This window comes from Halomonas sp. DP8Y7-1 (assembly GCF_019801685.1).
In the GTDB taxonomy this organism is placed as follows: Bacteria; Pseudomonadota; Gammaproteobacteria; order Pseudomonadales; family Halomonadaceae; genus Halomonas; species Halomonas litopenaei_A.
Map to the genome: position 1 here is coordinate 115,344 of NZ_JAHVIN010000012.1, position 55,388 is coordinate 170,731.

Annotated in this window: 57 protein-coding genes and 1 other RNA gene (1 of these 58 only partly in view); 39 read left to right on the top strand and 19 right to left on the bottom strand. The window is 62.7% G+C overall.

From position 1 onward, the window contains the following. The 12 genes from KUV41_RS14800 to KUV41_RS14855 all read right to left on the bottom strand — a co-directional run. Positions 1-20, bottom strand: partial view of a hypothetical protein gene (locus KUV41_RS14800; protein WP_206937188.1) — the 5' end (the start) only. Its footprint begins 505 nt before the window's first position; only the first 20 of its 525 coding nucleotides appear in the window; the start codon lies at positions 18-20; the stop codon falls past the left edge of the window. 63 nt (positions 21-83) lie between these two features. Further along, on the bottom strand, positions 84-353 hold the full coding sequence (locus KUV41_RS14805; protein ID WP_222163229.1) for an HPr family phosphocarrier protein: 270 nt from the start codon (positions 351-353) through the stop codon (positions 84-86). A gap of 2 nt (positions 354-355) precedes the next feature. Continuing rightward, complete coding sequence (gene rapZ, locus KUV41_RS14810) at positions 356-1,237, bottom strand: RNase adapter RapZ (protein ID WP_222162993.1); 882 nt, start codon at positions 1,235-1,237, stop codon at positions 356-358. A 246-nt stretch (positions 1,238-1,483) separates the two neighbouring features. Then, entirely contained in the window at positions 1,484-1,966 is a 483-nt protein-coding gene (ptsN, locus tag KUV41_RS14815; protein ID WP_222162994.1) for a PTS IIA-like nitrogen regulatory protein PtsN, read from the bottom strand. A 6-nt stretch (positions 1,967-1,972) separates the two neighbouring features. After that, a complete protein-coding gene (gene hpf, locus KUV41_RS14820) occupies positions 1,973-2,281 on the bottom strand; it encodes a ribosome hibernation-promoting factor, HPF/YfiA family (protein WP_206937196.1) in 309 nt (102 codons plus the stop codon). 180 nt (positions 2,282-2,461) lie between these two features. Then, complete coding sequence (locus tag KUV41_RS14825; protein WP_222162995.1) at positions 2,462-3,874, bottom strand: RNA polymerase factor sigma-54; 1,413 nt, start codon at positions 3,872-3,874, stop codon at positions 2,462-2,464. A gap of 192 nt (positions 3,875-4,066) precedes the next feature. Then, positions 4,067-4,792: an LPS export ABC transporter ATP-binding protein gene (gene lptB, locus KUV41_RS14830; protein ID WP_222238126.1), complete on the bottom strand. Its 726-nt coding sequence runs from the start codon at positions 4,790-4,792 to the stop codon at positions 4,067-4,069. Then, the gene (gene lptA, locus KUV41_RS14835; protein WP_206937203.1) at positions 4,792-5,322 is read right to left on the bottom strand and encodes a lipopolysaccharide transport periplasmic protein LptA; all 531 of its coding nucleotides are present in this window, start codon (positions 5,320-5,322) and stop codon (positions 4,792-4,794) included. Before lptA ends, lptB begins: the two co-directional genes overlap by 1 nt. Positions 5,323-5,366: 44 nt before the next feature. Beyond that, positions 5,367-5,942, bottom strand: a complete 576-nt coding sequence (gene lptC, locus KUV41_RS14840) for an LPS export ABC transporter periplasmic protein LptC (protein ID WP_222486641.1) — start codon at positions 5,940-5,942, stop codon at positions 5,367-5,369. After that, positions 5,939-6,505: a KdsC family phosphatase gene (locus KUV41_RS14845; RefSeq protein ID WP_222485557.1), complete on the bottom strand. Its 567-nt coding sequence runs from the start codon at positions 6,503-6,505 to the stop codon at positions 5,939-5,941. Before KUV41_RS14845 ends, lptC begins: the two co-directional genes overlap by 4 nt. Before the next feature lie 84 nt (positions 6,506-6,589). Further along, on the bottom strand, positions 6,590-7,597 hold the full coding sequence (locus tag KUV41_RS14850) for a KpsF/GutQ family sugar-phosphate isomerase (protein WP_374107028.1): 1,008 nt from the start codon (positions 7,595-7,597) through the stop codon (positions 6,590-6,592). Between the two features lie 33 nt (positions 7,598-7,630). Then, positions 7,631-8,572, bottom strand: coding sequence for a calcium/sodium antiporter (locus tag KUV41_RS14855; RefSeq protein WP_222162997.1), 942 nt, complete (start codon positions 8,570-8,572; stop codon positions 7,631-7,633). Positions 8,573-8,819: 247 nt separating this feature from the next. On the opposite strand from KUV41_RS14855, the gene KUV41_RS14860 reads away from it, so the two are divergent. The 9 genes from KUV41_RS14860 to hisD all read left to right on the top strand — a co-directional run bounded on the left by KUV41_RS14860 (position 8,820) and on the right by hisD (position 15,863). Further along, the gene (locus KUV41_RS14860) at positions 8,820-9,629 is read left to right on the top strand and encodes an ABC transporter ATP-binding protein (protein ID WP_206937225.1); all 810 of its coding nucleotides are present in this window, start codon (positions 8,820-8,822) and stop codon (positions 9,627-9,629) included. Next, the gene (gene mlaE / locus KUV41_RS14865) at positions 9,626-10,408 is read left to right on the top strand and encodes a lipid asymmetry maintenance ABC transporter permease subunit MlaE (RefSeq protein WP_206937228.1); all 783 of its coding nucleotides are present in this window, start codon (positions 9,626-9,628) and stop codon (positions 10,406-10,408) included. Before KUV41_RS14860 ends, mlaE begins: the two co-directional genes overlap by 4 nt. A gap of 17 nt (positions 10,409-10,425) precedes the next feature. Continuing rightward, positions 10,426-10,890, top strand: coding sequence for an outer membrane lipid asymmetry maintenance protein MlaD (mlaD, locus tag KUV41_RS14870; protein WP_206937232.1), 465 nt, complete (start codon positions 10,426-10,428; stop codon positions 10,888-10,890). 33 nt (positions 10,891-10,923) lie between these two features. Beyond that, complete coding sequence (locus KUV41_RS14875) at positions 10,924-11,574, top strand: phospholipid-binding protein MlaC (protein WP_222162998.1); 651 nt, start codon at positions 10,924-10,926, stop codon at positions 11,572-11,574. Next, positions 11,571-11,906, top strand: a complete 336-nt coding sequence (locus tag KUV41_RS14880; RefSeq protein ID WP_222162999.1) for a lipid asymmetry maintenance protein MlaB — start codon at positions 11,571-11,573, stop codon at positions 11,904-11,906. The genes KUV41_RS14875 and KUV41_RS14880 overlap by 4 nt, the downstream gene beginning before the upstream one ends. Before the next feature lie 261 nt (positions 11,907-12,167). Further along, on the top strand, positions 12,168-12,422 hold the full coding sequence (locus KUV41_RS14885) for a BolA family protein (RefSeq protein ID WP_206937239.1): 255 nt from the start codon (positions 12,168-12,170) through the stop codon (positions 12,420-12,422). Positions 12,423-12,435: 13 nt separating this feature from the next. Further along, a complete protein-coding gene (murA, locus tag KUV41_RS14890) occupies positions 12,436-13,698 on the top strand; it encodes a UDP-N-acetylglucosamine 1-carboxyvinyltransferase (protein ID WP_206937242.1) in 1,263 nt (420 codons plus the stop codon). Between the two features lie 75 nt (positions 13,699-13,773). After that, on the top strand, positions 13,774-14,424 hold the full coding sequence (gene hisG / locus KUV41_RS14895) for an ATP phosphoribosyltransferase (RefSeq protein ID WP_206937245.1): 651 nt from the start codon (positions 13,774-13,776) through the stop codon (positions 14,422-14,424). 125 nt (positions 14,425-14,549) lie between these two features. Continuing rightward, entirely contained in the window at positions 14,550-15,863 is a 1,314-nt protein-coding gene (gene hisD / locus KUV41_RS14900; protein ID WP_222485553.1) for a histidinol dehydrogenase, read from the top strand. Between the two features lie 312 nt (positions 15,864-16,175). Here hisD and KUV41_RS14905 read toward each other — a convergent pair whose 3' ends face one another. Then, positions 16,176-17,426, bottom strand: coding sequence for a Do family serine endopeptidase (locus KUV41_RS14905; protein WP_222485551.1), 1,251 nt, complete (start codon positions 17,424-17,426; stop codon positions 16,176-16,178). A 113-nt stretch (positions 17,427-17,539) separates the two neighbouring features. Here KUV41_RS14905 and KUV41_RS14910 point away from each other — a divergent pair, with 113 nt between their 5' ends. Next, the gene (locus KUV41_RS14910) at positions 17,540-18,301 is read left to right on the top strand and encodes a Nif3-like dinuclear metal center hexameric protein (protein ID WP_206937261.1); all 762 of its coding nucleotides are present in this window, start codon (positions 17,540-17,542) and stop codon (positions 18,299-18,301) included. Between the two features lie 171 nt (positions 18,302-18,472). Here the strand turns inward: KUV41_RS14910 and KUV41_RS14915 are convergent, their stop codons facing one another. Then, complete coding sequence (locus KUV41_RS14915; protein ID WP_206937263.1) at positions 18,473-18,904, bottom strand: YhcB family protein; 432 nt, start codon at positions 18,902-18,904, stop codon at positions 18,473-18,475. A gap of 204 nt (positions 18,905-19,108) precedes the next feature. Here KUV41_RS14915 and zapE point away from each other — a divergent pair, with 204 nt between their 5' ends. The 8 genes from zapE to KUV41_RS14955 all read left to right on the top strand — a co-directional run bounded on the left by zapE (position 19,109) and on the right by KUV41_RS14955 (position 26,249). Further along, the gene (gene zapE, locus KUV41_RS14920; protein ID WP_206937266.1) at positions 19,109-20,275 is read left to right on the top strand and encodes a cell division protein ZapE; all 1,167 of its coding nucleotides are present in this window, start codon (positions 19,109-19,111) and stop codon (positions 20,273-20,275) included. Between the two features lie 242 nt (positions 20,276-20,517). Beyond that, a complete protein-coding gene (gene rplM / locus KUV41_RS14925) occupies positions 20,518-20,946 on the top strand; it encodes a 50S ribosomal protein L13 (protein ID WP_206939133.1) in 429 nt (142 codons plus the stop codon). 13 nt (positions 20,947-20,959) lie between these two features. Next, positions 20,960-21,349 carry a 30S ribosomal protein S9 gene (gene rpsI, locus KUV41_RS14930; protein WP_206937268.1) on the top strand — a complete coding sequence of 130 codons (390 nt, stop codon included), beginning with the start codon at positions 20,960-20,962 and terminating at the stop codon, positions 21,347-21,349. A gap of 688 nt (positions 21,350-22,037) precedes the next feature. Beyond that, on the top strand, positions 22,038-22,637 hold the full coding sequence (gene petA, locus KUV41_RS14935) for a ubiquinol-cytochrome c reductase iron-sulfur subunit (RefSeq protein ID WP_222163004.1): 600 nt from the start codon (positions 22,038-22,040) through the stop codon (positions 22,635-22,637). Then, on the top strand, positions 22,637-23,896 hold the full coding sequence (locus KUV41_RS14940) for a cytochrome b (RefSeq protein WP_206937274.1): 1,260 nt from the start codon (positions 22,637-22,639) through the stop codon (positions 23,894-23,896). Before petA ends, KUV41_RS14940 begins: the two co-directional genes overlap by 1 nt. Beyond that, positions 23,896-24,666 carry a cytochrome c1 gene (locus tag KUV41_RS14945; RefSeq protein WP_222163005.1) on the top strand — a complete coding sequence of 257 codons (771 nt, stop codon included), beginning with the start codon at positions 23,896-23,898 and terminating at the stop codon, positions 24,664-24,666. The genes KUV41_RS14940 and KUV41_RS14945 overlap by 1 nt, the downstream gene beginning before the upstream one ends. 181 nt (positions 24,667-24,847) lie before the next feature. Further along, complete coding sequence (gene sspA, locus KUV41_RS14950) at positions 24,848-25,474, top strand: stringent starvation protein SspA (protein ID WP_206937280.1); 627 nt, start codon at positions 24,848-24,850, stop codon at positions 25,472-25,474. Positions 25,475-25,706: 232 nt separating this feature from the next. Then, on the top strand, positions 25,707-26,249 hold the full coding sequence (locus tag KUV41_RS14955; RefSeq protein WP_222485545.1) for a ClpXP protease specificity-enhancing factor: 543 nt from the start codon (positions 25,707-25,709) through the stop codon (positions 26,247-26,249). A gap of 131 nt (positions 26,250-26,380) precedes the next feature. On the opposite strand, the gene KUV41_RS14960 is transcribed toward KUV41_RS14955, so the two are convergent. Genes KUV41_RS14960 through KUV41_RS14975 form a run of 4 tightly spaced genes read right to left on the bottom strand, consistent with a single transcriptional unit; the run spans position 26,381 to position 29,763 of the window. Continuing rightward, positions 26,381-26,971 (bottom strand): BON domain-containing protein, encoded by a 591-nt coding sequence (locus KUV41_RS14960; RefSeq protein WP_222163007.1) that lies wholly within the window; start codon positions 26,969-26,971, stop codon positions 26,381-26,383. A 12-nt stretch (positions 26,972-26,983) separates the two neighbouring features. After that, a complete protein-coding gene (locus KUV41_RS14965; protein WP_206937288.1) occupies positions 26,984-27,577 on the bottom strand; it encodes a phosphoheptose isomerase in 594 nt (197 codons plus the stop codon). Between the two features lie 46 nt (positions 27,578-27,623). Further along, positions 27,624-28,004 (bottom strand): YraN family protein, encoded by a 381-nt coding sequence (locus KUV41_RS14970; protein WP_261396065.1) that lies wholly within the window; start codon positions 28,002-28,004, stop codon positions 27,624-27,626. Then, the gene (locus KUV41_RS14975; protein ID WP_222486642.1) at positions 27,985-29,763 is read right to left on the bottom strand and encodes a penicillin-binding protein activator; all 1,779 of its coding nucleotides are present in this window, start codon (positions 29,761-29,763) and stop codon (positions 27,985-27,987) included. The genes KUV41_RS14970 and KUV41_RS14975 overlap by 20 nt, the downstream gene beginning before the upstream one ends. Positions 29,764-29,809: 46 nt before the next feature. Between KUV41_RS14975 and rsmI the strand changes: the two genes are divergently transcribed. The 17 genes from rsmI to lpxC all read left to right on the top strand — a co-directional run bounded on the left by rsmI (position 29,810) and on the right by lpxC (position 48,877). Beyond that, complete coding sequence (gene rsmI / locus KUV41_RS14980; RefSeq protein ID WP_222238132.1) at positions 29,810-30,664, top strand: 16S rRNA (cytidine(1402)-2'-O)-methyltransferase; 855 nt, start codon at positions 29,810-29,812, stop codon at positions 30,662-30,664. 32 nt (positions 30,665-30,696) lie between these two features. Continuing rightward, positions 30,697-31,049, top strand: an RNA gene (gene rnpB / locus KUV41_RS14985) — RNase P RNA component class A. Between the two features lie 140 nt (positions 31,050-31,189). After that, positions 31,190-32,146: a 16S rRNA (cytosine(1402)-N(4))-methyltransferase RsmH gene (gene rsmH / locus KUV41_RS14990; RefSeq protein WP_222163011.1), complete on the top strand. Its 957-nt coding sequence runs from the start codon at positions 31,190-31,192 to the stop codon at positions 32,144-32,146. Positions 32,147-32,155: 9 nt separating this feature from the next. Further along, the gene (gene ftsL / locus KUV41_RS14995; RefSeq protein WP_206937299.1) at positions 32,156-32,479 is read left to right on the top strand and encodes a cell division protein FtsL; all 324 of its coding nucleotides are present in this window, start codon (positions 32,156-32,158) and stop codon (positions 32,477-32,479) included. A gap of 53 nt (positions 32,480-32,532) precedes the next feature. Further along, entirely contained in the window at positions 32,533-34,200 is a 1,668-nt protein-coding gene (locus KUV41_RS15000) for a peptidoglycan D,D-transpeptidase FtsI family protein (protein WP_374107030.1), read from the top strand. A 23-nt stretch (positions 34,201-34,223) separates the two neighbouring features. Continuing rightward, positions 34,224-35,726, top strand: coding sequence for a UDP-N-acetylmuramoyl-L-alanyl-D-glutamate--2,6-diaminopimelate ligase (locus KUV41_RS15005; protein ID WP_222486643.1), 1,503 nt, complete (start codon positions 34,224-34,226; stop codon positions 35,724-35,726). A gap of 2 nt (positions 35,727-35,728) precedes the next feature. Continuing rightward, complete coding sequence (gene murF, locus KUV41_RS15010) at positions 35,729-37,099, top strand: UDP-N-acetylmuramoyl-tripeptide--D-alanyl-D-alanine ligase (RefSeq protein WP_222486644.1); 1,371 nt, start codon at positions 35,729-35,731, stop codon at positions 37,097-37,099. Positions 37,100-37,108: 9 nt separating this feature from the next. Continuing rightward, positions 37,109-38,191, top strand: a complete 1,083-nt coding sequence (mraY, locus tag KUV41_RS15015; protein WP_206937310.1) for a phospho-N-acetylmuramoyl-pentapeptide-transferase — start codon at positions 37,109-37,111, stop codon at positions 38,189-38,191. A gap of 7 nt (positions 38,192-38,198) precedes the next feature. After that, complete coding sequence (gene murD / locus KUV41_RS15020) at positions 38,199-39,614, top strand: UDP-N-acetylmuramoyl-L-alanine--D-glutamate ligase (RefSeq protein ID WP_222486645.1); 1,416 nt, start codon at positions 38,199-38,201, stop codon at positions 39,612-39,614. Then, the gene (gene ftsW / locus KUV41_RS15025) at positions 39,611-40,855 is read left to right on the top strand and encodes a putative lipid II flippase FtsW (RefSeq protein ID WP_206937315.1); all 1,245 of its coding nucleotides are present in this window, start codon (positions 39,611-39,613) and stop codon (positions 40,853-40,855) included. The genes murD and ftsW overlap by 4 nt, the downstream gene beginning before the upstream one ends. Then, positions 40,852-41,937, top strand: coding sequence for an undecaprenyldiphospho-muramoylpentapeptide beta-N-acetylglucosaminyltransferase (gene murG, locus KUV41_RS15030; RefSeq protein WP_224908763.1), 1,086 nt, complete (start codon positions 40,852-40,854; stop codon positions 41,935-41,937). The genes ftsW and murG overlap by 4 nt, the downstream gene beginning before the upstream one ends. Before the next feature lie 82 nt (positions 41,938-42,019). Further along, positions 42,020-43,450, top strand: coding sequence for a UDP-N-acetylmuramate--L-alanine ligase (gene murC / locus KUV41_RS15035; RefSeq protein WP_222163230.1), 1,431 nt, complete (start codon positions 42,020-42,022; stop codon positions 43,448-43,450). Continuing rightward, the gene (locus KUV41_RS15040; RefSeq protein ID WP_222486646.1) at positions 43,447-44,373 is read left to right on the top strand and encodes a D-alanine--D-alanine ligase; all 927 of its coding nucleotides are present in this window, start codon (positions 43,447-43,449) and stop codon (positions 44,371-44,373) included. Before murC ends, KUV41_RS15040 begins: the two co-directional genes overlap by 4 nt. Position 44,374: 1 nt before the next feature. Further along, positions 44,375-45,100 (top strand): cell division protein FtsQ/DivIB, encoded by a 726-nt coding sequence (locus tag KUV41_RS15045; RefSeq protein WP_222486647.1) that lies wholly within the window; start codon positions 44,375-44,377, stop codon positions 45,098-45,100. 231 nt (positions 45,101-45,331) lie between these two features. Further along, positions 45,332-46,621, top strand: a complete 1,290-nt coding sequence (ftsA, locus tag KUV41_RS15050) for a cell division protein FtsA (RefSeq protein ID WP_206937323.1) — start codon at positions 45,332-45,334, stop codon at positions 46,619-46,621. Between the two features lie 34 nt (positions 46,622-46,655). Then, a complete protein-coding gene (gene ftsZ / locus KUV41_RS15055) occupies positions 46,656-47,843 on the top strand; it encodes a cell division protein FtsZ (RefSeq protein WP_206937325.1) in 1,188 nt (395 codons plus the stop codon). A gap of 122 nt (positions 47,844-47,965) precedes the next feature. Beyond that, entirely contained in the window at positions 47,966-48,877 is a 912-nt protein-coding gene (gene lpxC, locus KUV41_RS15060) for a UDP-3-O-acyl-N-acetylglucosamine deacetylase (protein ID WP_222163017.1), read from the top strand. 325 nt (positions 48,878-49,202) lie between these two features. Here lpxC and KUV41_RS15065 read toward each other — a convergent pair whose 3' ends face one another. Then, a complete protein-coding gene (locus tag KUV41_RS15065; RefSeq protein ID WP_206937330.1) occupies positions 49,203-49,670 on the bottom strand; it encodes a DUF721 domain-containing protein in 468 nt (155 codons plus the stop codon). A gap of 95 nt (positions 49,671-49,765) precedes the next feature. On the opposite strand from KUV41_RS15065, the gene KUV41_RS15070 reads away from it, so the two are divergent. From KUV41_RS15070 to KUV41_RS15085, 4 genes are all read left to right on the top strand, one after another. Further along, positions 49,766-50,113 carry a hypothetical protein gene (locus KUV41_RS15070; RefSeq protein ID WP_222486648.1) on the top strand — a complete coding sequence of 116 codons (348 nt, stop codon included), beginning with the start codon at positions 49,766-49,768 and terminating at the stop codon, positions 50,111-50,113. 77 nt (positions 50,114-50,190) lie between these two features. Further along, complete coding sequence (gene secA, locus KUV41_RS15075) at positions 50,191-52,917, top strand: preprotein translocase subunit SecA (RefSeq protein WP_206937335.1); 2,727 nt, start codon at positions 50,191-50,193, stop codon at positions 52,915-52,917. 74 nt (positions 52,918-52,991) lie between these two features. After that, entirely contained in the window at positions 52,992-54,209 is a 1,218-nt protein-coding gene (gene argJ / locus KUV41_RS15080) for a bifunctional glutamate N-acetyltransferase/amino-acid acetyltransferase ArgJ (RefSeq protein ID WP_222486649.1), read from the top strand. Positions 54,210-54,349: 140 nt separating this feature from the next. Continuing rightward, positions 54,350-55,300 (top strand): Nudix family hydrolase, encoded by a 951-nt coding sequence (locus KUV41_RS15085; protein ID WP_222163232.1) that lies wholly within the window; start codon positions 54,350-54,352, stop codon positions 55,298-55,300. Positions 55,301-55,388: the final 88 nt, after the last annotated feature.

A 55,388-nucleotide genomic window follows, 5' to 3' on the forward strand; every position in this document is an offset into this window, starting at 1 on the left:
CCAGTCTGGATAAGCTGCATGATGTCCTTTGAAGCGAGGCGAAATCGAAGGGTAGGGCAGGGTCAGCGCAGTGGCCGAGGGCCTCAAGCGTCTTCGTCGAAGCGTGCGACGAACAAGGCCTCAAGGGCGTCGAGCACCGCATCGGCGTCGGGACCTTCTGCTTCCAGGGTCAGCACGGTGCCGCAGGGGGCCGCCAGCATCAGCAGGGACATGATGTTGGCGGCATCCCCACAGCGCTGACCGTGGTGCACGGTCACGGAGGCGTCGAACGCCTGACAGCAGGTGACCAGGCGAGTGGCCGCCCGAGCGTGCAGCCCGCGGCGATTGGTAAGGGTCAGCTCGCGTCTGGCCACGCTCATTGTGCCCCGCTGTCCAGACGACGTTGTTGGCCAAGCTCGCGGTGGCGCAGGCGTATTCTCGGGTGGTCGTCGACCAGCGCCGCGGCGATGCTCTCGGCCAGGTAGACCGAGCGATGCTGACCCCCGGTGCAGCCCACGGCCACCGTCAGATAACTGCGCTGGCTGGCCTGATAGCGTGGCAGCCAGTTGCGCACCCAGGTCAGGATGTCGCGCTTCATGTCGGCGACGTCTTGATAGTGCTCAAGGAAGGCGATCACGCTTTGATCGCAGCCGTTGGCATCCCGCAGCGATGGCTCCCAGTAGGGGTTAGGCAGGCAGCGTGCATCGAACACGATATCGGCGTCGGGGGGCACGCCACGCTTGAAGCCAAAGGACTCGATGGTCAGGCTCAGCTGGCCGCTGCGATGATCGGCCACCTGCTCGGCGATGCGTGAACGCAGCTCATGTACGGACAGGCGGGAGCTGTCGATGATCAGATCTGCCAGGTCGCGAATGCCAGACAACGCCTTCTGCTCGGACTCGATGGCCTCGGCCAGGGTCATGTCGGTATTGCGGGTCAGCGGGTGACGGCGTCGAGTATGGGAGTAGCGTTCCAGCAGAATCCGCGCGTCGCTGGTGAGGTAGACGACCTGACAGTCGATGGGACCTTGCTTCAGCGCCGTCAGCTGCGCGGGAAAACGCTCCAGCGCCTCGGGCAGATTGCGTGCATCGACACTGACGGCAATGCGCTGTGAATGTCCATTCTCCAGCTCTTCGACCAGTGACCCCAGCAGCGTCGCTGGCAAGTTGTCGATGGCATAGAAGCCCAGGTCTTCGAGAGCCTGAAGCGCCACGGACTTTCCCGAGCCAGAGCGACCACTGATGATCACGAGCTGCATGTCCTGTCTCCTTGGCAGGGGGCGATAAGAGGGCAGTTGGTGTCAACCGCGCGGTGACGGCCAGATCACGCTCGATCAGAGCGTGCTATCTAGCTAGATGGTAATCAGCTAAATGGCAATCAGCTAGAGGTTAATTAGCGAGTTCCCCATCAGCGAGGCCCCTGTTAGCGAGGCGCCATTCGTCAAGGCGCCAGGCAAGGCGTGCGCCATCAAGACATAGGATCAAGGCGCTTTCGGCGTGTGCCGTCAGGTCGTGGCGTCGCCGGGGGCTTGCTGGCGAATCGCTTCCTGCAAGCGCTCGTGCAGCTCGCGCTGGGACGTCGCGTGGCGCAGACGATGTCGGGTATCGGCGTCATTCATGACCCCGGCCACCTGTCCCAGCAGGGCAAGGTGAGCATCATCCGCTTCCTCAGGCACCAGCAAGACAAAGACCAGGTCCACCGGTTCGCCGTCGATGGCGTCGAAATCAATCGGCTCTGCCAGCTTGAGAAAGCCAGAGATAGGGGCCTTGCAGTGAGGGTTGCGAGCATGCGGAATGGCCACGCCATTGCCGATGCCGGTGCTACCCAGACGTTCGCGGCCGATCAGGCGACTGAAGACTTCCTGGCTATCCAGGCTTGGTGTGTTCTGCGCAATGAAGGTGCTGAAAAATTCCAGCACCCTCTTCTTGCTGCCCCCCGGGACGTCAAATAGCGTGCGCTCGGGGGGGAGAATGGCATCCAATGTCATGAGAGGTCAGCGAATTCCGGCGCCTTGGGCGCGGGCTTGGGATTTTTCCTTGTGCTTGACGAGCTGGCGGTCCAGCTTGTCGGCAAGGGCGTCGATGGCGGCGTACATGTCGCCGTCCTGGGCTTCTGCATGCAGGTCTGCACCGGCAGCGTGAAGCGTACAGGCAGCCTGTTGGCGCTCCTTCTCCACCGAGAGGGTGACCTGCACATTGGTGATGTTGTCGTAGTGGCGCTCCACACGGGCGAGCTTCTCTTGTACGTAGTCACGCAGGGGATCGGTCAATTCGACGTGGTGGCCGGTAATGTTGACTTGCATGACAAGGCTCCTTGCTCTTGCGGGTGGTAGCTCGATTGTAACCCTTTTTCCGATCCTGCAAACCCCCCTGCTTCTACGCATTAAGACGCAGATGTCGTGCGATATTTCAAGCGCTTGCGCTTTTCATGTAACTGCGCTACGCGCTCTGCTCGCTGCCTGTCTCGAGCCATCTGACCGGGCTCAGCGCAGGCGCTTGCGCTCGCTTGAAGAGGGAATATTCATCGCTTCTCGATACTTGGCGACGGTGCGTCGGGCGACGTTGACACCGTCTTCGGCGAGCAGCTCCACCAATTTGCTGTCAGACAGCGGTTTGCGAGGCGGCTCCTGCTGGATCAGCGACTTGATCATGGCGCGTATGGCAGTGCTGGAATGGGCATCCCCATCCTGGCCCACCTGGCTGGAAAAGAAATACTTGAGCTCGAACACTCCCCGTGGCGTATGCACGAATTTCTGGGTCGTCACCCGTGAGATGGTCGATTCGTGCATCTCGACCTTGGCCGCAATGTCTGCCAACACCAGTGGTTTCATGGCGGCTTCACCCTGCTCGAGGAAATCGAGCTGCCGCTCCATGATTTCGCGTCCGACCCTCAACAGGGTGTCGTTGCGGCTTGCCAGGCTCTTGATCAGCCAGCGCGCCTCCTGCAGATGGTCCTTCAGAAACTGGTTGTCCTGGCTCTTGTCGGCCCGTCGGATCAAGGCCGCATAGTCGGGTTGAATGCGCAGGCGTGGCATCGCCTCAGGGTTCAGCTCGACGCGCCAGCCTTCTTCGGTGTGGCGGACCACCAGATCGGGAATGACATAGTCGTTGTCGCTGTCGCCGTACTGGCTGCCAGGCCTAGGGTCGAGGCCACGGATCAGTTCGATGACATCGTCCAGCTGCTCTTCGGTCAGGCTCAGGCGGCGCTTCAGCAGACGACGATCACCGCTGGCCAGCGCCTCGAGAAACTGGCGTACCAGTCTTCCCGCCTGGGGCAGAAGGGGGGTGTCACGGGGCAGGCTGTCCAGTTGCAGCTGCAGGCATTCGCGCAAATCTCGGGCAAATACACCGGTAGGTTCGAATTGCTGCAGCCTGGCCAGTACCGACGCCACGTCCTGCAGGGGCGGGGCAGCAGCGTCGTCATCGGCCAGGCCCTGGGCGATATCGTCAAGGTGTCCCACCAGGTAGCCATCGCCGTTGACCGCGTCAATCAGGCACTCTGCGATGCGCCTGTCATTATCATTGAGGTCCAGCAGGGCCAGCTGCCAGCTAAGGTGGCCATGCAGGGATTGCCCGCTGGCCTGGCGCTCGAAGTCGGGCGCCTCGGCGCTGCCGGCCGGGGCGGTGCCAAGGTCTTGATAGGTATCGGACCAGTCGCTGTCGACCGTTAGCTCGGAGGGGATCTCGTCGGCCCAGTCATCGTCCTTGCTGTCCTTGACCTGCAGCTCGCCAAATTCATCCTCCAGCTCGAGCATCGGGTTGGCCTCGAGCGCCTGCTGGACTTCCTGGCGCAGGTCCAGCGTGGAAAGCTGGAGCAGGCCAATAGCCTGTTGCAGCTGAGGGGTCATGGTCAGCTGGGTGCCGATCTTCAGCTGCAGTGACGCCTTGAGGGCCATGATGTGACTTCCGTTCGTGGAGCTGAAAAGCCTTACCCTAACGGCGGGTCAGGTACCATGCAAGCTTCTTGCCAACTTGTGGGCAGGGGATGGCGCGCAGGGCTTGCTGTGCTCCGCATGCGCGTCAGTGCAAGGTCGAGCGGGCGCCATGAAGACCCTGCCAACATAGCGGCCCGGCAGCGCCCATGGTGGTCAAAGGCGAAAGTTTTCGCCGAGATAGACTTCCTTGACGCGCTGGTTGGCAAGGATCGACTCGGCACTGCCTTCGGCGATGATCTGGCCGTCGCCGACAATGTAGGCGCGGTCACAGATGTCCAGCGTCTCGCGCACGTTGTGATCGGTGATCAAGACGCCGATGTCACGAGCCTTGAGCTGGCGAATGATTGACTTGATCTCGCCGACGGAGATCGGATCCACCCCGGCAAAGGGTTCGTCGAGCAGAATGAAGGCGGGTTCTGTGGCCAGGGCTCGGGCGATCTCGACCCGGCGTCTTTCCCCGCCGGACAGGCTCATGCCCGGGTTGTCACGAATGTGGCTGACATGGAAGTCTTCGAGCAGTTGCTCAAGGCGCGCCTGGCGACCGTCGCGGTCGAGGTCCTTGCGGGTCTCGAGGATCGCCATGATGTTGTCGGCTACGGACAGCTTGCGGAAGATGGAGGCTTCCTGGGGCAGGTAGCCAATACCCGCCAGTGCCCGTTGGTGCATGGCCGCGCGGCTCAGGTCGTCATCGTCGATGCTGATGGTGCCAGCATCCGCCCTGACCAGTCCGACGATCATGTAGAAGGAGGTGGTCTTGCCGGCGCCGTTGGGGCCCAACAGGCCCACGATGCTGCCCTGTTCGATGGACAGGCTGATGTCCTGGACGACGCGGCGCTTTTTGTAGCTCTTGGCCAGATGGCGAGCGTGGAGAGTCTTCATCAGTTTCCTTGGCTTTCCGGCTCGAGGGTCATGCGAATGCGCTGCTGGCCGTCGACACCCTGTGCGCTGGAGCGAGCCTGGACGACGCGGCGATCGAGAAAGTACTCCAGGTAGGCGCCGTCGAAGGTGTCATTGGCCTTGTGCAATTCCGCCTGGTCGATGAGTTCCATGCGGCGCTCGGCAACATGGTAGACCACCTTCTTGCCCCAGCCCTTGACCACCGGCTCTTCCGGCGAAGGCTGCTGCTCCAGATAGGCACGGGAGCCAGTCGCCGTGGCGCGGGATAGCTGACCCTGGTCGTTGCGCTGAATTTCCACACGCTCACCGGTCAGCAGCATGCTGCCCTGCTGAATACGCACATCGCCGGTATACACCGCTGTGCCTGCGCGGTCATCCAGGTCCAGCTGGTCGGCCTCTACCTGAATGGGGGCGCTGCGGTCGCTTTCCAGCGCCAGAGTGACGGTGCTGGTGGCGACGCTCGTCAGGCCCAGGGCCAGGGCGAGCAGTAGCGCGGGACGGGGACGCATCATGGAAGTGACTCCTTGTTAGGGCTCGGGCTGAGAGCGGCTCTGGCTTATTGAGGCTCTGGCGGATGATAGCCGGTGACATTGTCGGTCAGACGGGCGGTATTGTCATGGATCCAGGCATCGAAGCGCTCGCCTCGCATCTCCTGGGGGGGCTGGCGCAATACCGCAGGCGTCTCACTCCAGGCGTGGCCTGAATCGCTGTCATAGACCAACACCTCGGTATCCAGCTGCCAGCGCTCGGCAGGGGCCTCGAGGTGGGCATCTCCGGTCAGTGTCAGAGGGTTGCCGTCCGGGCCAAGTTCGCCGTCGGTGGCAGTGGCGATCCACAGGCGGCCACTGTCATCGACAAGCTCCATGTCAGGTTGGTCGACGCGGGTGATGTCATCCAGCGGGGTGTGCACCAGACGCGGGGTCGTAATGCGTTGATGGGGCGCACCCTGGGTGTCGAAGCGCGTCAGGGTGGCATCGATCAGGTAGTAGTCCGGCTCGCCGGCCTGATCGTCGGTGATCAGGTCGGGCACAGTGCCGTCCCGCGGGTCGAGCAGGGCCAGTCCGCCGCCCAGCACCAGCAGCAGGATGACCAGCCAGAAACGGAAGCCGGGCCGCAGTGAGCGCCATGTCATATCAGGGGTCCGTCCTTCAGATAGCTGTCCACCACGCCGTCGAGGCGGCCCTGGGCAGCCAGCAAGGTATCCGTGATGTCGCGCACTGCGCCATGACCGCCGCCGCGCTCGGTGACCCAGCGGGCGCGTTCGCGAATGTAGAACGGGGCGCCTGGCACGCTGATGCCCACGCCACAGCGGTCAATGCACGGCAGGTCGGGCAGGTCGTCTCCGCAATAGGCCACCTCTTCCAGTGACAGCGACAGCTCGGCGCACAGCGATTCCAGCGCCGGCAGCTTGCGTTCGACACCTTGCTGGACGTGCTGGATGCCCAGCGCCTTGGCGCGCTGGGAGACCATGGGTGAGCTACGCCCGGTGATCAGAGCGACGTCGATTCCCGCGCGCCTGGCCAGTTTGATACCGTGGCCATCGAGGGTGTTGAAGGCCTTCAGTTCCGTACCGTCGGCATGAAAGATAAGCTGCCCATCGGTCAGCACGCCGTCCACATCCAGCGCCAGCAGCTTCACGCGGCCAAGTCGTTGCACCAGGTCAGGGGAGAGTGAGGCAAGTGGGTCGTGGGCCATCATGGCGATCCTTGATGTTGAGTGGGCAGAAGGTGTGACGGCAGCTGCCCGGCTGTAGCGCCCGGAGTGCCGTCAGGCCAGGCGTCAAATGACACCTGCTGCCAGCAGGTCATGCATGTGTAGCGCGCCAACCGGGCGCTGCTGGTCATCCACCACCGCCAGAGCGGTGATGCGACTGTCTTCCATCAGCTTGACGGCTTCCGCCGCCAGGGTGTCGGGACGGATGCGCCGTCCGGGACTGGTCATGACATCGTCCACGCTCAGGGTGCTGAAATCCTGGTGGCGGTCAAGGGTTCGGCGCAGGTCGCCATCGGTATAGACGCCCGCCAGGGTACCGTCATCGGCCACTACGCAGGTGAAACCGAGGCCCTGGCGGGTGATCTCGAGCAGAGCATCTCTGAGCGGTGAGCCAGTCGCCACGACGGGAAGTCTGTCGCCGGTATGCATCAGGTCTGCCACCGTCAGCAGCAGGCGTTTGCCCAGGCTGCCGCCGGGGTGGGACAGCGCGAAGTCTTCCGCGGTAAAGCCGCGGGATTCAAGCAGAGCGACGGCCAGGGCGTCACCCAGGGCAAGCGCTGCCGTGGTAGAGGATGTGGGGGCGAGGTCGAGCGGGCAGGCCTCGCGTTCGACGCCGGCATCCAGATGGGCCTCGGCGTGGCGCGCCAGGGTCGACCCGGGCCTGCCGGTCATGCTGATCAGCGGAATGCCCATACGCTTCAATAGAGGCAGCAAGGCGGTAACTTCGGCAGTCTCGCCGGAATTGGACAGCGCCAGGACCACGTCACCTGGGGTGATCATGCCAAGGTCGCCATGGCTGGCTTCACCGGGATGAACAAAGAACGCCGGGGTGCCGGTGCTGGCCAGAGTGGCGGCAATCTTGCCGCCGATGTGGCCGGATTTGCCCATGCCTGTCACCACCACCCGTCCTTGGCAGGCCAGGATCAGCGTGCAGGCGCGCTCAAAGGCCTCATCGAGGCGCTGAATCAACGCATCGACCGCGTCGCGCTCCAGTTCCAGCGTGCGTCGGGCGATAGCGCGAACATTGATGGGTGTCGAGGGCGACGCCCCGTCGGGAAATTTGGTCATGGCCATGATTGTTGCCGTTTACCACCGTTGTCACAAGGGTCAGGCTGTCAGGGAGGTACCCAGCCAGAACAGATAGAAGGCGTAGCTGGCTGCCAGCAGCGCGCCGACGATGCGTCCGACGCGCCCGCGGCGCTGCCACAGCAGGATGGCCGCCAGCGCCAGCGTCAGGCCGAGCATGACCGGGAAGTCGCGCCCCGCGGCGTCAGGGTCGGTGGCCCCCGGTGCCAGCAAGCCAGGTACGGGCAGCACGGCCAGCATGTTGAACAGGTTGGAGCCGATGACATTGCCGATGGCGAGATCGTGGTGACGCTTCAGGGCGCTGGCAACACAGGCGGCAAGCTCGGGCAGGCTGGTGCCGATAGCGACGACGGTCAGGCCAATGACCAGCTCGCTCACCCCGAAGGAGCGTGCCAGCTCGGTTGCGCCCCAGACCAGCCCGCGGGAGCTGGCGATCATCACCGCAAGGGTCACGACCAGCCAGACAAGGGCCTTGCCCAGCGCCATGCCGGGGATCTCGCCGGCGACCTCCTGCTGCCCTTCGTCTGCGCGAAACAGCCACCAGATGCTGAACACCAGCAGGGCCAGCAGCAGGGCCGCGTCGACGCTGTTCAGCTGGCCATCGGCCAGGGCATAGCCGGCCAGTCCGGTCGCGCCCAGCAGTAGTGGCAGTTCGCGACGAACGATGCTGAAACGCACCGGAATCGGTACGACCAGGGCGGTCACGCCCAGTACCAGCGCGATGTTGGCGATGTTGGAGCCCAGCGCATTGCCGGTAGCAAGGTCAGGCGTGCCATCCAGGGATGCCATCACCGACACGACGATCTCCGGGGCGGAGGTGCCGATGGAAACGATGGTCATGCCGACCAGCATGATGCTCATGCCGGCGCGATACGCGGTTGCAGCGGCCGCGCCAACGAAGCGATCGGCGCTCCATAGCAGGCCAACAAGACCAAGAGCGACAGCGACGAGCGGTAACAACATGCGGACAACCTGATGATGAATATCGAGGGCGCCCATTGAACCCTGCCAACATCCTGCGCGCAAGCGCGCAGCCGCTGCACTGGCGTGGCATGTTTCAGTTAAGATACGATGTTCGAAAACCGAGCGCATGGCAACGCGCTCTATCATGCTTCCTGGTTCCATGGTCGTGGCGTAGCCCGTCTGCGTTTTGCAGCGAGCGAGGCAGCGGCGTTTGTTTCATGGCGACCATCATTGTTTGGGGACTGCGATGACGGCTTCCTCCTTGGTGGAGGTGGAGAACCTGCATTTCACGCGCGGCGATAGAGATATCTTTCGTGGCGTGGATCTCTCCATTCCCCGCGGCAAGATCACGGCCATCATGGGCCCCAGTGGTACCGGCAAGACCACTCTGCTGAAGTTGATCGGCGGGCAGCTGGCGCCGAGCGCCGGCAGGGTGCTGATCGACGGGCACGATGTGCACCGACTATCGCGCAAGGATCTGTTCCAGATGCGGCGACGCATGGGCATGCTGTTCCAGAGCGGTGCGCTGTTCTCCGACCTTAGCGTGTTCGAGAACGTGGCGTTTCCCCTGCGCGTGCATACGGATCTTCCGGAGAGCATGGTGCGCGATGTGGTGCTGATGAAGCTCGAAGCGGTCGGGCTGCGTGGTGCTCGCGATCTGATGCCTTCGGAGCTGTCTGGCGGGATGACGCGGCGAGTGGCGCTGGCGCGTGCGGTGGCCCTCGACCCCGAGCTGATTCTGTATGACGAGCCATTCGTCGGTCAGGATCCGATCTCGATGGGTGTGCTGGTTCAGCTTATTCGTCGTCTCAACCAGGCGCTGGGCTTGACCTCGGTGGTGGTCTCCCATGATATCAAGGAGACCTTGTCCATTGCCGATTATGTCTATGTGGTAGCGGACGGAAGAGTCATGGCCCACGGTACGCCCGCTTCTCTGGACGTCGAGCAGGACCCCCGCGTCAGCCAGTTTGTGCATGGCGAGCCGGATGGGCCTGTCCCGTTCCATTATCCGGCCAATGATTTCTATGACGATATTCTGGGGCAGGAGGAAGCATGATCGAGCGGATCAGTCGCCTTGGGCGGCGTGGCTGTGACCTGCTCGAGGCAGTGGGCCGGGCAGGGCTATTTCTAGCGCAATCGATGTTTGGCCGTCCCACCATGGGGGGCATCAGTCTGTGGATTGCCCAGGTCTACATGGTCGGTGTGCTGTCGCTGGCGATCATTCTGGTATCTGGCCTGTTTATCGGCATGGTGCTGGCGCTTCAGGGCTACACCATTCTGGTCGACTTTGGCGCGGCGGATGCGCTGGGGCAGATGGTGTCTCTGGCCTTGCTTCGCGAGCTGGCGCCGGTGGTGGCGGCACTGCTGTTTGCGGGACGCGCGGGGTCAGCGTTGACCGCCGAGATCGGCCTGATGAAAGCCACTGAGCAGCTGACCAGCATGGAAATGATCGGGGTCGATCCGCTGCGTAGAATCGTGGCGCCCAGACTGTGGGCTGGCTTTGTCTCGCTGCCGCTGTTGACCATCGGTTTCAGCGTAGTGGGCATCTATGGCGGTTATCTTGTCGGCGTCGAGTGGCTGGGGGTGTTCGAGGGCTCCTATTGGGGCAACATGCAGGCCAGCGTCGGGTTCTTCAACGACATTGGCAACGGCATCGTCAAGAGCCTGATGTTTGCCTTGGTGGTGACCTGGATCGCCGTGTTTCAGGGTTACGACCTGATCCCGACCTCCGAAGGTATCTCGCGGGCGACCACCCGGACCGTAGTGTATTCCTCCCTGGCCGTACTGGGCTTGGATTTCGTGTTGACCGCCGTGATGTTCGGCGGGCTTTCCTGATTTTTCGGAGACTGCCCATGAAGCGCAGCAAGACAATGGAATTGAGTGTTGGCCTGTTCATGCTGGCCGGCATATTGGGCCTGGTGTTCCTGGGGCTCAAGGTCAGCGGGCTCGACCTGCAGCGCGCCGACGACACCTTCGAGTTACGTGCCAACTTCGCCAACATCGGCGGTCTCAAGCCGCGGGCGCGGGTGACCATGGCGGGCGTTACCGTGGGTCGGGTCGAGAGCATTGACCTGAATACCGAGTGGTATGACGCCGAAGTCGTGATGTCTCTCGATAACGAACTTTCCGGCATGCTGCCGGACGACAGCACGGCCGCCATCTTGACGTCCGGCCTGCTGGGCGAGCAGTACATCGGTTTGTCCGTCGGCGGATCGCCGGAGATGATCGAGGACGGCGGTGTCGTGCGAGACACTCAGTCCGCGCTGGTGCTAGAGGAACTCATACAGCAATTCGTGTCCAACCTGACGAAAGACTGATCCGGCAGTTTCCGGACTGACAAGGAGGCTTCAATGACCCGTTCTCTGCACGCCATGGTTCAGCTGCGGCGCTGGATGGTAGCGCTGATGATGGTGCTGGTCAGCTTGCCCGCTCTGGCCCAGCAATCTCCCGAGCAAATGATTCGCGACAGCATCGATGGCTTGATGGGCAAGATCGATGGCCGTGAGTCGTATTACATGGAGCACCCTCAGGAGCTCAAGCAGGTCGTGGACGATAGCCTGCGCGGTGTTGCCGACTTTCGCTACATCGGCGCCAGCGTGATGGGGCGGTACTTCAACAACGCCACCCCTCAGCAGCGCTCTCGCTTCGTCGACGTTTTCAAGCAGACGCTGCTGGATACCTATGCCAAGGGCCTGGTGACGTTCGAGTATGACTCCATTCGGGTGCTCGACAACCAGTCGGCGGCTCGCTACGAGGATCAGGCCAGCGTCGACATGGAGGTGGTGGCGACAGATGGCACGGTTTACCCGGTCAGCTATACGCTGCGTCAGTCCAACGGCAAGTGGCAGGTGGTCAATGTGATCGTCAATGGCATCAACCTGGGCCTGACATTCCGCAATCAGTTTGATCAGGCGATGCGCCAGTACAACCGCGACTATGACGCAGTCATCAACAACTGGAGCCCCGACGTGGGTGTCGACGAGCTGGAGCGTGGTGCGTGAGCGTATTGATCGAAGTGGCGTCGGCCCGGTTGCTTGAGGACGAAGGCACCCTGAGGGTCTGCGGCAAGGTCAACTTCGAAGGCGCTGCCGAAATGGCGGAAGCAGGGCGTGAGTGGCTCGAAGAGCGGGCGCCGGGCTCCCCCGTGTGTCTCGACCTCAGTGAGGTCGAGCACGTGTCCAGCGCCGCGCTGACGATGATGCTCGAATGGGCGCGAACCATGCGTCGCGCAGGACTGTCGTTGAACAGCATCAAGCTGTCGCCTCCGCTATGGCAGTTGACGGAGCTTGCGGGGCTCGACGATCTGTTGCCATCGACCTGCGCACGCGCCTGACCGCTGTCGTCACTATCGTGCATGCCGCGCCCCCGAATGCGATGCGTATTCGGGGGCGCGCTGCTTTCGGGAGTCATCAGCGACAGGTCCCGTCGTGCCGTAGCCGGCTTGACCGCGGGCGGCAAGTACCGAGCCTGGGGAAAGTGTCTACGTCATCGCCAAGCGCGTCGCTTTTCTTTACCATATGCCCTTTGTGTTTTTTCGGGCGCGGCGCACCCTCGTCGGCGCACCGTGTCTTACGCCAGTTGAAGGAGCAGGGGCATGCAACCCAGCGACGTTAAAGCGCTGCTCGAGAGCCGAGTCGACGGCTGCGAATTTCATATCCAAGGTGAAGGCTGCAACTTTCAGGTCATCGCCGTGGGCGAACGCTTCGCCGGACTGACGCCGGTCAAGCGTCAGCAGGTTATCTACGGCGCATTGTCAGAGGAAATTGCCTCTGGTGCCCTTCACGCCGTCAGTATCAAGACGTTTACCCCTTCCCAGTGGCAATCGGCCGCTGAGAACACTGGAGCCTGATGGTAGCGCCCGCATGGACAAATTGATCATTACCGGCAACGGACCCGCCGAGGGCGATGTCTGGGCCAGCGGTGCCAAGAACGCGGCTCTGCCGATTCTGTGTGCCACCTTGCTTTCCGAAGAGCCGGTAACCATCGGCAATCTTCCTCATCTTCAGGACATCACGACCACGCTCGAGCTGCTTGGCCATATGGGCGTGCAGGCCGTGATGGGCGAGAAGATGTGTATTCAGCTCAATGGGGCTCAGGTCAGCGATTGTCATGCGCCCTATGAGCTGGTCAAGAAGATGCGTGCATCGATTCTGGTGCTGGGTCCGCTACTGGCCCACTTCGGCAAGGCGGATGTGTCGCTGCCAGGTGGCTGTGCGATCGGCTCGCGTCCGGTGGATCTGCATATTCGTGGCCTGGAAGCCATGGGTGCCGACATTCGGGTCGAGGGCGGCTACATTCGCGCCAGCAGTGATGGACGGCTGAAGGGTGCCACCATCTTTTTCGATGTGGTCACCGTCACCGGCACCGAGAACCTGTTGATGGCGGCGACGCTGGCCGAAGGTACCACCATTCTGGAGAACGCCGCCAAGGAACCCGAGGTGGTGGATCTTGCCGAGTGCTTGATCAAGATGGGTGCGCGTATCCGTGGTCATGGAACCGACACCATCGTGATCGAAGGTGTCGAGCGCTTGCACGGGGCGCATCATGATGTGATGCCTGACCGTATCGAGACCGGAACCTTCCTGGTGGCAGCGGCGTTGAGCCGAGGTCGCGTCAGGGTCCGGCGTACCCGTGCGGACATCCTCGAGGCGGTGCTGGCCAAGCTTGAAGAGGCCGGTGCCAAGATCACCACCGGGGACGACTGGATCGAGCTGGACATGCAGGGGCGGCGACCGCGAGCCGTCAATATCCGCACCGCGCCTTACCCGGCCTTTCCCACCGACATGCAGGCCCAGTTCGTGGCCATGAATGCCGTTGCAGAGGGTTCCTCGCGGGTGGTGGAGACGATCTTTGAAAATCGCTTCATGCACGTACAGGAACTGAACCGCATGGGCGCGAACATCGCCCTTGAGGGAAATACCGCGGTGATCACCGGCGTCGAACGTCTGTCTGGCGCCCCGGTAATGGCCACCGACCTGCGCGCCTCGGCGTCGTTGGTCATCGCTGCGATGATGGCAGAAGGTGAGACCCTGGTGGACCGGATCTACCATATCGACCGCGGCTATGAGTGCATCGAGGAAAAGCTGCATCTTCTGGGTGCACGCATCAAGCGCGTTCCAGGTTAAATGCGTTGGCGGGGGCGTCCCCGCCCCACGCGCGACACGCCACCTCGACATCCATCCCGACAACCGGGCGAGATCATGAGTAAGCAATTGATAGTGGCGCTCTCCAAGGGGCGCATCCTCGACGAGACCCTGCCGTTGCTGGCCGATGCGGGCATTCGTCCGGCGGAAGACCTGCGCAAGAGCCGTAAGCTGTTGTTCGACACCAACCTGCCGGACGTCAAGCTGGTGGTGATTCGAGCTACCGACGTGCCGACCTATGTCCAGCTAGGGGCTGCCGACCTTGGCGTCGCCGGCAAGGATGTGCTGCTTGAGCATGGTGCGGAGGGGTTGTACGAGCCGCTGGACTTGAACATTGCGCGCTGCAAGCTGATGACGGCAGGCATTCAGGGGGCTGAGCCGGCTCGGGCCAGGCGCCGGGTGGCGACGAAATTCGTCAATGTGGCGCGACGTTACTATGCCGAGCAGGGTATCCAGGCAGAGGTGATCAAGCTTTACGGGGCGATGGAGCTGGCGCCGCTGATGAACCTTGCCGACGAAATCGTCGATATCGTCGATACCGGCAATACCCTGCGTGCCAACGGCATGGAGCCCAGGGAGCTGATGGCGCATATCAGCACCCGTTTGGTGGTGAACCAGGCCTCGATGACGATCAAGCATGATCGGATCAAGCCGTTGATCAAGCGCCTGAGTGATGCGGTGGACGCGCGTCGGCAAGCCGCTGGCTGATCGGCGGGCTTGAGCGCCGGGATCAGGTGGTATGCCCCTGCTGACACGGTGGCAAGTGACGTGATAAAGCGTGACACGAAGGCGGGTGAGAGAAGGTGGTTGGACAAGACTGCGGAGATGACCAGATGGCCCAGCAAGCGCCGATAGTGGCAAGACTTTCGACCAGTGATGGCGATTTCACAGCGCGGCTTTCCGAGCTGCTGGCGTGGGAGGGGGTATCCGACCATCAGGTGCAGCAGACGGTCAGCGATATCATCGCCCAGGTACGCGAACAGGGTGATGAGGCGCTGGTAGAGCTCAGTCGGCGCCTGGATCGTCTCGAGGTGTCGAGCATGTCTGAGTTGCTGCTCGGGCCGGACCGCTTGCAGGCGGCCTACGACGGCCTGGAGAGCACTCAGCGAGATGCGTTGACCACCGCCGCTGAGCGCATCCGCCGCTATCATGAGCGCCAGAAGCCAGAGTCGTGGCAGTACACCGAAGCCGATGGCACCGTGCTGGGGCAGAAAGTCACTCCGCTGGATCGTGCTGGCGTCTACGTGCCTGGTGGCAAGGCAGCGTATCCCTCATCGGTGTTGATGAATGCGGTGCCTGCCAAGGTGGCGGGTGTGGGCGAAATCGTCATGGTCGTTCCTACCCCGGATGGCGTGGTCAATGACCTGGTGCTGGCAGCTGCCCATCTTGCTGGGGTCGACAAGGTGTTTACCCTGGGTGGCGCCCAGGCGGTGGCTGCGCTGGCCTACGGCACGGCCAGCGTGCCCAGGGTCGACAAGATTGTCGGGCCAGGCAACATCTATGTCGCCACCGCCAAGCGCGCGGTGTTCGGGCAGGTCGGCATCGACATGATCGCTGGCCCGTCGGAAATCCTGATCGTCTCGGATGGCAAGACGGACCCGGAGTGGCTGGCCATGGATCTGTTTTCCCAGGCCGAGCACGACGAGATTGCACAGGCGATTCTGGTCAGCTGGGACGAACAGCACCTGGCCGAGGTAGAGCAGGCCATGCAGCGCTTGCTGCCCACCCTGGAGCGGGAAGAGATTGCCAGGGCGTCTCTGGCCAACCGCGGTGCGCTGATTGCCTGTCGTGATGAGGCGGAAGCGATTGAGCTGATCAACCGCATTGCCCCCGAACACCTTGAGCTGTCGGTGGAGAAGCCGGAGCTGATGGTCGACCAGGTGCGGCATGCGGGGGCGATCTTCATGGGACGTCACACGGCAGAAGCGCTGGGAGATTACTGTGCTGGCCCCAATCACGTGCTGCCTACCTCCGGCACGGCCCGCTTCTCCTCGCCGCTAGGGGTCTACGACTTCCAGAAGCGGTCGTCTCTGATCCAGTGCTCGCCAGAAGGGGCGTCAGTACTCGGTGAGACGGCGTCGGTGCTGGCCCGGGGCGAGTCGCTGACGGCTCACGCGCGCTCGGCAGAGTATCGCATCAAGCGCTGATCCTGGCGTCCAGGAGGACGCTGCTCTGCTTGGTGGTAGAACGCAAAAGGCCCGGAATTTCCGGGCCTTTTGTGTTCTTGGGCGTTGTTGCCTGGGCGTTGTGGTCAGAGCTTTTTATCAACGTCTTGTTGTCAGCGCTTTGGAGGGGGCAGGGCGCCCTGGGCAGACGCTGGGGCTGTTCCAGAGGCGGTCCGCGCGGTTCTCCACAACGAATTTTCTACAGCGGCCTTTCCACGGCGGCCTTTCCACGACGGGCCTGGAGACTGCCCGCACTGGAGGTTCAGAGAACAGAGGGGTGCCGGCAAGCCCCTGTCAGTTGTCGGTGGCGGTTTCCTCATCCTGCAAGGCCTGTGACTGTGGTGTGGGGCGCTCGCCGACTTCCAGCGTGACGTTCAGTCGCTGACCCTTGCGTGCGACGCTGACGCTGAGTTCGGTTCCCGGTGCAACTGCCGCGATATCGCTCATGGTCCGCCGGGGGTCGATAACGGCGCGTCCGTCGACCTCCAGCAGCACATCCCCGGGTTTGAGACCCGCCTGATCGGCAGGGCCGTCGGAGACGACACCGGCGATGATGACCCCAGCGGGAACCTGCAGTCCAAAGGAGGTCGCCAGCTCCTGGTTGAGCTCCTGGGCCTCGATGCCGAGCCAGCCGCGGATCACGCGACCGTGGGTCACCAACTCATCCAGGATGCTGCGTGCCAGATTGGCAGGGATAGCGAAGCCGATGCCCTGGGAGCCTCCGGAACGCGAAAAGATGGCGGTGTTGATGCCGACCAGTGCCCCTTCAGGATTGACCAGGGCACCCCCGGAGTTTCCTGGATTGATAGCCGCGTCGGTCTGAATGAAATCCTCGTAGGCATTGAGCCCCAGATGACTGCGTCCTGTGGCACTGATGATGCCCATGGTAACGGTCTGGCCTACTCCAAAGGGATTGCCGATCGCCAATGAAACATCGCCCACCGCCACTTGGCGCGAGTCGGTCAGCTCGATCACGGGCAAATCGTCGAGATCGATCTTGAGCACCGCCAGGTCGCTTTCCGGGTCGGTGCCAATGACCTGGGCCAGTGTCTCGCGGCCATCGCGCAGGGCCACCTGTACCTGGTCCGCGCCGCTGATGACGTGGTGGTTGGTCAGGACGTAGCCGTCGGCGCTGACGATAACGCCAGAACCCAGGCTCGACAGCATGCGCTGACGGGAAGGGACGTCATTGTTGCCGAAGAACTGACGGAAGAAGGGGTCCGACATGAGTGGGTGTGTGTCGCGCTCGACCACCCGAGACGAGTACACATTGACCACCGCGGGCGCCGCTTTTTCGACCGCTTCGGCGTAGCTGACCGGTCCGCCCTCGCGGCTGAGGGGCGCTGCCTCGCGCACTTCCGGCGCGGGCCGCGGGGACGTCGTCGGCTCGACCGAGAGGGGTTGTTCGGGTGGGGTCAGTACCGGCGGCGATGTCAGCGTGGAGGGCGTGCGGCCCAGTCTCTCCGGGAAGGCATTGATCAGCACAATGGCCAGGAGGATGCCGGTGAGGACTGGCCAGAAATAGAGGGAAAGGGTGCGTCGCATGCGGCGGAGGTCCTTGTTTGGCGGTCGCGGGCTGGCGAGGCGGTGCGTACAATGTGCGGCATTGTAGCATCGCTGAGGTGATGCTTGTCTGGACCTGCTTCAGGAGAACCTGCATGACGCAACGTGATGAGCTGGTGGCGGCCTGTGACCAGCTGCTGAATGTGTCCCGCTTCAAGGACTACACGGAGAATGGCCTGCAGGTCGAGGGCCGTGCCAGCGTTACCCGGGTCATGTCAGGCGTGACCGCATCCCAGGCGCTGGTCGACGAAGCAGTGCGCTGGCAGGCAGATGTGCTGCTGGTGCATCACGGCTACTTCTGGAAGAACGAGCCGGTGGCGATTACCGGCATGAAGCGCAAGCGGTTGGGTGCGCTGCTGGGCAGTGACATCAATCTGCTGGCGTATCATCTGCCGTTGGACGCTCACCCTGAGCTTGGCAATAACGCCATGTTGGCGCACCGACTCGGCCTTAGCGTGGCGGGTACCCTTGATGCCCCCATGGGGGAAGGGTTGCTGTGGCACGGGCAATTGAAGCGTCCGTCGACGATCGCTGAGCTGGCTGGGGCAGTGGGTCAGGCGTTGGCGCGGGAGCCCTTGTTGGTCGAGGCACCGTCCCAGGCGCCGGTCAGTCGGGTCGCCTGGTGCACCGGTGGTGCGCAGGACATGATTGCTCAGGCAGCGGCGGCGGGGGCCGAGGTCTTTATCTCGGGTGAGATCTCCGAAAGAACCACGCATATGGCCCGAGAGTTGGGTATCCACTACTTGGCGGCAGGCCACCATGCCACCGAGCGTTATGGGGTCGAGGCGCTTGGGGAGTGGCTGAAGCAGCGCTTCGGGGTGGAGCACCGCTTTGTGGATATCGATAATCCTGCCTGACTCCATGTCGTAACAGGAAAGATAGCAAGGGATGCGCTATATAAGCGTCTGGGCGGACCATGTGGTGCGGGCCCGGCGTCACCCTCGGCTGATGTCGACAGCCCTGCGCAAGAGCCCGCATTATGCGGGCTCTTGCTGTTATGCGGGCGGGAGTGCGGTCGGCGGCTAGGGTCAGAAACGAGGCGGACGCGGCTCGTCCTCATTGGCGCTGCGCAGGCCGAAGTCTTCGGACAGTGTGCCACGGTTGCCGTCGGCGTAATCGCGAGGAATCGATAGATCTTCCTCGGCGGCAGCGGTGGGCTGCACGGTGTTCTCCTGGCTGATGGCCGTGCTGCCCAGCTGTTGGGCGGAGTCATGCAGCTGGCGGTTGAGTGCCTGTGCGTCCTGGCAGACTTTTTGTGTCAGCTGCTCCATGCGCTGAAGGTGCTCATCAACACCGTCCTTCCACTCGGTCAGCTGGCGTTCGCGTTCGGTCAGCTTGAGGCGCATGCGCTGGGCGCTTCGGGCGCCACCATTGAGCAGGTGGTAACCCAGTGCGCCGAGGCCGATGCCTGCCACCAGGCAAGCCGCTGCCAGGATCATGTTGAGGTTGCTTGGTTCCACTTGGTTCTCCCTGAGCACTTTCTGACGGCCGGGCGTCTCGCCCCGGGCGTCGGGCCATTATAGAGGCTTTGTCTCATAAAGGGTCAATGCCGTGTCCTGACCGTGGGCCCCGCCTGGGTGGTTACTCTCAGCACGGCGGTCCTGCCATTCTGTCGTGGTCTGCGTATAATGCGGCTCCGAACTTGTTGACAGCCAGGACGCTACATGAGCTCTTCTGTGTCGAGCGCAGGCCGCCCAGAAACCCCGCAGGAACGCTATCAGCGTGACCTGCAGCGCGCTGATTTTACCGAAGACGCCGCCCAGGCCAACGCAGTGGCGCAGCTGCAGCGGCTGTATGACGAGCTGGTCGCGGCGCCGACACCGCGAGCACCTCAAGCGGCGCAGCGAGGTCTGACATCGCGTCTAAAGGGATTGTTCGGGCGTGACCAGGCGCCGGAGAAGCCGCCGGTGCCCGACATTCGCGGTCTGTACTTCTGGGGAGGCGTCGGCCGCGGCAAGACGTATCTCGTCGATACGTTTTATGAGGCCTTGCCCTTTCCGCAAAAGATGCGGACGCATTTCCACCGGTTCATGCAGCGCGTCCACAACGAACTCGACCATTGCAAGGGCGAGAAGAACCCGCTGCGGTTGGTCGCCGGCAAGTTCGCGGAAGAGGCGCGAGTGATCTGCTTTGATGAGTTCTTCGTCAAGGACATTACCGATGCGATGATTCTGGCGAATTTGCTGGAGGCGCTGTTTGAGCGGGGGGTGGTGTTGGTGGCCACGTCCAACATCGTCCCTGATGACTTGTACAAGGACGGCTTGCAGCGGGCCCGTTTCCTGCCGGCGATCGACTTGCTCAATCGCCACTGTGAGGTGGTCAATGTCGATTCAGGCGTGGACTACCGTCTGCGTGCGCTGGAGCGGGCCGAGATCTTCCATCATCCCCTGGACGATGCGGCAGATCAGGAGCTTGAGCGCAGCTTTCGCGAGATCGCAGGCCAGGAGGGCGAGCATCAGGTGCCCGTCGAGGTCAATCATCGGGTTCTGCATGCCCGTCGTCTTCACGAGGACGTTGTCTGGTTCGACTTCCTCGAGCTATGCGACGGACCGCGCAGTCAGAACGATTACATCGAGCTGGCGCGCGAGTTCCATACGGTGCTGGTGTCCTGTGTGCGCAAGATGGACGGTGCCACCGATGATCAGGCACGCCGGTTTATCAACATGGTCGACGAGTTCTATGATCGCGGCGTGAAGCTGCTGATGTCGGCTGAGGTGGAGGCCGAAGCGCTGTATCACGGGGGTAAGCTCGAGTTCGAATTTGAGCGAACGCTATCGCGGCTGCAGGAAATGCAGTCACGGGAGTATCTGGCCTTGCCGCACAAGCCGTGAGCCACCGCCGTCGGCTGTCAGGAAAAGACCCCACTGGAGAAACAGAGGGTGACGTCGAGCGTGTGGTTGTGTAGAATGCGCGCTCGCTCGACCGTTGTGCCGACACCCCGATGGGTTGTGGTGTCGGGCAACCAAGAAAAATAGGGATGATCTCTGCACGGTGCTGCCTGGTATCGCGAGTATTCAAGCGCTATCAGGAGAAGGGCCGGGAGATCCAACACATCGAATTGGTGATTTCATCCATGAAGACGTTCAGTGCTAAGCCGCAGTCCGTCCAGCGCGACTGGTATGTCGTCGATGCCGCGGACAAGACGCTCGGTCGTCTGGCTACCGAAATTGCTCGCCGCCTGCGTGGCAAGCACAAGCCGGAATACACTCCCCATGTGGACACCGGTGACTACATCGTCGTCATCAACGCCGAGAAGGTGAAGGTGACTGGCAACAAGGCCAGCGACAAGATGTACCACCGTCACACCGGTTACCCGGGTGGCCTGCGCTCCATGACCTTCAATCAGCTGATCGACCACGCTCCTGAGCGTGTCATCGAAGGCGCCGTCAAGGGCATGCTGCCGAAGGGCCCGCTGGGTCGTGCCATGCACGCCAAGCTCAAGGTCTACGCCGGTTCCGAACATCCGCACGCTGCCCAGCAGCCGCAAGAACTGAACATCTGAGGGAATCTTCGCCATGACACAGCAGTATTACGGTACCGGGCGCCGCAAGACCTCTACCGCGCGCGTCTTCCTGAAGCCGGGCACCGGCAAGATCACCGTCAACAGCCGTGACCTGAACGAATACTTCGGCCGTGTTACCGGTCGCATGGTGGTTCGTCAGCCGCTGGAACTGACCGAGACTCTCGAGCAGTTCGACGTCTACGTCACCGTCAAGGGCGGCGGCGGCAGTGCCCAGGCTGGCGCTATCCGTCACGGCATTACCCGTGCCCTGATGCAGTACAACGAAGACTTCCGCAAGCCGCTGCGCGCAGCTGGCTACGTCACTCGTGACGCACGTGAAGTCGAGCGTAAGAAGGTCGGTCTGCGCAAGGCGCGTCGTCGCCCGCAGTTCTCCAAGCGTTAATCGATACGCTTGCCGATCGCACAGCGCCCGGGCCATTGGCCCGGGCGCTGTCGTTTTCAGATGCGGTTTTTGCGCGTGTGCGCGTGGCGTCTACGTCGGTAGCGAGCCCGAGTTCGGTCCCAGGGGCTGTCGCTCCGTGCGTTTCTCGTGTCCTCTCTGCGTCTCCCGCTTCTTGTAGATCTTCTTGTGCTTCTTCTTGTGTCTCTTCCTTTTATCCCTTCCTATCGCTTTTTCTCTAGCTCGACCTCTGATGGTCTCCTTGCGCTGCCCCCTTCTTGCTAGCGTGCATCCCTCTTGGTTTCCAGTGCGCTACCCCTTTTACCACGCTGCGTCTGCCGCGAGTGCTGTACTCGACCAGGCCGGGCGTGTGCCTGGCGTGTTCCGCGATGCGACCGTTGGTGACGCTTCGATGGGGACTTTTGTGCTGATCCGCTAGCCGTCCTGTGAGACTGGAGTTGCGGCCTTGATGCGCTTGAGGCCCTTCTTTTGCCGCAGGGCGCTCGGGCACATCGTCATAAAGTTGTTCCATGTCAAATGTATGGGGCTTGCACGGGGGGTCTTGCCCGGAGGTCTTCTTGTGCGGGTGGGGGGGATTTCCTAACATACAAGCCACTTGTATCCGTGGTCACGGACATTCAAGGGACCGTGAAAACAACAACGGATAAAGTCTGATGGGAGAAACCAGATCATGGCAGACAACGGCGTGAACAAGGGGCGGCGCCGTTTCCTCGTGGGTGCTACCTCCGTGGTTGGGGCGGTCGGCACTGTCGGGGTAGCGGTTCCCTTTGTGGCATCCTGGCAGCCGAGTGCCAGAGCGCGGGCGGCAGGGGCTCCCGTTCAGGCGGATATCTCGAAGCTCGAGCCGGGGCAGAGAATGACCGTCGAGTGGCGCGGGCGGCCTGTATGGGTCATCAATCGCACTCCAGAGATGATTGAGCGCACCGAGGCGCTGGGAGAAGACGTGCTGGCCGACCCCGAGTCTGCCAAGCCGCAGCAGCCCGGCTATGCCGGAGGCCATTTGCGCTCCATTCGGCCTGAGATCGGGGTGCTGGTGGGGATCTGTACGCACCTTGGCTGTTCGCCGCTGTTCAAGCCCGAACCCAATGCCGAAGGGGTGGGGGTAGAAGACTGGCCGGGCGGCTTCTTCTGTCCTTGCCACGGTTCGCGTTTTGATCTGGCGGGCAGGGTCTTTCGCAACGTTCCCGCTCCCGTGAACCTGGAGGTTCCGCCCTATTACTTTGTCAACGAGTCGGTCATCGTGGTCGGTGAAGACGGGGAGGGTGCGTAATGGCAAATCCCAACAAGGCCAAGGCCGAGCGCGGTCTCATGCGCTGGATCGACGATAGATTTCCGGCGACCCAGATGTGGCAGGAACATCTGTCAGAGTATTACGCGCCCAAGAACTTTAATTTCTGGTACTTCTTCGGATCCCTCGCTCTGCTGGTGCTGGTCAATCAGATTCTGACCGGCGTCTGGCTGACCATGAGTTTCAATCCCAGCGCCGAGGGCGCCTTTGCCTCCGTCGAATACATCATGCGGGATGTGGAGTACGGCTGGCTGATCCGCTACATGCACTCCACCGGTGCCTCGGCATTCTTCCTGGTGGTCTATCTGCATATGTTCCGTGGTCTGCTCTACGGCTCCTACAAGGCGCCCCGTGAGCTGGTCTGGATCTTCGGCATGGCAATCTACCTGGCGCTGATGGCCGAGGCTTTCATGGGTTACCTGCTGCCCTGGGGGCAGATGTCCTACTGGGGCGCTCAGGTCATCATTTCCCTGTTCTCCGCCATCCCCGGCATCGGTCCGGATCTGGCCCAGTGGGTGCGCGGAGATTACTTGATCTCCGGGATTACCCTGAACCGCTTCTTTGCCCTGCACGTGGTGGCGCTGCCGATCGTGATCCTGGCATTGGTGGTGCTGCACATCATTGCTCTGCATGAAGTGGGCTCCAACAATCCTGATGGCATCGACATCAAGGCCAAGAAGGATGAAACCGGCAAACCGCTGGACGGGATACCCTTCCATCCCTACTACACGGTCAAGGACATCGTGGGTGTCGCCGTGTTCCTGTTTGTCTTCTGTGCGGTGATCTTCTACTTCCCCGAAGGTGGCGGGTATTTCCTCGAGAAGCCCAACTTCGAGCCGGCGAATCCCTTGAAGACCCCGGATCATATCGCGCCGGTCTGGTACTTCACGCCGTTCTACGCCATCCTGCGCGCGATTACCTTCTCGCTGTTCGGTCTTGATGCCAAGTTCCTCGGCGTCATCTTCATGGGCGCAGCCATTGCGGTGCTGTTCGTGCTGCCCTGGCTTGACCGCTCGCCGGTGCGTTCGATTCGTTACAAAGGCTGGATTTCGAAGATCATGCTGGTGCTGTTTGCCATCAGCTTCGTGATTCTTGGTGTGCTTGGGGTATTGCCACCCACGGCAGGCCGCACGTTGCTTGCCCAGGTCTGCACGGTGATCTACTTTGCCTTCTTCCTGCTGATGCCGATCTATACCCGGCTGGAGAAGACCAAACCCGTTCCTGAAAGGGTGACTGGCTAATGAAAAAGCAACTGTTCGCACTGCTCTTCGCGCTAGTCCCCATGGCCGCCTTGGCCGCGGGCGGAGAGGGGGTGCATCTGCGCAGCATGTCGCCGGACCTGGAAAACCAGGCGTCTCTGCAGAGCGGGATGAAGCTGTACGTGAATTACTGCATGGGCTGTCATTCGCTCGAGTACCAGCGGTTTTCACGGGCTGCAGAAGACCTGGATATGCCTCAGGATCTGGTCGAGGATAATCTGATCTTTTCGCCGGATCTCGGCTACAACGATCAAATGCACAAGGCCATGAGCGCCGAGGATGCAGAAGTGTGGTTCGGCAAGGCGCCACCCGACCTGACCTTGGAGGCAAGGCTGCGGGGTACCGATTGGATCTACACGTACCTGCTGAGCTTCTATCGCGACAGCGAGCGGGCGACCGGGGTGAATAATGTGGTGTTCCCGTCTGTAGGCATGCCCAACGTGCTGGAGCCTCTGCAGGGGGTTCAGGAGCAGGTCTGCGCGGCGTCTGATCATGCGGTAGGCGACGCCGAGCTGGACCCGCTGACGGGCAAGTTCCAGTCCTGCGAGACGTTGCAGATTACCTCGCCCGGCAGCATGGAGCCCAAGGAGTTCGAGCAGGCCGTGTATGACCTGACCAACTTTCTTGCCTACGTCGGCGAGCCGTCCAAGCTTCATGCCCAGGCACTGGGCCCCAAGGTGCTGATCTTCATATTTTTGTTCGGCATCGTGGCGTACTTCCTCAAGCGTGAGTATTGGCGCGACATTCATTGACGCAGTGACAGCACGGGCGGGCGTATGGGAGATCATGCGCCCGCAGTGCGTTGTGCGCTATGATGTGTCGCCCCGTGTGGCGAAAACGCTCGCGCGAGGGTGAAAGATGTCCCCTTCTTGCCCCCCGTACAGGGGGTTGTCGTGTTATCATCCCGGCTTGAACTGATGCGAGGATTGTTTCATGGGTGTAGTGGCCAAGCGGTCGTCGATGATCTTCTATTCCGGTGGCGAGGACCATTTCAGTCACCGTGTGCGGATCGTGCTGGCTGAAAAGGGCGTCGCAGTGGATATTGTCGAAGTGACTGACGACAAGCATCCCGAGGAGCTTGCGGACCTGAACCCGTACAACAGCGTGCCGACGCTGTTGGATCGTGACCTGGTGTTGTACGAGTCCAAGGTCATGATGGAGTATCTGGACGAGCGTTTTCCGCATCCGCCGCTGCTGCCGGTCTACCCCGTTGCGCGTGCTCAGAGCCGTCTTTGGATGCACCGCATCGAGCGCGAGTGGTGCCCGATGGTCGATCGCATCCTGTCCGGCAGCAAGAAGGAAGCCGACAAGGCGCGTAAGGAACTGCGGGAGAGCCTGATAGGGATCTCGCCGATCTTCGAAGACATGCCGTTCTTCATGAGCGAAGAGTTCACTCTGGTGGACTGCTGCCTGGCGCCGATTCTGTGGCGTTTGCCCGCGCTCAACATCGAGCTGCCGGAGAAGCAGGTGCGTCCGTTGATGAGCTACATGGAAAAAGTGTTTGCTCGTGATGGCTTCCGCGCTTCTCTGTCCGAAGCCGAGCGCGAAATTCGTCCCTGAAGGTAACCTGCCCGGTGAGAGTCGGTGCTGGGTGGCGACGCGCCGTTCGGGGCCGCGAGCGGTCCCGAAAGAATGACGGCGAGAGCGCTGCGGCCTCTCGCCTTTCTGCATGTTGCCGTGGTGCGGCTGCCTGGTTGCAGGCACGGAGTACGCCCAGTGTGGCGACACCCCGGGTAGCCGGCCTCGGTCGGGACGATCCGAGTTCCCATTTGCCAACCAAGAGGGCCAAAGTATGAAGTCCAGTCGACCCTATCTGGCCAGGGCGCTCTATGAGTGGCTGCTGGATAACGAATTGACCCCCTATATCGTCGTTGATGCCGAGTACGACAATGTCGAGGTGCCGAGACAGTTTGTCCAGAATGGACAAATCGTTTTGAACCTTGGCCCAAGTGCAGTGCGTGACCTGCATATGGGCAATGACATGATTCGGTTTTCCGCACGCTTCAGCGGCAAGTCAGAGCTCCTCTTTGTTCCCATCCCTGCGTTGATCGCGCTGTACGCTCGCGAAAACGGTGTGGGCATGGTGTTTGGTCATGAGCCTGAGTTGCCGACCGATGAGGCCAACGATGTTGATGAGGCGCCTGTGCTTGAGAGTGTCAAGCGCCCACAGGCAGGCGCCGAGCCGTCGGACCAGCACAGCGCTGAGTCCAGTGGCGAGGAAGAGCGGACCTCGGCGGCAGAGGCTGACGAGACCGACGCCGAGACCGACGCCAAGAGTGATGGGCAGGCGAAGCCTCCGCGCAAGGGGCGGCCTTCGTTGCGGGTCATCAAGTAACGCTGGGGCTCACCCCCGGTAGTGCGCTGCGCTGTCACCATGGTGTGGGTATCAGGCGGTAGCGCTGGCATTATTGCCAAAAAAACGGCGTCCCCATGGGGACGCCGTTTTTTTTCGCGGTGCAGGCAGCATCAGTCGATGTAGTCGAATACCTTGACGATGCGCTCCATTCCGCCCGCGTTGGAGACAATATTTACCGCACGGTCCGCCTCGGCGTGGGTGACCAGTCCCATCAGATAAACGGTGGCGTTTTCCGTCACCACGGTGATTCTTCCGGAGTCCACCTGATCGCTGGTGGCCAATGCGGTGCGTGCCTTGGTGTCTAGCCAGGCGTCATTGAGGCGCTGGCTGGTGGGCAGGTTTGCTGCCACGGTCAGTTCGTTGTGTACGCGGCGCACGTTGCGCACTTGGCTGACCACCTCTTCGGCGCGCTGCTTGAGTTCAGCACTGGGCACCTGGCCGGTCAGCAGGACCACGCCGTTGTAGCTGTCGACGTTGATACGGGCGTCGGCCAGTCGAGCATCGGTGCGTCCCAGGTTGTGAGCCGCCTTGGTCTCGATGCTCTCGTCTTCCACCGTGGCACCCAAGGTGCGTTCGCCGTAGTCCTCGTCAATGGTGCCGGGGTTGGTCACCGAGGTGACGGTGGTGCATCCCGCCAGGGCAACGGAGAGCAGCAGGGCGGCCAGCAAGGGGCGTGTGGGACGGGTGTGGGGTTGTTTCATGATATTCACTCGTTACTCGCTTGCACCAAAAAGTTGTTCGTCGATCAGATCGCACAGGCAATGGATGACCAGCAGGTGCACCTCCTGGATGCGCGCCGTGGACGTCGCTGGGACGCGAATCTCGCAATCATCCTGTCCCAGCAGCGAGGCCATGTTGCCGCCGTCGCGGCCAGTCAGGGCCACAACGGTCATGTCGCGATCATGGGCCGCCTGGATGGCCTGGATGACGTTGGCGGAGTTGCCGCTGGTAGAGATGGCCAGCAGCACGTCGCCGGGCTGTCCCAGGGCGCGAATCTGCTTGGAGAAGACCTCGTTGTAGCTGTAATCGTTAGCAATGGAGGTCAGCGTCGAGGTGTCAGTGGTCAATGCCAAGGCTGGCAAGCTGGGACGTTCGCGCTCGAAGCGGTTCAATAGCTCAGATGAGAAGTGCTGGCTATCACCGGCGCTGCCGCCATTGCCGCAGGCCAGGATCTTGCCGTCGGTGACCAGGCACTGGACCATCATCTGGCTGGCGACCTCGATGAACGGAGGAAGCACTTCGCTGGCATAGGTCTTGGTGTCGATGCTGTCGTTGAATTGTCCGAGAATTCGGCTCTGGAAATCCATGCTGCCTTCCTGGTCCATGGGGGCATCCGCGGGGACGCCCGGTGTGTCAGTTCGCTTCGAATGCATTGGCCAACCACTCGGTCTCAAGCTGTGGCGGGGCGCCGGTGATCGCCAGAACATCGAAGCGGCAGGGACATGATAGCCCGTTGTGCTGCAGATAAAAACGCGCCGCCCGGATTAGGCGGCGCTGCTTGGTCGTCGTGATGGTTTCCGCGGCCGAGCCGTGGCGGGTGGTGCGGCGATGGCGAACTTCCACGAAGACCAGGATGTCGCCATCGCGCATGACCAGATCGAGCTCTCCTCCCGGAAAGCGCTGGTTGCGCGCTACCGGGAGCAGGCCTTGCTGCTCAAGCCAAGCTTGTGCATAGCGCTCGATGGCCTGGCCGCGCTGAACGGCGTCCCTGGGGTCAGGGGGCCGCATTGTCATTGCTGGCGCCAGCGCTATCGCCGAGCCCGTCGCTGAACACCGGAGCCGGCACGCCGTCGCTGAACTGTGCCCATGGCAGCTCACGGTAGATGCGGCCGTCACCTGTGGTGCTCAGGGTGCCGGTAGCGCCCTGAATCCGCGAACCAGGCAGTGCCTGGATCTGGGGCATGCGACGAGCCAGCTCATAGGCGTCGACGCCCATGGCCATCAGGCGGAACATGGAGGGTGATCCTTGTTCCTTGAGTTCGCGGTAGCTGTCGTAGTAAGGCAGTGCCTCGGCGCCGCCCACCGCTGCGTCGGGGATGTTCCAGGGAATATCGGCGAATTGAACGCCGTTGAGGTCCTTGTCGAGGCGCGGCTGAGGGGAGCCTTCGTACAGGTGGGACGTCGCGTATACCGGCAGGTTGGAGGCCGAATAGTACTCCATGGTCGGCGGAACCTGGCGCGCGTAGTCTGGCAGAGCCAGCAGGAACAGCATGTCCGGACGCGGATTGCTGATGGCGCGGCGGGTGCTGTCGGTGGCCGGCGCCCCCGGGTTGTAGCGAACCGCGGTGGCAATGTCGCCGCCGAGCTCGCTCCAGGTGTTCCAGAAGGCTTCGCCAACACGCTGCCCCCAATCGTTGTCAGGCACCAGCATGGACGCACTGCGATGGCCATCCTGCCAGCCCCGGCGAGCCGCCTGGCGCGCTTCGTCTTCGGCAGACAAGCCGTACTCGTACAGGTTCTTGGTCTGGTTGGCGGCGGATTGACCGTAGTTGAGGGCCAGAGTGGGCAGCGGCAGCTCGGCCCGGCTTTCCAGCTGAGTCACGTCACTCTTGTCGAGCGGACCGATCACCACCTGGGCACCGCTGCTCTGGGCCTGCTGGTAGAGTTGGTCGAGGCTTGCGCTGGAGGCATCCAGGAAGCTCAGCTGGGCACCGTTGCCGCCACCGTTGACAACGTTGGACTGCTGGGTGCGGATGCCTTGCTCGATGGCGTCGGCAACTCCCGCCAGCGGGCCGGATTCAGGCAGCAGGACGGCGATATTCTGCACGCTCTGGCCGCGCAGTTCGCGTAGCTTGCCAATCTGGCTGGGCAGGCGGCGATTGGCCGGGTGGTCTGGGTTGGCGACGCGCCAGTCATCAAGACGGGCAAAAAGCCCCTGGATGTCGCCGCCGCTGCTGTTGACCAGACGGGTCAGCTCCAGCCAGCCCGTCACGATGGCGTTGTCGGGCTGGGACAGGGCGTCCAGTTGGCGGTTGTTGAGCACGCTGAGCTGGTCCCAGATGGCGTCGTTGATGTCTTCCCGGCCGGTATCGCTCTGCACCTGCATCAGCGCTCGGGCTGCCTCCTGGGGCTGGCCCAGCTGACCCAGGGCGAGTCCCTGGCGCAGGCGCAGCAGGTTGGCATCGTCGCTTGCCAGCTGCAGGTCATCCAGCACGCCAGCCGCCTTGATCACCGCCTGGGGGTTGCCCTCGCTGTCACCCAGCTCAGAGAGCAGCATCGCCCAGTCACGCAGGCTCTCGCCAGAGAGCTGGCTTGCGTCCAGGTTGTTCAGTACCTCGAGCGCCTGGGGGCGCCGCCCGGAGCGTGCTAGGATATCGCCCGCTCGCAAGCGGGTCTCGGCGGCCTCTGTGCCTTGTTGCTGTGCGGCCTGAGCAAGAAGCTGATCCGGGTCGTCATCCATGGCCCGTTGCACGATGCTTGGTGTGAAACTGCAGCCGGCCAGAGAGATGGCCAGTACAGCAGCGGCCACGGGGCCGCGAGTCAAAGTCCTCATGAATCCTTCCTTGTCCGTGTTCCGGATGGCAGCCCAGGGAGCCAAGATGTCAGAAGTGAAAGCCGGTTCATTGTACGTGGTCGCCACGCCAATTGGGAATCTGGAAGATTTGAGTCCGCGAGCAGCGGCGGTGCTGGGGCGGGTGGCCCTGGTAGCTGCAGAGGATACTCGGCATAGCGCGCGCTTGATGCGCCACCTCGGTGTCGCGCCTGCGATGGTCTCCGTGCATGACCATAATGAGGCGTCCCGGGTAGAGCTGCTGAAGCGCCGCCTGCTCGAGGGTGATGACGTGGCGCTGATCAGTGATGCGGGGACTCCCCTGATCAGTGATCCGGGGTTCGTGGTGGTGCGCGAGCTGCGCCAGCAGGGCTTCTCGATCGTGCCGATTCCCGGTCCCTGTGCCCTGATTACCGCCTTGAGCGCCGCGGGGCTGCCCACGTCCTCCTTTACCTTTCATGGTTTTCTGCCCGCCAAGGGCAGCGGTCGGCGAGCCCGGCTCGAGACCTGGCGCGGCGATACAGGTACGCAGGTGTGCTATGAATCGCCACACCGCATCAAGGATCTGCTGGCGGACCTGGCCGCGCTGCTGGGGGATCGTCAGGTAGTGCTGGGGCGTGAATTGACCAAGACCTTCGAAACCTTCCTCGATGGCACGGCGGCGGAGCTTCTTGCGGTGATCGAGGAAGATCCCAATCAAGCCCGCGGCGAGTTCGTGGTGATGGTGGCCGGAGCGACTGAGGTGGCGTCCGCAGGGCAGGCGGTGGAGGAAGATGCCTTGCTGCGAGCGCTTCTCGACGAAGGTGTCGGTGTGAAGCAGGCGGCGGGTGTCGCCGCGCGGGTGCTGGGCGGAGCCAAGAAGACATGGTATGCCAAGGCCCAGTCACTGAAGGACGGGGATTGAGGGGGTGGCGGGGCACTGGTATGCTTGCCGCGGGAGTTGGCCAGACAGTCGCCGCCGCCGCAAGGCGGGGGAGGAAAGTCCGGGCTCCATAGGGCAGAGTGCCAGGTAACCCCTGGGCGGCGTGAGCCGACGGAAAGTGCAGCAGAGAGTAGACCGCCTACGTCTCCTCAGGGAGGCCGGCAAGGGTGAAAGGGTGCGGTAAGAGCGCACCGCGCGCCTGGCAACAGTGCGTGGCACGGTAAACCCCACTCGGAGCAAGACCAAATAGGAACCCGTTGGCGTGGCCCGCGCTGGGTTCGGGTAGGTTGCTTGAGGGCAGTGGTGACACTGCTCCTAGAGGAATGGCTGTCCTCGACAGAACCCGGCTTATCGGCCGACTCCCCCAGATGTTCTGTGCTCGGGCCTTCGGCCCGGGCATTGCCTCATGAATCTGTGCGGCCAGGAGCCCAGTGGCGAGAGAGTTCCACCGCTGACGGCGTCGTTGGCTGGCCGCGCGTTGGAATATCATCGTCGAACGAGAGCTGCATGCCGTCACCCTCCTCAGAAACGTCCGTGCGCGGCTTCGCCCATGAAAGCGTCTTGCTCGACGGTGCCGTCGATGCCCTGGTACATGATGCCGGTGGTACCTACCTGGACGGCACGTTTGGGCGTGGCGGACACTCCCGCGCCATCCTTTCGCGATTGAACGATAGTGGCAGCCTGCTGGCGCTGGACCGTGATCCCCAGGCCATCGCCGAAGCGGCGTCCATCGATGACCCTCGTTTCAGCATTGAGCAGACCGAGTTCGCGCGGCTCAGGGAAGTGGCCCAGGCGCGCGGCCTGGATGGTCGTCTGTCGGGCATTTTGCTGGATATCGGGGTGTCGTCGCCTCAGCTGGATGATCCCGAGCGGGGTTTCAGCTTTCTACGCGATGGTCCGCTGGACATGCGCATGGATCCGACCCAGGGCGAAAGTGCTGCTGACTGGTTGGCGCGCGTTGATGAAGCCGAGATGAGCTCGGTGTTCAAGCGCTATGGTGAGGAGCGTTTTGCGCGACGCCTCGCCAGGGCGGTGATCGAGCGCCGTCAGCAGCGTCCCTTCACGCGCACAGCTGACCTGGCCGAGGTGATCAAACAGGCCCATCCGGCCTGGGAAAAAGGCAAGCATCCGGCCACCCGGGTGTTCCAGGCCATGCGCATCCACGTCAATGGCGAGCTGGATCAGCTTGAACTCGCCCTTGACGCCGCACTCGAGGCGTTGGCGCCGGGTGGCCACCTGGTGGTGATCAGCTTTCATTCGCTGGAAGACCGCAGGGTGAAGCGCTTTATCCGCGATCACGTCAAAGGGGATACCAATGTGCCCAAAGGTATACCGTTGCGGGATGATCAGATCGCTCGTCGACTGGAATCCGTGGGCAAGGCCATGAAGGCGAGCCCGCAAGAGGTCGAGGCCAACCCGCGTGCGCGCAGTGCCGTGATGCGTGTGGCGCGCAAGCGCTATTGAGGAAAGCAGATGGCTCAAGGACGACAGGATCTCAACGCCTTTGGCTGGCCGCTTCCGACAGCGCTGTCACCGAGGCTGTTGCTGGTGGCCGCGCTGCTGCTGGCGTGCCTGATGTCGGCGCTTGCCGTCATCAGCGTCAGTCATCAAACCCGCCAGCACTATGCGACCCTTCAGGAGCTCGAGCGAGAGCAGCAGCAGCTGCAGACCGAATGGGGGCAGCTGTTGCTGGAAGAGAGCGCTTGGTCGACTCCTTCGCGGATTGAGCGATTGGCGGTAGAGCGGCTCGAGATGCGCTTGCCGGATATCCATGACATCGAGGTGATTGGGCCATGACCGCGGAGCTCCCTCGGGGTGTGACGCCGCGACGACCTCCGCCCATGGAGCCGATGGGTCGTGCGCGTTACATCGTCATGATGACGCTGATCCTGGTCGGGCTGGGGCTACTTGCCGGACGCATCGTCGACCTGCATGTGATCAATCGAAACTTTCTGCAGGTGCAGGGCGACGCGCGTACCCTGCGCACCGACCCGATACCCGCCCACCGGGGCATGATCACTGATCGCCACGGGGAGCCGCTGGCGATATCCACGCCGGTTGTTACGCTCTGGGCCAATCCCCAGGACCTGCCGGATGACAACATCCAGCGACTGAGGCTGGCTCAGGCACTGGGCCAGGACCTGGATGCGCTCAACGATCGCATCGAGCGGTATAGCGAACGAGAGTTCATGTATCTGCGGCGTCGGATGACCCCAGCCCAGGCCGAGGAAGTGTTGAAACTGAGGGTACCTGGCGTCCATGCCCGGGAAGAGTACAAGCGCTACTACCCGGCGGGAGAGGTGATCGCCCAACTGCTGGGTGTGACCAACGTCGACGACCAGGGGCAGGAGGGGCTGGAGCTGGCCTATCAGTCCTACCTGTCGGGAGAGCCCGGCAAGCGCCGCGTGCTCAAGGATCGTCGTGGCCGCCTGGTGCGGGATCTCGAGGTTCTTCAGGAAGCCGAACCGGGCGGCAACCTCACGCTCTCCATCGACCAACGCCTGCAATACATGGCATACCGCGAGCTGAAGGCTGCGGTGGATGAAAACGATGCCGACGGCGGCGTGCTAGTGATGATGGACGCACGCACCGGCGAAGTGTTGGCCATGGCCAACCAACCCTCGTACAACCCTAACAATCGCGCAGGCCTGGATCCTCAGGGCTTGCGCAACAGGGCCATGGTGGACGTGTTCGAGCCGGGATCGGTGATGAAGCCCTTGGCCATGTCGGCGCTGCTGGAAACCGGCCGGTTTCCCCCCGACTTGGTAGTCGATACCTCCCCCGGCTGGATGCGCATCGATCGCTACACGATCCGTGACGTATCCAACAACGGTGCCTTGACCCTGGCGGGTATCCTGCGCAAGTCCTCCAATATCGGCATGGCCAAGCTGACCTTGCAGCTCGATGATCCGGTGGTGCCTGACCGCTACCGCGCACTGGGCTTCGGGCAGGCGCCGGGCACCGGCTTTCCCGGCGAGGCCACGGGCAACATGCCGGCTCCCGCGGTCTGGTCGAGCAGTCAGTGGGCGGCCTTGTCCTACGGTTACGGTCTGTCGGTCACGGCGCTGCAATTGGCCAGCGCCTATACCTCCATTGCCAATCACGGCGAACGTCTTCCGCCCTCTCTGCTGCGCCTCAGTCGCGAGCCCCAGGGGGAGCAGGTGGTCCAGCCGGACGTGGCTGACCGCGTCCTGGCCATGATGGATGAAGTCGTGGCACCGGGTACCGGCGCTCGCCGGGCCCTGGTTCCCGGTTACAGCGTGGCCGGCAAGACCGGTACCGTGCGCAAGAGCGGCAGTGGCGGTTACGAACAAAATGCCTACCGCGCGCTGTTTGTCGGCATCACGCCGGTGTCGGATCCGCGGATCATCACCGTGGTCATGATTGACCACCCACGGGGCGACGCCTATTACGGTGGTGCCATCGCCGCGCCGGTATTCTCGCGGGTGGCCGGCAGCGCCCTGCGAATTCTCGACGTACCGCCAGATCGCCCCGATGAGGAGGCCGGTACCCCATGATGCAGACCGCGACGGAGCCTGGCATGACCCTTTCTCTGGCACGCCTCAAGGGCGTGCTGCTGCAGTGTTGGCAAGACCTTCCGCTGACGCAGGACGATCAGGACGAGGCGCTGGCGGTGACGCTCAGCACCGACAGTCGCGAGATCGCCGAAGGCGATGTCTTTATCGCGATCCCTGGCGTGGCGGGCGACGGTCGAGCCTTTGTCGATCAGGCTCTGGCCCAGGGGGCACTGATGGTCCTCGCCGAGGCGAAGGAGGACCAGTCCAGGGTCGATGGTCGAGTGCTGTGGTTGCCAGAGCTCGCTGACAGGCTCGGCGAGTTTGCTCGCAGTGTCTACCAGGTACCCGACAGCCTGGAGCTGATCGGGGTGACCGGGACCAATGGCAAGAGTTCAGTGACCCATTATATTGCCGAGCTGTCAGCGGCCATCGGTGTCGACTGCGGGGTGATCGGCACCTTGGGTCACGGGCGTCCTGGCGCTCTTGCTCAGGGCATTCACACCACCCCCCAGCCCTTGGCGCTGCAGCGCCAGCTGGGTGAGTTGGCGGCCTCGGGGCTGCAACGGGTGGCCATGGAAGTGTCCAGCCACGCTCTCGAGCAGGACCGCGTGGCGGGATGTCGCTTCCATGCTGCCGTGTTCACCAATCTCAGTCGTGACCACCTGGACTATCACGGCAGCATGGTGGCCTATGCGGCGGCCAAGGCAAAGCTGTTCAAGCGTCCTGAGCTCGGGCTGGCGGTCGTCAATGGTGACGATCCTCTGGCGCGATTGATGCTGGCCGGGGTGTCCCGTGATACCCGCGTACTGGCCTGCGGTGAGGCGTCTGACGTGTCGCTGCGAGTGCTGGACGTGGAGCCGCATGCCAGCGGCCAGCGCGCGCTGATCGCGACCCCCGACGAAGAGCGAGTGCTGCAGCTGCCGTTGTTGGGGCGCTTCAATCTCGACAACGTGCTGCTGGCGATGGCCAGCCTCTATGGGCTGGGCGCGGGCATCGACGAGCTGGTGGCTGCCGCCGAGCGCTTGACCCCTGTGCCCGGGCGAATGCAGGCCATTCTGCGCGAGCATGCACCGGTGGTGGTCATCGACTACGCCCATACGCCAGATGCCCTGGAGAACGCACTGGCAGCGCTCAAGGCGCATCTGCCTGGGCGGGGCAAGCTATGGTGTCTGGTAGGCTGCGGTGGCGACCGTGACAGCGGTAAGCGCCCGTTGATGGCACAGGTGGCTGCCCGTCACGCCCAAGCTGTGGTGATCACCGATGACAACCCACGCAGCGAGGATCCTGCTGCCATCCGTGAGGCCATGCTGGAGGGGCTGACCGCCGCACAGCGCGCCAGCGCCTGGAATATTGCTGGTCGTGGCGTTGCGATCGCCCGAACGGTGGCGGAAGCGGGTCCCGATGACGTCATTCTGGTGGCCGGCAAGGGGCACGAGACGTACCAGGAAGTGCTTGGCGTCCGCCATGACTTTTCCGACCTGGATGAGGCGCAAGCCGCCCTCGACCAGCGCCCAAGGAGGCTCTAAGCATGCGTCGTGATGAGCTCACCACGCTGTCAGGCGTCTGTCGTGCGCTAGGCCTGTCCGAGGCGGATGTTGAAGACAGCGAGATGGCTTCGATCGTCACCGACACGCGTCAGCTGGTTCCCGGCTCGCTGTTCGTGGCGTTGCGAGGGGAGCGCTTCGACGCTCATGACTTTGTGTCCCAGGCACGCCAGGCCGGTGCGATCGCGGCGGTGGTCGAGCGCGCGGTGGACGATCCGCTGCCACAGCTGGTGGTGGGGGATACGCGGATGGCGCTGGGGCTGCTGGCCAGAGCCCATCGTCGGGCCTGGAAGGGTCCCATCGTCGCGGTGACGGGTAATAGCGGTAAGACGACCGTCAAGCAGATGCTGGCGACGCTGCTCGGCCGCGCAGGCTCGACCCTGGCGACCCAGGGCAATCTGAACAACGATATCGGCGCTCCACTGACGCTGCTGCGGTTGGCGCCCGACCACCGCCAGGCGGTGGTGGAGCTTGGGGCCAACCATCTCGGCGAGATTGCCTGGACAACGGCACTGACCGAGCCCCAGGTGGCGGTGATTACCAATGTGACGGGGGCCCACGTCGGTGAGTTTGGTGGCATGGGACGGATAGCTCAGGCCAAGGGGGAAATCCTGGCCGGGCTGGCCGCCTCCGGGATCGCCGTGCTGAATCGCGATGATCGCTACTTCTCGATGTGGTCAGCCTTGGCGGCGCCGCGCGAGGTCATCGGTTTCGGCTTGACCCGAGAAGCACGCATGAATGCCTCGGAACTGGTCTGTGATGAGCTCGGGCGCTATGCTTTCACGCTGAATTTCGATGGCAGTGTGCTGGGGCGGGTGCAGCTCCCCCTGATGGGCCTGCACAATGTGTCAAACGCTCTGGCAGCCGCCGCAGCGGCCGTGGCAATGGGGCTTTCCGGGGAAGAGGTGGTGGCCGGTCTTGCGCTGGTCACCCCGACGGCCGGGAGACTGACGGTCGAGCAGGGGCTGCGTGACAGTCGGCTGCTGGATGACACCTATAATGCCAACCCAGGGGCAGTCAAGGCGGCGATCGATGCGCTGTTGGGTCTGCCTGGCCCTCATTGGTGTCTGCTCGGCGCCATGGGTGAACTGGGAGCCGCGTCCGATGACCTGCATGCGGACATCGGGCGCTACGCGCGGGAACGCGGTATCACATTTCTCGGCACCCTGGGAGAGGCGGCCAACCCTGCCGCCCAGGCCTTCGGTGAAGGTGGGTGCCATTTTTCTGATCAGGCGGCGATGGTCCGCCACGTGCAGCAACATTTGCCCCAAGGCGCCAGCGTGTTGGTGAAGGGCTCCCGCTCTGCGGGGATGGAGACTGTCGTGGCAGCCTTGCGCCCAGATGTTTCAAGGTGAACCTGATACATGTTGCTTTTCCTGGCTGAAGTGTTGGCGAACTATCAAAGCGCCTTCAACGTCTTTGGTTATCTCACTCTGCGGATGATTCTGGCGACCATCACTGCGCTGGTGCTGTGCCTGTGGTTCGGGCCGCTGATGATCCGCCGGTTGGTCGAACGTCAGATCGGGCAGGCGGTTCGCGATGACGGTCCTCAGTCGCATCTGTCCAAGGCGGGGACACCGACCATGGGCGGTGCGATGATCCTGATGGCCATGGCGGTGAGCACGCTGTTGTGGGGGGACCTGACCAACCACTACGTGTGGGTGGTGCTGCTGGTGACCCTCGGCTTCGGTGCCATCGGTTGGGTCGACGACTATCGCAAGGTCGTGGAGAAAAACCCGCGGGGCCTGCCTGCTCGCTGGAAGTACTTCTGGCAGTCGGTGATTGGTCTGGCGGCTGCGGTGGTTCTGTACGTGACGGCGGCATCGCCGGTGGAAACCAGCCTGATCCTGCCCCTGTTCAAGGACTTCGTCCTGCCCCTGGGCCTGTTCTATATCCTGTTGACCTACCTGGTGATCGTCGGTGCGTCCAACGCGGTGAACCTGACCGATGGCCTGGACGGCCTGGCGATCATGCCGACGGTCATGGTGGCCATGGGGCTTGGGGTGTTTGCCTATGCCAGCGGTAATGCGGTGTTTTCCAGCTACCTGCAGATTCCGATGATTCCCGGTGCCGGTGAACTGGCCGTGTTCTGCGCCACCATCTCCGGCGCTGGCCTCGGTTTTCTCTGGTTCAACACCTATCCCGCCCAGGTCTTCATGGGCGACGTGGGCGCACTTGCCCTGGGGGCTGCGCTGGGTGTGGTCGCGGTGATTGTGCGCCAGGAGGTGGTGCTGTTCATCATGGGCGGCGTGTTCGTCATGGAAACCGTGTCGGTCATTCTTCAGGTGGGCTCCTACAAGCTGACCGGGCGGCGGATCTTCCGCATGGCTCCGCTGCACCATCACTTCGAATTGAAGGGATGGCCTGAGCCGCGTGTGATCGTGAGGTTCTGGATCATCACCGTGGTGCTCGTGCTGCTGGGTCTTGCAACCCTCAAGATTCGCTGAGGCTGACATGAACGCGAGTCGCTCACGCTTGCCGCAGCACCTGGTGGTGCCGGCGTCGATGACGGTGGTGGTGGGTCTTGGGGTATCGGGGGTGGCTATCTGTCGCCATCTGGAGCGCCTTGGCCGAGAGTTCATGGTGGTGGATACCCGCGACGCCCCGCCTGGACTCGATGCGTTTCTGCGTGAGTTTCCCGAGGTGCCGTACCGCCTAGGCCCACTAGCGGGGCTCGTCCTCGATCACGCGCGGGAAGTCGTGCTCAGCCCAGGTGTCGACCCCCATCAGCCGTGCTTTGCAGCCCTTGCCGAGGATCGCCGGGACGATACGGGAGAGCCACGGCTGATCGGCGAGATTGCACTGTTTTGCCGCGCCTGCCAGGCACCGATCGCCGCCATCACCGGCGCCAATGCCAAGTCCACGGTGACCACCCTGGTAGGCGAGATGGCGCGTGAGGCCGGTCGCAAGGTCGCGGTGGGAGGCAATCTCGGTACCCCGGCCCTCGACCTGCTGATACAGGAGCCGTCGGCGGATCTCTACGTGCTGGAGCTGTCCAGCTTTCAGCTCGAGACCACCCCTTGGCTTGGCGCCGAGTCCGCTGCCTTTCTCAACCTGAGTGAGGACCACCTCGATCGCCATGGTGATATGGCGGGCTATCGTCGAGCCAAGCAGCGGATCTTCCGCGGTGCCTCCCATGGGGTCATCAATGCGGAAGACCCTGAGACCTGGCCGGAGTCGTCACTGCCTGCGGTGTCGCGCTTTGGGGTCATGGATCCCGCGCCCGAGCATGATGACTGGGGCGTGGCAGAGCACCAGGGCGAGCCGTGGTTCATGCATGGCCCGCGCCCGTTGTTCCCGGTTTCCCGCATGCGTCAGGTAGGACGCCATCATCAGGCCAACGCCTTGGCCGCCATGGCCATGGGGTATCGGCTCGGATTTCCGCTGGAGGACATGGCCAGCGTGCTTGAGAGGTTTACCGGGCTTGCGCACCGCAGTGAGTGGCTGGCAACGGTAGGGGAGGTCGACTGGATCAATGACTCCAAGGGCACCAACGTCGGCGCCACGCTGGCCGCCATTGCCGGTCTCGGGCCGACCCTCAAGGGGCGGCTCATCCTGCTGGCCGGCGGTGTGGGCAAGGGGGCTGACTTCAGTCCCTTGGCGCAGCCGCTGGGGCACTACGCACGGGAAGCCGTGCTGTTTGGTCAAGACGCGCCGCAGCTGGCACAGGCGTTGGCCGAGCGGGTGCCGGTGACGCGGGTTGACGATCTATGCGCTGCGGTTGAGCGTGCCCGGCACATCGCCGAGCCGGGAGACGTGGTGTTGCTGTCGCCTGCCTGCGCCAGCCTCGACCAGTTCCCCAACTATCTGGCTCGCGGCGAGGCCTTCCGCTCGCTGGTTCACGCTCTGGCCAATGGAGGCCGCACATGAGTCGCCTGTCCCGAACCCGGCATCGTTTCGGTGTCCTGCGCGAGCACCTGTCGACTCGTGATCACAGCTTTGATGGCTGGTTGCTGGTCGCCACCCTGTCGCTGCTGTTGATGGGTTGGATCATGGTGACCTCGGCGTCTACCGAAGTAGCGACCAGCCTGACCGGCAATGCCTGGTACTTCAGTATTCGACACGGCATCTTTGTGCTGGGTGGCCTGACGGTTGGCGCTCTGGCGCTGCGAGTGCCGCTGGCCTGGTGGAAGGCCAATGGCCCGCTGCTGCTGCTGGTCGGGCTGGTGCTTCTGCTGCTGGTGCTGCTGGTGGGGCGTGAGGTCAATGGCAGCCGTCGCTGGCTGTCGATTCCCGGAGTGCCGTTCAATTTGCAGGCTTCCGAGGTAGCCAAGCTCTGCCTGATCACCTACATGGCCGGTTATCTTGAGCGGTTCTTGCCCCAGGTGAGGCGTCAGTGGGGAGCGTTCCTGCGTCCTCTGGTGGTGGTGGGCGTGGTCGCGGTGCTGCTGATTCTCGAGCCGGATTACGGCGGTGTCGTGGTCATGACCAGCTGTGTCATGGGGATGCTGTTGATGGCGGGGGCGCCTTGGGGGCGTTTCATTCTGCTGTTTATTCTGGTGGGGTCTCTCGGCGCCATCCTGGCGGTGGCCGAACCTTACCGGATGGCACGCCTGACCAGTTTTATCGATCCCTGGGCGGACCAGTTCGCCAGTGGTTATCAGCTGACCCAGGCGTTGATCGCCTTTGGGCGCGGCCATTTGATCGGCATGGGCCTGGGAAACAGCGTGCAGAAGCTGTTCTACCTGCCGGAAGCACACACCGATTTCGTGTTTGCGGTGCTGGCTGAAGAGCTCGGCATGATCGGGGCCATCGCCGTGGTTGGCCTGTTCGCCCTGCTGGTATGGCGGGCAATGGCGGTGGGTCGCCGGGCTGAGCTTGCCAGAATGCCCTTCGCTGCGTACCTCAGTTATGGCATTGCGCTGGTGATTGGCGCCCAGGCATTCATCAATATTGCGGTCAGTACCGGCATGCTGCCGACCAAGGGGTTGACCCTGCCGCTACTGTCCTACGGCGGGTCCAGCCTGGTGGTGAGCTGTGTCATGGTGGCACTGCTGCTGCGGGTGGATGTCGAGACCCGCGAGCGATTGCGCCGGCAGTCTCCGACAGCCAAGCGCGAGTCGGGGCGCAGGGCGCCGAGACGAACCCAGGCTGCAGGAGTGAAGCCGTGAGCGAGCAACAGGGAAGGCGAGCATTGATCATGGCCGGCGGCACCGGGGGACATGTTATTCCCGCACTGTCGCTGGCGCGGGGCCTTCAGGCTCAGGGCGTTGAGGTGGCCTGGCTGGGTAGCCCCAGGGGCATAGAGAATCGTCTGGTTCCGGAGGCGGGCATCCCGCTTCACCAGATCGCTGTCAGCGGCTTGCGCGGTAACGGCGCTGCCGGCTGGTTGTTGGCGCCGGTGCGGCTGTCCCGTGCAGTGTGTCAGGCTCGCCAGGTCATTCGTGAATACGACCCCCAGCTGGTGGTCGGGCTGGGCGGCTTCGCCAGCGGCCCCGGTGGGCTGGCGGCGAAGTGGTGTGGCAAGCCACTGGTGATACATGAACAGAACGCGGTCGCCGGCTTGACCAACCGCGCGCTGTCGCGCTTGGCGCGGCGCGTCTATGCCGCCTTTCCCCAGGCCTTTGGCGGCAGGGCAGAGGTGATCGGCAATCCCGTGCGTGAGGATATTGCCGCGCTGGGCGACACCCTGCGCCAGGCCAGCGAGATGCGTGGCCGGCGACTGCGCCTGTTGGTGGTGGGCGGATCCCTGGGTGCCTTGGCGCTCAATCAACAGATGCCCGAGGCGCTGGCCTCGCTCCCGGAAGAGATGCGTCCCGAGGTCCGCCATCAGGCGGGGCGCGACAAGGACCAGGCGACCCGCGAGGGCTACGCCGCCAGCGGCGTCGAGGCACAGGTCAGTGACTTTATCGCGGATATGGCGGCGGCCTATGACTGGGCCGACCTGGTGGTCTGCCGTTCCGGTGCCCTGACCGTGGCCGAGCTGGCTGCGGCGGCAAAGCCAGCCTTGTTCGTGCCATTTCCCCATGCGGTGGACGATCACCAGACGGCCAACGCCCAGGCATTGGTCAGCGCTGGCGCGGCGGCATTGATTCAGCAACGAGACATGAACCCGACGTCTCTGGCACAGCGCCTTGAGACGTTGCTTGAGCCCGACACACTGGCGAGCATGGCGAGCAAGGCACGGGCTGAGGCCCATCTGGACGCCGTGGATCGACTGGTAGCGGGCTGTATGGAGACAGGCTTTGAGTAATCAGACCCAAGGGCCGGTACCCGGCCAAGTGACCCCATCTCCTCTTGCCGGACAAGGCCCGGCCCCCGCACGTGGCCTGGGCATGCGCCGGATTCGTCGCATTCACTTTGTGGGTATCGGTGGCGCCGGCATGTGCGGTATCGCGGAGGTGCTGGCTAACCAGGGCTATCACGTCAGCGGCAGCGATCTGCGCCGCTCATCCGTGGTAGCTCGTCTGGAAAGCTGCGGCGCGCGGGTGTTCATCGGACATGCCGCGGAGCACGCCGATGGCGCGGACGTGGTCGTCGTGTCCACCGCAGTGGCCGAGGACAACCCAGAGCTCAAATGGGCCCACGAACATCGTGTTCCGGTAGTGCGCCGGGCGGAAATGCTGGCTGAGCTGATGCGCTTTCGGCACGGCATCGCGGTCGCCGGCACCCACGGCAAGACCACCACGACGAGCTTGACGGCTACCCTGCTGGGTGAAGGTGGGCTGGATCCCACCTTCGTTATCGGCGGCAAGCTGACCAGTGCTGGCACCAACGCCCAGCTAGGCCAGGGTGACTACCTGGTGGCCGAGGCGGACGAATCCGACGCATCCTTCCTGCACTTGCAGCCCATGGTTAGCATCGTGACCAATATCGATGCCGACCATATGAGCACCTATGGTGGGGATTTCGAGCGGCTGAAGCACACCTTTATCGAGTTTCTGCACAACCTGCCGTTCTACGGCCTTGCAGTGTTGTGCATCGATGATGACAACGTGAGAGGCCTGCTGGACCGTATCAATCGCCAGTTTGTTACCTATGGCTTCTCTGCTGACGCTGACTACCGCATCGAGAACTTCGAGCAGAGTGCTGGTGAAGTCCGCTTTACCGCGGTGCGCCCGGGGGATCTTGAAGATCTCGAGGTGAGGCTGGCCATGCCGGGCCGTCACAACGCGCTGAATGCACTGGCCGCGATTGCCGTGGCGACGGATGCCGGGGTCGAAGCTGGCGCTATCCTCCGAGGGTTGGCCGGGTTTGCCGGTGTCGGGCGTCGGTTCCAGGTTCACGGCAACTTCCCTGCACCCCGGCGTGAGGGCGACGGTGAAGCCGAAGCTGACGTTATGCTGGTCGATGACTATGGCCACCATCCCCGTGAAGTGGAGATGGTGATCAAGGCGGTGCGTGATGGCTGGCCCAGCCGTCGTCTGGTCATGGTGTACCAGCCACACCGTTATTCCCGTACACGGGATCTCTACGAGGACTTCGTGCGCGTGCTGTCCAGCGTCGACACCCTGGTGCTGCTCGACGTCTACAGCGCTGGTGAAGCGCTGCTTCCCGGTGCCGACGGGCGCAGCCTGGCCGGATCGATCCGCCAGCGCGGAGAAGTGGACCCGATCTTTGCCCAGGACAAGACGGAGCTGCCGGCGTTGCTGGCCAAGGTGGTCAAGCCTGGCGACATTCTGATCACTCAAGGCGCGGGCGACGTGGGGGGTATTTCCCAGCGACTGGCCGATGCTCTGCTGCAGTTTGATGAGGTGACACTGTGAACCAACACGCGCAATCCCTTGGCCATGTTGTGGTTGTCTATGGCGGCCACAGCGCCGAGCGTGAGGTCTCCCTGAAGAGTGGTGCAGCGGTGCTGGCCGCTTGTCAGCGCCTGGGTCTGAACGTGACCGGCTACGACCTCGCCGACGGCGGCGTCGCCGGGCTTGAGGCGCTGAGCCCTGACCTGGTATTCATCGCTCTGCACGGCCGGGGCGGTGAGGACGGCTGTCTGCAAGGGGCGCTGGAACTGGCAGGCATTCCCTACACCGGTAGCGGCGTGCTGGCGTCGGCGCTGGGCATGGACAAGATGCGCACCAAGGCGCTGTGGCAGGCGCTGGGGATGCCCACCCCCGAGAGCGTACTGCTGACTCCCTCAGCTGACTGGGATGAGGTCGTCGCGAAGCTGGGTCTGCCACTGGTCGTCAAGCCAGTGCATGAGGGATCGACCATCGGCATCAGCATCGTCAAGAGCCGTTCGGAGCTCGAAAATGCCTATCACGAGGCCGCCAGATTCGACGCCCGAGTGATGGCCGAGCATTTTGTGAGCGGAGACGAATTTACCTTGTCGGTTCTTGGCGACAAGGCGCTTCCGGCCATTCGCGTCGAGGTGCCCAGCGGCTTCTATGACTATGAGGCCAAATACCTGTCCGACGAGACGATCTACCACCTCCCGTGCGGCTTGAGCGAGGCCGAAGAGACGGCGCTGGGCGAGCTGTGCGTCGCCGCTTTCGAAGCCATTGGTTGCCAGGGCTGGGGGCGTGTCGACGTGATGCGGGACGGCGACGGGCGTTTCTGGCTGCTTGAGGTCAATACGGTGCCGGGCATGACCGATCATAGTCTGGTGCCTCAGGCGGCAGCCCACGCCGGGATGAACTTCGACCAGTTGGTACTGGGGATCATCGATACCGCCAGGGAGCGCGGCTGACATGACCCGACGCGGCTCGTCGCTTGGCATCTTTCTGCTCGTCGTCCTGCTGGGGGCGGGCGGTCAGGCGTTATGGCTATGGCTTGATCGTCCCATCGAAAGAGTGTCCATTGGAGGTGAGCTGCATCATGTGGACGCTTCTTATCTCAAGCGACAATTGGCACCCTTGGTACAGGGCAAGACCTGGCTGTCGGTGGATCTGGAGGCCCTGCGGGAAGAAGCGCTCAAGGTCGGCTGGTTGAAGGAAGTGCGCATTCGTCGCGAGTGGCCGAATGCGCTCACCTTCGAACTGGAAGAGCAGCGCCCGGTGGCCCGTTGGAACGATGACAAGCTGTTGAATGCCGAGGGCGAGCCCTTCGCCTACGCTCCGGTAGCGCCCCCTGGCGGTCTGCCGGATATGGCGGGTCCGGTGGGGGCGGGCGCAGAGGTGCTGGCCTACTTCGCCACCCTGGAGCAGCGCTTGGAGCGGATGGGGCTCGACGTGCAGCAGCTGCGCCTCGAGCCACGCGGTGCATGGCGCTTCCAGTTGGCCAGTGGGGTCTGGATCATGCTCGGGCGTGGCGATCTCGAAGCACGCCTCGGGCGTCTCGAAGCCGCTTGGCGAGGTGAGTTGGGCAGTGTGGCGTCGCACATTCGCTACATCGATCTGCGTTACCCCAACGGGGTCTCCGTGGCCTGGCATGGTGAGACGGAGCCGGTCGATGGGGGCGAATCGTCCAATGGCTGAGCGTCGCCTTTAATCGACAAAAGAACGACGGCGATTAAAAGTGGCGACACTCTTGCTGTTCAAAGACAGGTTTTCGAGGTTTCTTTTGTTTAAATGAGCCCGTATCGTGGAATGAATGAACGTCCTGGGCTGGCCGAACAAGTGCACTTGTTTCTATAATCGTCCCAGGTTTTTTTATAACAGCGGCAGGTTCCAAGGTTACGGAATCCGTTCAAGGAGATTTCCCGGCTCATGGCAGGTCCATCCAACGTGTCCAATATGGTAGTCGGGCTGGATATCGGAACATCCAAGGTCGTAGCGATCGTGGGTCAGCCCACCGACGATGGTGGCATCGAAATCGCCGGTATCGGCTCTCACCCTTCCCGAGGTATGAAAAAGGGAGTGGTGATCAATATTGAGTCCACGGTTCAGTCTATTCAGCGTGCGGTGGAAGAAGCGGAATTGATGGCAGGTTGCGACATTCATTCCGTGTATGTCGGCATTGCAGGAAGCCACATCAGTTCCATGAATTCCGACGGGGTCGTGGCCATCAAGGAGCGGGAGGTCGCGCCATCGGATATTGATCGCGTCATCGACTCCGCCAGGGCCAGGGCTATCTCAGAAGGGCAGCGTGTCCTGCATGTATTGCCCCAGGAATTCGCCATCGACACCCAGGGCGGAATTCGCGAGCCGCTGGGCATGTCCGGTGTGCGCCTGGAAGCCCGTGTTCACCTGGTCACCGCGGCGCTCAATGCGGTGCAGAATATCGAAAAGTGTGTGCGTCGCTGTGGCCTGGATGTGGACGCCATTATTCTCGAGCAGTTGGCGTCCAGTCATGCGGTGCTGACCGAAGACGAACGCGAGCTGGGTGTGTGCATGGTGGATATTGGTGGCGGTACCACCGATATTGCCGTATTCACCGAAGGCGCCATCCGTCATACTGCAGTGATTCCGATTGCCGGTGACCAGGTCACCAACGATATCGCCATGGCGCTGCGCACACCCGCGCAGTACGCCGAGGAGATCAAGGTCAAGTATGCCTGCGCTCTGACTCAGCTGGCCTCCAGCGACGAGATGATCAAAGTGCCGAGCGTTGGCGACCGTCCTGCACGGGACCTGTCACGCCAGTCCCTGGCCGAGGTGGTAGAACCTCGCTACGAAGAGCTGTTCACCCTGGTGCGTGACGAACTGCGCCGCAGCGGCTTCGAGGATCTGGTGGCTGCTGGCGTCGTGTTGACCGGCGGAACCTCGCGCATGGAAGGTGTGGTGGAGCTTGCCGAAGAGATATTTCACATGCCGGTCAGGGTGGCCTGTCCGCAGAATGTGAGAGGTCTCGCCGATGTGGTGCGAAATCCGATTTATTCGACGGGTGTCGGTTTGTTACATTACGCTCTACATGAAGCCCGTCAGGGTCGTGCTCACCAAGGGCAGGGTGGCACCACCTCGGCGCAACCGAGGCGCGAGGACGTCTCCCGGCGTGGACCAGAGGAAAGGATTCCGGCGCTGGAAAAGATAAAAGGCTGGTTCAAAGGAAATTTCTGAAAGGGCCGCTCAAGCGGCTCAGGAGACGGGGCAAATGTTCGAAGTCGTAGATAGCGCGCCCTCAAGCAGCGCGGTCATAAAAGTCATCGGTGTCGGTGGCGGCGGCGGCAATGCTGTCAATCACATGGTCGAGAGCAGCATCGAAGGGGTGGAGTTCATCTGCGCCAACACTGATGCTCAGGCGCTCAAGCGGGTGTCAGCCAAGACCGTTCTGCAACTTGGTGGCGAGATCACCAAGGGGCTCGGCGCCGGTGCCAATCCGGAAGTCGGCCGCCAGGCGGCCATGGAAGACCGTGAGCGCATCGCCGAGCTGCTTGGCGGTGCCGATATGGTTTTCATCACGGCTGGCATGGGTGGCGGTACCGGCACCGGTGGCGCGCCAGTGGTCGCCCAGGTGGCCAAGGAACTCGGCATCCTGACCGTTGCCGTGGTCACGCGCCCGTTCCCCTTCGAAGGTCCCAAGCGCATGCGCGCAGCCGAAGAGGGGATGAAGGAGCTGTCCGAGCACGTCGACTCGTTGATCACCATCCCCAACGAAAAGCTGCTGTCCGTTCTGGGCAAGAGCGCCACTCTGCTGACCGCCTTCAGTGCCGCGAATGATGTGCTGCTGGGGGCGGTTCAGGGAATTGCCGAGCTGATCACCAGTCCGGGCATCATCAACGTCGACTTTGCCGACGTCAGAACGGTGATGTCAGAGATGGGCATGGCGATGATGGGAACCGGTGGAGCGACCGGTGAAAATCGCGCTCGCGAAGCCGCCGAGAAGGCCATTCGCAGCCCGCTGCTGGAAGACATCGACCTGCACGGCGCCCGGGGCATTCTGGTCAACATCACGGCAGGGCCAGATCTCTCCATTGGCGAGTTCAACGACGTCGGTGCCACTGTCCAGGAGTTCGCTTCCCAGGACGCCACCATCGTCGTGGGCACCTCCATCGACATGGACATGACCGACGAGTTGCGCGTTACCGTGGTGGCTGCGGGCCTGGATGCTCAGGTGTCGCGTCAGCAGAAGCCTGCCAGCCAGCAGCAGACTCGACGTCCTGAGGCGCGTCAACGCCCCCAGCAGGGTGCGATCAATCGCAGCCAGGGTGGCGCCGGCGTCGCGGCAGCGAGCAAGCCTGAGCCGCAGGAGTCCGCGCGACCCCAGGCCGAGAAGCGCAAGTCACAAGAGCTCGACGATTATTTGGATATCCCGGCGTTCTTGCGTCGGCAGGCGGATTGATCGAAACGAGCGTAGGGTTTTCCGGGTGCGGGCATCGGAAGGCAAGGTTTTTTTGTTGAAACGTCCGTTCGGTGTTATAGTGAACGGTGTTTCATAACCAACGACTGCCTGGCGACTGCACAATGATCAGACAACGCACCCTGAAAAACGTCATCCGCGCGACGGGCGTGGGACTGCACTCCGGCAAGAAGGTGTATCTCACCCTTCGTCCTGCGCCGGTGGACACGGGCATTGTGTTCGTGCGCACCGACCTCGAGCCGGAAGTTCGCATCCCGGCCCAGGCGATGAACGTCACCGACACTACCCTGTGTACTGCCCTGTCCCAGGATGGTGAAAAAGTTGCGACGGTGGAGCACCTGATGTCCGCCTTCGCGGGTCTCGGTATCGACAATGCCTACGTGGATGTCAGCGCGCCGGAAGTGCCCATCATGGACGGCAGCGCCGGACCCTTCGTGTTCCTGATCCAGTCTGCGGGTATTCAGGAGCAGAATGCGGCCAAGAAGTTCATCCGCATCAAGAGCGAGATCAAGGTCACCGAAGGCGACAAGGAAGCGATCTTCCTGCCCCACAAGGGGTTCAAGGTGTCCTTCGCGATCGATTTCGACCATCCTGTGTTCGAAGATCAGAAGCAGACGGCCATGGTGGACTTTTCCACCACCTCGTTCGTCAAGGAAGTGTCCCGCGCGCGGACCTTCGGCTTCATGCGTGATCTCGAGTATCTGCGGTCCAACAATTTAGCCCTTGGCGGTAGCCTCGACAACGCCATCGTGGTGGATGACTACCGCATCGTGAACGACGGTGGTCTGCGTTACGACGATGAATTCGTCAAGCACAAGGTGCTGGATGCCATCGGCGACCTGTACCAGCTGGGACACAGCCTGATTGGCGAGTTCCGCGGCGTGAAGTCCGGGCATGCGCTCAACAATCAGCTGTGCCGTGCCCTGATCGAGCAGCCGGAGGCCTGGGAAATCGTGACCTTCGAGAGCGAGGCCGAGCCCGCTCCGATTTCCTACGCAGCGCCCGCCATGGCGTGATGTCGCGGGTGGCAGGGTGATGTGAGCGTCCCGCAGATCGCCAGTCTCACCTCGCTTGCCATTGCCTGTTGTTGCCCGTGCCCGTACTCGTGACCTGCATCGACGCCGCCCCCAGGGGCGGCGTTTTGCTGTTTGAGAGTTCCGTGGCGAAGGGAGAGTTCCATGTTGAAGGGGGCGGGCGAGCAATGCCGCAAACCGAGTGGACGTCACGAGCGTACGTTGCGAGTGCGCGTCGAGCGTGCTTGCCGCGGCTGGTCGCTAGCGCAGTGTGGTAGGTGGGGTGGCCGGTCGATGAGTTCGTTGCGCGGCCGTGGGCGACACGCTGCTAGCGGTCGGAGCGGGCTTCTGCATGGGCGGCCAGCCGTTCGAGGGCACGCTTCAGACGAGGGTCTTCGATGTCTGCCGCACAGCTCGACAGCTCATCTCCGGCCTCGGCCGGCAGTCGCCTGACCTGTCGGGGGGCGACCTTGGCAGGGCGTACCGGGCGGACCTTGAAGTGAAAGCCGGTGACCGCCTGAAACTCCGGCAGCTGGTGCAGGCTCTCCAGAAGTCGTGGCTGTTCGTAGCGCAGTCGTGTGAGCCAGGCCGCGCCATCGGTGATCAGGGTCAGGCGTCCGTCACGAAAGCCGCCGACAAACAGATGGTCGGCCAGGGGGGCTGTCAGCTCGCTACGCAGGTGCTCCTGGGCACGCTCGATCAGTCGTGCCATGCGCATCAGTCCGCCCAGTTCCCCGCGGCCTCCAAGAAGGCCGGTCATGGACTGGGCGCGGAACCGCTTAACCTTTATACTCATGAGCTTGTGTCTTGGGGTTTCCCAGGATCAATGGAGAGTGTGTCGTTGCCAATGGGTGGCACCGAGACTAGCACGCGACGGAGTTGCCCGACAGCATGACAGCCCTGGAATCACATCGTAGCTGCCCCCGCGAGGCGAGTGCCCGGCGTGTAGCGCGGTGGTGGCTGGCCGGTTTGCTGGTAGGGTGTCTGTTACCGGCCAGCCTGGCGGCGGCCGAGTCGCCCAGAGCGACCGAGCGGCTGGTGCAGATATGTATCATGGCCCCGGCGGTCATACGCGCGCATACCATGCTCAAGGCCTGTCGGCATCGGCTGGCCACTCACCCTCGAGTCTCCCTCACCTATCACCCGGTACGCGCTGATCTGCGCCGGGATACCTTTTATTTGCCTGCGGTCGCTGCACTGGATGTACGCGCGCCAAGGGCTCCCCCTGTCGTTGGCTGACATCAAGGACGTCGTTATTGCGTGAGTTTTCCGATGAGCGGAGAGCTCACTTCAGCCAGTCAATGTCAGGAAGTGTCATGATCAATTCCCTGTTGCGTAAAGTGGTCGGTTCCAAGAACGACCGTGACGTCAAACGTATGTTTCGCCAGGTGCGCGCCGTCAACGAGCTCGAGTCGAGCCTGGAGAGCCTGGACGACGCTGCCCTGAGTGCCCGCACGGCGGAATTCCGTGAGCGTCTGGCCGGGGGCGAGTCGCTGGACGCGCTGCTGCCGGAAGCCTTTGCCACCGTGCGCGAGGCCAGTAAGCGGGTCATGGGCATGCGCCATTTCGATGTACAGCTCATTGGTGGCATGACCCTCAATCGCGGCCGGATCGCCGAGATGAAGACCGGCGAGGGCAAGACCCTGGTAGCCACGCTGGCGGTGTATCTGAATGCGTTGCCCGGCAAGGGCGTGCATGTCGTCACCGTCAACGATTATCTGGCACGGCGCGACGCCAACTGGATGCGCCCTCTGTATGAGTTTCTGGGGCTGTCGGTGGGGGTGATCTACTCCGGCCAGACGTCTGAAGAAAAGCGTGATTCCTACGCCTGCGACATCACCTATGGCACCAACAACGAGTTTGGTTTCGACTACCTGCGCGACAACATGGCGTTTTCGCTGGAGGACAAGGTTCAGCGTGACCTCTACTTCGCCATTGTCGATGAGGTCGACTCGATCCTGATCGATGAAGCTCGCACACCGCTGATCATCTCCGGTGCAGTGGATGAAAACACCGAGCTCTACAAGGTGGTGGATCGCCTGGCCCAGGAGCTTGCTCCGTGCACCGACGAGGAAGATCCCGAGAGCGGCGACTTCACTCTGGACGAGAAGCAAAAGCAGGTAGAGTTGACCGAGGGTGGCCACCATCGAGTGGAGGAGCTGATGCGGGCCCAGGGGCTGCTGGGCGAGGAGGACTCTCTCTACGCCGCGCAGAACCTCAACCTGCTGCAGCACATGCACTCGGCCCTGCGTGCACGACACCTGTACCACGTCGACGTGGACTATATCGTCAGTGACGGTCAGGTCGTGATCGTCGATGAGCATACCGGTCGTACCATGCCCGGCCGCCGCTGGTCGGAAGGCCTGCACCAGGCTGTCGAGGCCAAGGAGGGCGTGACGGTTCAGCGTGAAAGTCAGACGTTGGCCTCGACGACCTTCCAGAACTACTTCCGCCTGTACGAAAAACTGTCCGGCATGACCGGTACTGCGGATACCGAGGCCTTCGAGTTCCGTCAGATCTATGGACTCGACGTGGTGGTCATTCCCACCAATCGCCCGCTGGCGAGAAAGGACATGAATGACCTGGTGTACCTCAGTGCTGAAGAGAAGTATGAGGCCATCATCGAGGACGTCAAGGTACAGGTCGAGGCCGGTCGTCCGGTGCTGGTGGGTACCGCATCCATCGAGACGTCGGAGTATCTGGCAGAGCTGATGCGCAAGTCGGGTATCGACTTCAACGTGCTTAATGCCAAGCAGCACCAGCGCGAAGCCGACATCATCGCCCAGGCCGGTCGTCCCGGTGCCGTCACCATTGCCACCAATATGGCCGGTCGCGGTACCGACATCATGCTGGGGGGCAACTGGGAGGCGGAAGCTGCCACCCTGGACAACCCCTCCGACGCCGATGTCGAAGCGCTCAAGGAGGCTTGGAAAGAGCGTCACGAGGCCGTGCTGGCGGCCGGTGGCCTTCACGTTATCGGTTCTGAGCGCCACGAGTCGCGGCGTATCGACAACCAGTTGCGCGGCCGCTCCGGTCGCCAGGGCGATCCGGGCTCCACGCGCTTCTTCCTGTCCCTCGAAGACAATCTGATGCGTCTGTTCGGCTCCGAGCGTGTGCAGAAGCTCATGCAGGCGCTGGGACTCGAGCGGGGCGAAGCCATCGAGCACAAGATGGTGTCCAATGCGGTGGAGCGTGCCCAGAAGAAGGTCGAGGGTCGCAACTTCGACATCCGCAAGCAGCTGCTTGAATATGATGATGTGGCCAATGACCAGCGCCGTGTGATCTACGAGCAGCGCAACGAGATTCTGGCGGCCAGTGACGTGTCCGAGAATGTGATGGGCATTCGCGAAGAGGTGCTGGACGAGGCGATCAGTGCCTTTGTGCCGCCTCAGAGCCTGCCGGAGCAGTGGGACCTGGCCGGTCTTGAGGCTCACCTCAAGAGCGAGTATCAGCTCGAGGCGCCGGTGGTGCAGTGGGCGGAAGAGGATGACCGGTTCCACGAGGAGCAGCTGCGCGAACGCCTGCAGACTCAGCACCGCGAGACCTATCAGGCCAAGGTGGCCATCGCCGGTGAAGAGCTGATGCGTCGGTTCGAGAAGCAGGTCATGCTGCAGGTGCTGGACACTCGCTGGAAAGAGCACCTCCAGTCGATGGACCACCTGCGTCGCGGCATTCACCTGCGTGGTTATGCGCAGAAAAATCCGAAGCAGGAGTACAAGCGCGAGTCCTTCGAGCTGTTCCAGAATCTGCTGACCAACATCAAGGCCGACGTCACGCGTATCCTCAGTCACGTCCAGGTGCGTGCGCCGGAGGAAGTCGACGCACTCGAGCGTCAGCGGCGCGAAGCCTTGGCTCGGGAAAGCGCCCAGGCGGCCAGTCGGCATGACGAGGCGCCGGCAGCGGAGGACGATGGCCAGCGGCACGTGAATGAGATGGCTGACCAGCGTCCAGTGCGCCGCGATGCCCCCAAGGTCGGTCGCAACGACGCTTGCCCGTGCGGTTCTGGCAAGAAGTACAAGCAGTGCTGCGGCAAGCTCAGCTGAGCAAGCTGCACCGCCGATGATGACGACGACCCCGGGCAATGTCCCGGGGTCGTCTCGACAGCAGGAGACTAACGATGGCAGTGGGTGACAGCAGTTTTCCAGCAATGACGCCGATCGCTGGCGTGCGTCTCGGTACCGCCATGGCCGGGATCAAGAAGCCTGGCCGGCGGGATCTGGTGCTGATTGAGGTGGCCGAAGGGGCCTCTGTGTCGGGCACTTTCACCCGCAACGCCTTCTGCGCTGCGCCGGTGCATGTGGCCAAGGCGCATCTGGCCAGCGCGCCGGCAACTCGCTACCTGGTGATCAATACCGGCAACGCCAATGCGGGCACCGGTGAGATCGGCATGCGCGATGCCAGGGCCACCTGTCAGCAAGTGGCCGACATTGCCGGGGTGAGCAGCGAGCAGGTGCTGCCGTTCTCTACCGGTGTCATTGGCGAGCCTCTGCCCATGGAGCGCCTGCTTGCAGGCCTTCCTGAAGCGGTGGATCAGCTGAGCGACAGTGCCGAAGCCTGGCGCCAGGCCGCCGAAGGCATTCTGACCACAGATACCCGCATCAAGGGCGCCGCGCGCCGCGTGATGCTCAAGGGCGGCGAGGTGGTAATCAATGGGATCGCCAAGGGCTCAGGCATGATTCGCCCGGACATGGCCACCATGCTGGGGTTTGTCGCCACGGATGCGGCCATCGAGCAGGAGGCCCTGGATGCCTGGCTGCGGCACGGGGTGAAAAGGTCGTTCAACAGTATTACCGTCGACTCGGATACCTCGACCAACGACGCGTGCATGCTGATCGCCACCGGGCAAGCCGCTGCCGTGGCTGACGCCGAGGATGAGCGACGCTTTCGCCAGGCCCTGGATGAGGTGCTGGTGAGCCTGGCACAGGCGATCATCCGTGATGGCGAGGGCGCGACCAAGTTCGTCACGCTGGCGGTGTCCGGCGCGCGCAGCGTCGATGAAGCGCGTGAGGTAGCGTTTACCGTGGCCCACTCCCCACTGGTCAAGACCGCGCTCTACGCAAGCGATGCTAACTGGGGGCGTATCCTGGCGGCGGTGGGACGCGCCCAGGTCAATGACTTTGACGTGGACCTGGTCACCATCGACCTGGGGCCGGTGCGCCTGGTGGAGCATGGCGGCAGGGCGACAGGCTACACCGAAGAGGCCGGTAGTGCGGTGATGGCAGGAGAAGAGATCACCATCGCCATCGATCTCGGTCGCGGCGAGGCGTCGGCAACGGTGTGGACATCCGATCTGTCCCACGATTATGTCTCGATCAATGCCGACTACCGTAGCTGATTCATCCGCAAGGCATGATCTGCGGATGAATCTCGCTGTCTGAATCGGTATCCTATGCCGACTTTTATCCTGGCCCACCCGACTGAAAACTGGCGCGGGCATGGCCCGCGAATCCAAGCTGGTAACGTTGAATGAACACTATGGTGAAGAGAAGGGTGCATGTGGCGGCGGCCGCCATCATCAGCCCAGACGGTGACGAAGTGCTGCTGGCCCGGCGTCCTTCCAATGTCGACCACGGCGGCCTGTGGGAGTTTCCCGGCGGCAAGCTGGCGCCCTACGAGACCGGCCTGGAGGCGCTCAAGCGTGAGCTGCATGAAGAGCTCGGTATCGAGATACGTCGTGCCCAGCCGTTGATCCGCATCCACCACGAATATCCTGACAAGCACATCCTGCTCGATGTGTGGCAGGTAAAGGATTTCTCTGGTGAGCCGTTCGGGCGTGAAGGGCAAGCGGTGCGTTGGGTGCCCATGGGTGAGTTGATCGGCTATCCCTTCCCGGCCGCCAATCTGCCGATCCTGCGGGCGGTGATGTTGCCGTCCGAGTACCTCATCAGTGACGAAGAGGCCGATGAGGAGGTGTTTGCCGCTCGCCTGGAGCGTGCGCTGGTCGAAGATGCCGTGCGCCTGGTGCAGTTGCGTGCCAAGACGCTGGACACCGACGCGTATGTGGCGCGTGCCGAGCGGGCTCTGGAACTGTGTCGCCGCCATGGCGCGCGGCTCATGCTCAATGGCGAACCCGAATTGCTCGACCGGGTTGATGCCGACGGCATTCACCTGACCAGCGAGCGCTTGATGGGCCTCGAGCGACGTCCGATTGCCGAGGGCAAGTGGTTGTCGGCGTCTACTCATGACAAGGCACAGCTGGACCAGGCCCACGTGATTGGCTGCGATTTCGTGACGCTGTCTCCGCTGCGCACCACCCCGTCGCACCCGGAAGTGGCGCCCATTGGCTGGCACGATTTCCAGCAGCTGGTGGAACGTGCCGGCATGCCGGTCTATGCACTGGGCGGCATGACCCGCCATGATGCCAATCACGCCCGTGCCGTTGGCGCCCAGGGCATCGCCTCAATTCGCGATTTCTGGAAGTCATAGCGGGCCGTTGAGCACGCATCAGCGATAGCGACACCGTTGCTATCATCAAAGAGCCCCCGCAGGTCAATGACCTGCGGGGGCTCTTGCA

Coding starts and splice junctions, on each gene's coding strand:
- KUV41_RS15070 (WP_222486648.1), top strand. CDS start 49,766: ATGACAGCCCTGGAATCACATCGTAGCTGCCCCCGCGAGGCGAGTGCC.
- KUV41_RS15000 (WP_374107030.1), top strand. CDS start 32,533: ATGGGTCGTGCGCGTTACATCGTCATGATGACGCTGATCCTGGTCGGG.
- KUV41_RS14845 (WP_222485557.1), bottom strand. CDS start 6,505: ATGGCCCACGACCCACTTGCCTCACTCTCCCCTGACCTGGTGCAACGA.
- lptB (WP_222238126.1), bottom strand. CDS start 4,792: ATGAAGACTCTCCACGCTCGCCATCTGGCCAAGAGCTACAAAAAGCGC.
- rpsI (WP_206937268.1), top strand. CDS start 20,960: ATGACACAGCAGTATTACGGTACCGGGCGCCGCAAGACCTCTACCGCG.
- KUV41_RS14960 (WP_222163007.1), bottom strand. CDS start 26,971: ATGAAACAACCCCACACCCGTCCCACACGCCCCTTGCTGGCCGCCCTG.
- ftsW (WP_206937315.1), top strand. CDS start 39,611: ATGAGTCGCCTGTCCCGAACCCGGCATCGTTTCGGTGTCCTGCGCGAG.
- zapE (WP_206937266.1), top strand. CDS start 19,109: ATGAGCTCTTCTGTGTCGAGCGCAGGCCGCCCAGAAACCCCGCAGGAA.
- ftsZ (WP_206937325.1), top strand. CDS start 46,656: ATGTTCGAAGTCGTAGATAGCGCGCCCTCAAGCAGCGCGGTCATAAAA.
- KUV41_RS14855 (WP_222162997.1), bottom strand. CDS start 8,572: ATGTTGTTACCGCTCGTCGCTGTCGCTCTTGGTCTTGTTGGCCTGCTA.
- KUV41_RS14945 (WP_222163005.1), top strand. CDS start 23,896: ATGAAAAAGCAACTGTTCGCACTGCTCTTCGCGCTAGTCCCCATGGCC.
- ftsL (WP_206937299.1), top strand. CDS start 32,156: ATGGCTCAAGGACGACAGGATCTCAACGCCTTTGGCTGGCCGCTTCCG.
- argJ (WP_222486649.1), top strand. CDS start 52,992: ATGGCAGTGGGTGACAGCAGTTTTCCAGCAATGACGCCGATCGCTGGC.
- KUV41_RS14860 (WP_206937225.1), top strand. CDS start 8,820: ATGACGGCTTCCTCCTTGGTGGAGGTGGAGAACCTGCATTTCACGCGC.
- secA (WP_206937335.1), top strand. CDS start 50,191: ATGATCAATTCCCTGTTGCGTAAAGTGGTCGGTTCCAAGAACGACCGT.
- murD (WP_222486645.1), top strand. CDS start 38,199: ATGAACGCGAGTCGCTCACGCTTGCCGCAGCACCTGGTGGTGCCGGCG.
- petA (WP_222163004.1), top strand. CDS start 22,038: ATGGCAGACAACGGCGTGAACAAGGGGCGGCGCCGTTTCCTCGTGGGT.
- KUV41_RS15085 (WP_222163232.1), top strand. CDS start 54,350: ATGGTGAAGAGAAGGGTGCATGTGGCGGCGGCCGCCATCATCAGCCCA.
- mlaD (WP_206937232.1), top strand. CDS start 10,426: ATGAAGCGCAGCAAGACAATGGAATTGAGTGTTGGCCTGTTCATGCTG.
- murF (WP_222486644.1), top strand. CDS start 35,729: ATGCGTCGTGATGAGCTCACCACGCTGTCAGGCGTCTGTCGTGCGCTA.
- KUV41_RS15005 (WP_222486643.1), top strand. CDS start 34,224: ATGACCCTTTCTCTGGCACGCCTCAAGGGCGTGCTGCTGCAGTGTTGG.
- lptC (WP_222486641.1), bottom strand. CDS start 5,942: ATGACATGGCGCTCACTGCGGCCCGGCTTCCGTTTCTGGCTGGTCATC.
- KUV41_RS14875 (WP_222162998.1), top strand. CDS start 10,924: ATGACCCGTTCTCTGCACGCCATGGTTCAGCTGCGGCGCTGGATGGTA.
- hpf (WP_206937196.1), bottom strand. CDS start 2,281: ATGCAAGTCAACATTACCGGCCACCACGTCGAATTGACCGATCCCCTG.
- KUV41_RS15065 (WP_206937330.1), bottom strand. CDS start 49,670: ATGAGTATAAAGGTTAAGCGGTTCCGCGCCCAGTCCATGACCGGCCTT.
- rplM (WP_206939133.1), top strand. CDS start 20,518: ATGAAGACGTTCAGTGCTAAGCCGCAGTCCGTCCAGCGCGACTGGTAT.
- hisG (WP_206937245.1), top strand. CDS start 13,774: ATGAGTAAGCAATTGATAGTGGCGCTCTCCAAGGGGCGCATCCTCGAC.
- KUV41_RS14940 (WP_206937274.1), top strand. CDS start 22,637: ATGGCAAATCCCAACAAGGCCAAGGCCGAGCGCGGTCTCATGCGCTGG.
- KUV41_RS14885 (WP_206937239.1), top strand. CDS start 12,168: ATGCAACCCAGCGACGTTAAAGCGCTGCTCGAGAGCCGAGTCGACGGC.
- rsmH (WP_222163011.1), top strand. CDS start 31,190: ATGCCGTCACCCTCCTCAGAAACGTCCGTGCGCGGCTTCGCCCATGAA.
- ptsN (WP_222162994.1), bottom strand. CDS start 1,966: ATGACATTGGATGCCATTCTCCCCCCCGAGCGCACGCTATTTGACGTC.
- KUV41_RS14975 (WP_222486642.1), bottom strand. CDS start 29,763: ATGAGGACTTTGACTCGCGGCCCCGTGGCCGCTGCTGTACTGGCCATC.
- KUV41_RS14825 (WP_222162995.1), bottom strand. CDS start 3,874: ATGGCCCTCAAGGCGTCACTGCAGCTGAAGATCGGCACCCAGCTGACC.
- rapZ (WP_222162993.1), bottom strand. CDS start 1,237: ATGCAGCTCGTGATCATCAGTGGTCGCTCTGGCTCGGGAAAGTCCGTG.
- hisD (WP_222485553.1), top strand. CDS start 14,550: ATGGCCCAGCAAGCGCCGATAGTGGCAAGACTTTCGACCAGTGATGGC.
- KUV41_RS14910 (WP_206937261.1), top strand. CDS start 17,540: ATGACGCAACGTGATGAGCTGGTGGCGGCCTGTGACCAGCTGCTGAAT.
- KUV41_RS14970 (WP_261396065.1), bottom strand. CDS start 28,004: ATGACAATGCGGCCCCCTGACCCCAGGGACGCCGTTCAGCGCGGCCAG.
- KUV41_RS15045 (WP_222486647.1), top strand. CDS start 44,375: ATGACCCGACGCGGCTCGTCGCTTGGCATCTTTCTGCTCGTCGTCCTG.
- lptA (WP_206937203.1), bottom strand. CDS start 5,322: ATGATGCGTCCCCGTCCCGCGCTACTGCTCGCCCTGGCCCTGGGCCTG.
- KUV41_RS14850 (WP_374107028.1), bottom strand. CDS start 7,597: ATGGCCATGACCAAATTTCCCGACGGGGCGTCGCCCTCGACACCCATC.
- mlaE (WP_206937228.1), top strand. CDS start 9,626: ATGATCGAGCGGATCAGTCGCCTTGGGCGGCGTGGCTGTGACCTGCTC.
- sspA (WP_206937280.1), top strand. CDS start 24,848: ATGGGTGTAGTGGCCAAGCGGTCGTCGATGATCTTCTATTCCGGTGGC.
- murC (WP_222163230.1), top strand. CDS start 42,020: ATGCGCCGGATTCGTCGCATTCACTTTGTGGGTATCGGTGGCGCCGGC.
- KUV41_RS14955 (WP_222485545.1), top strand. CDS start 25,707: ATGAAGTCCAGTCGACCCTATCTGGCCAGGGCGCTCTATGAGTGGCTG.
- rsmI (WP_222238132.1), top strand. CDS start 29,810: ATGTCAGAAGTGAAAGCCGGTTCATTGTACGTGGTCGCCACGCCAATT.
- ftsA (WP_206937323.1), top strand. CDS start 45,332: ATGGCAGGTCCATCCAACGTGTCCAATATGGTAGTCGGGCTGGATATC.
- mraY (WP_206937310.1), top strand. CDS start 37,109: ATGTTGCTTTTCCTGGCTGAAGTGTTGGCGAACTATCAAAGCGCCTTC.
- murA (WP_206937242.1), top strand. CDS start 12,436: ATGGACAAATTGATCATTACCGGCAACGGACCCGCCGAGGGCGATGTC.
- KUV41_RS14905 (WP_222485551.1), bottom strand. CDS start 17,426: ATGCGACGCACCCTTTCCCTCTATTTCTGGCCAGTCCTCACCGGCATC.
- lpxC (WP_222163017.1), top strand. CDS start 47,966: ATGATCAGACAACGCACCCTGAAAAACGTCATCCGCGCGACGGGCGTG.
- KUV41_RS14965 (WP_206937288.1), bottom strand. CDS start 27,577: ATGGATTTCCAGAGCCGAATTCTCGGACAATTCAACGACAGCATCGAC.